The organism is Novosphingobium sp. NFX11, from assembly GCF_057376415.1.
Window position 1 is genome coordinate 739,704 of the sequence record NZ_CP080386.1, and the last position, 56,844, is coordinate 796,547.

The following is a 56,844-nucleotide window of genomic DNA, read 5'->3' on the forward strand; positions in this document are numbered from 1 at the left end:
ATCGCCCGGCTCCAGCACGTTGTCGCGATCCGGTGTGTCGCCTGGCAAACGATGGAATTCGCGCACCGGTATGGTTCGCACGGATCCGTCCGGCCCGGTCACCTCGACATCGGCATCGAGCGCGGCGAGGGCGACGGCCATGTCGCCGGGATAGGTCGCGATACAGTCCTCGCTCGCGCCGAGAATCGCGTGGATGCGATTTGCGCCCTCCAGCGCACTGCAACCGCTGCCGGGATCGCGCTTGTTGCAGGCCTGATCGCGATTGTAGAAGTAGTAGCACCGTGTTCTCTGGCACAGATTGCCGCCGGTGGTGGCCTTGTTGCGCAGCTGATAAGTCGCGCCGGCAAGGATCGCGCGGGAAAGCACCGGATAATGGCCACGAACTCTTGGATGGGCGGCGCAGGCGCTGTTGGTGACCAGCGAACCGATGCGCAGGCCGGCACCCGATTGCGCGATATTTGCGAGGTCGAGCCGATTGATGTCGATGACTACCTCGGGAACCTCGATCTCCAGCTTCATCAAGTCGAGCAGATTGGTCCCGCCGGCGATGAGGCGGGCACCATCACGCGTCTGCTGGCAGGCATGAGCTACCGCTGCGGCGCGGCTATAGGTAAAAGCCCTCATCGCGTTGTCTCCAGGATTTCAGTGATGGCGTCGATGATGTTCGAATAGGCCCCGCAGCGACACAGGTTGCCGCTCATGCGCTCGCGTATCTCGTTTGCCGTGAGCTTCATGGGCTCGCAAAGATCGACGGTCACGAAGCTCGGCCAGCCGTTTGCGGCTTCATCGATCATCGCCTTGGCAGAGCAGATTTGGCCCGGCGTGCAATAACCGCACTGATAGCCGTCGTGCCGCACGAACGCCGCTTGCAGCGGGTGAAGGTTTGGCGCGGTACCCAGGCCTTCGATCGTCGTTACCTGATCATCTTCGTGCATCACCGCGAGGGTCAGGCAGCTGTTGATGCGCTGGCCATTGATCAGAACAGTGCAGGCGCCGCACTGGCCGTGATCGCAGCCCTTCTTGGTGCCGGTCAGGCCGCACTCGTCCCGCAGGTAGTCGAGCAGCGTGGTCCGAGGATCGCCGATGAAGTCGTGATCGGTTCCGTTGATCGTCAGTGGCATCGTTCCCTCGCGCAGGCACCGGCCTCTCCACCGACGGCAGGCCGGACGGCATGGCAGTCAGTTAGACCAATCTGACCAACTATAGCGCTGCGGGTTTGTTGCATCCGACTAACCCGGATCAATCCTCCGGGCCCATCGACCGGGAGGGGCGATCCAGGGCTGGGTAACGCTGATCGCGGAGCCCTTCATTGATGCCGCGAAGGCACCGCATTGTGACCTCGTAATCATCTCACCTTGAAGCCGTGACGATGCGCCATCCACCCTGATCGTCTTCAGTCAAACCCGCCCCGCGCGCATCTAAGCGAAGGGGTGCGGAACGCCTGATCTCGATCAACATTTGAAACTCCAGGCGCGGTATTTCGCTTTCAACAGGCATCGCGCGCTTCGAAGTGCACCACCTGCTTCGGGCCACGTCGACCGCAGCGAACGAACTTGGAGATCCGGATGTCTTTTCTCGACAGGATAGCAGCAACGCTTGCGCCCGCCGCGTCGGATGAAGCGAGGGGAAATGCCCGACGCAACGTGCAGGCGCTTGCCTCATCGGAGCGCTGGCTCGCGCCCATCGTCGATCAGCACAAGCAGATCGAAAGCCTCGTTATGGAAGCGATCAATGCGAACACGCCTGAGGCGCGGATCACCGGCATGCGGGAACTGGCGGCGGTTCTCACCGCCCATTCGATGGCGGAAGAGGCGGTGATTTACCCGGACATCTCCGAGTACGACAGCAAGACCCACGCCGTCATGGCCTATGAAGAACACGCCATGACGAAGGTTCAACTTGCCAAGCTCGAGAAGATCGAGCCGATGAGCGAGGAATGGCAGGAAAAACTGCATCATATCGAAAGCGCGCTCCAGCAGCATATGTACCAGGAAGAAAAAACTGGCTTCCTGCCCTGGCAGCGCAACTCCCCGCTTCTGAGAAGGATCGTCTCGGCGAGCGTTATGCCCAGGAGTACGGCCGGTACCGCAGCGGCGCGGGACGAGCGGCGCCGCCCGCTCAAACTTCACCTGAGGGCAGCGTACGCAGCGCGGGATCGTCTGAACTACCCGAAAAATCCCATCTCACCCAGGCAATGCCTCACGACGGCAAACCTGGCGCCCCAGACGGCGTCAACACGCAAGGCGCATTCAACGCGACCGACGGCAGCGATGCAGGAGCGCCTTATCCCAATCCGCATACCGGAAAATCGGACGCAGAGCGCGAGGACATGGGTAATACGGTCCTGGGTCACGGTGGCCAGTCGACCATCGGCTACCATGGCAGTGGACGCCTGGGCGATCGCAAGTTGAAACCAGAGGGCAATTCCAACTCGGGATCCAGTGGCGACTGATCGACCGTTTCCCGCACATGCGGTGGCCATTAATGGCCATCAGGCGGCGAACACACTTTGTCTGGCGGTCCGATCGCGAGATTGACCCTTCCCGCTCGGCCGTGCTGAGCGAACGTGTACGCTCTCACGTGTCGGGCCGATTGCCGGAGGTCGTTTCGGTGGTCTTGACCGCCGATTTCATATGTCCTGCGCCCACGTCAGTAGGAGGGCAGCATTTGCCGGAACCCACGCTTCGTGGCGGCCTTCAACCCACTTCATGTCCAAGACTTCCTGGTCTGCTGTCCATAGCCGGGGCGTGATCGCCTTGCCCCTTTCAATCGTCGGGAGGAGCGCGAGCCGCGCTTCGGTCGTCTCCGGTCCATCAATCCGCAAATTGAGCGTCAGGCCGTCAAGGCGATGATTGGCCCGTACAAAACTGTCGCAGAACAACAGGAACGGCGCACCTTCGATGCGGTGAAGGCTTCGCGTGGCATAGATCAGCGCAGCCCCGCTTCCATAGATTTCCTGGCCCACCTGGCCAGCCTTCTGTCCGTCCGAATAGAGGTCTTCGAGAGGAAAGTTCAGTTCGGGATCGATGTGGCCGTTGCGGATCTCGCTCGCCAGCGCTTCGGGCGGAATGGCATCCGGGTAGTAGTACCACCCCCGGTCGAGGGCGTGCCGACAGAATTCGTTGACCAGCAGCTTCACGCTCGGAATGAGGTGCGGTCCGCCATAATCCAGATAGCGCTCGAATGCGGCATAGCTATCGAAACACTCGTAAGCGGCCATATAGGGCGCATCCTGGAGGCAAGTGACGCCCAGGAAATTCGTCCAGTGACGCGCGAGGCCGATGTCGCTCTTCCAGATCTGGCTGTTGTGGAAGAAGCTGGCGAGATAGACGTAGCTTTGATCCAGGTGTTCCTTGCGGTTGGTGATGCGCCAGAGGCGAATGCAGGCCGCCGCGCCCCAGGCGGTCAGGTTGGCCTGGTAGTTGAGGTCGAAACGCATGCCCTCGGCTGCCGCGATTGCCTTTTCGGCTTCGGCCAGGAAGCGGTCGTCATGCGTCAGCTCGAAGGCCTGAAGCATGACCCAGGCATAAATCCCGCCGACGTCGGTTTGCCCCCGTTCGTCGGCTTCGGCGACGTCGGTGATGACGCTGAAGTCGTCGATCTTGTACATGATCGGCCACCTGTACTTGAAGTGCCGGGCCGCCCGTATGCCGTAGTCGATCGAAGCCAGAAAAAGCTCGCGGGCCTTCTTGTCGCCGGCAAGCGCGAGGTTCGAGAGGTTCAGGAGAGGGTGATAGAGATACCAGCTATCAACCGCATCGGCATCCTTGTCGCTGCCAACGTTGGGAAGGTAGCGGCGCAGGGTCTTCAGCTTGTCGTCGTAGAACCGGCCGATCCCGGACATGATTTCGCGCAAAAGCGGATGCGGCTCTCCGGTCCAGCGGCTCCAGTCCTGAAGCGCAGAGGCGATCGACAGCTGGACCATGGCGTCCGGGTACTCGCTCGCCGTATAGGGGTGAAAATAGGTATGGCCGTAATGCCGAACTCTGGCTTCCGTTGCGTTCTCGAGATCCCGCAAGGTCGCTTCAGCCCGCGCATTCCAATCGTGCAGAGCCGGCGTCGCCGGTGACAGCCAGTCGTACACGGCCCCCAGCATGTCCAGGAACTGCCAGGCGGAATCGGTTTCCGCCTGCTGGGGATAGGCGCGGATCGACAGGATGGTGTCGTAGAGCGTGACCTTCTGCCCTGCCTTCAAGATCGCCTTGCCCGTCTCGGGATCGACCGGAGGGCGGTAGCCCAGATCCGGCCAGTCGCCGCCGACCACTTCCGTTGGCTTGCTGCCGGTCATGTTGAAGTAGTCGTTCAGGGCCGTCAGGTTCTGGAGGTAGAGCACTTTGCCGAAGGCCGGGCGTTCCAGCGTGAAATAGAGCAATGCGGTGTTCGTCTTGCGCTGGCGCGCCTCGACGTGCCCGAGCGTCTGCGCGGCATCGCCCTTGGCGTCGAACGGCACCAGATCGCGCGGCACCCACTCGATGACAAGGTCGCGCGTCGGCTTGAACGACAGCGTGGCGCGCAGCTGCTCCAGGCCGAAGGGATCGGCCATGAGCACGAGACGGCTGGTGCCGAGCGAACCTTCGCATTCGACGGCGGCTATCGCCCCGGGGATATTCAGCTTGCGGCAGCGCGCATCGGGGCTGAACACGGGCATGCGCAGGGCAAGTCCGCCGGCATCGCCCCGGCGCATCACCACCCAGAGCGTGTCGTCCACGAGCCGTACCTCGATATCGAGACCGCCCTGGCGCAACGCGGCCGCGGGCGTCCCTGACGTCTCCTGCAGTACCGCACGCGCGCGGACAGTGAGCGGATCGATAGCGTGTACCGTATTGGCGTGCGGCATCCCGGCTTTCCTTCAACTGGTCCTGTCGTCTTCTCGTCATTGTCGTCTCACAATGCCGTTCGGCCCCGCCGGTTTCCCAAAGCCCGGCCGGGCCTTTCAGTACTGCGCCGCGAAGCGCTATCGACCAGGCGACGACCGCGCCCCTGTTGCATCGAGGAACAGAAAGCGGGCAGACGCCACGCGCGTTGATGCCCTCTGGATAGCGGCGAATTCGGTCGTTTAGGCGAAGGAGTGCAGCCCATGGCGAGATTCCCGCACGAGCCCGCGCGCGTATCCCTATTTTGACGAAACCAGACCCGTGGTCGCCCGTTCCTTGACGATCAGAATAACAAGCCTGGCAGATCACATGAGATGGATGATGGCCTTCGCCTTACCGCTTCTTCTTTCGGCATGCGAAGGTCTGCCACGGGACCCGGACGGGACCCTGGCCAGGGTCGAGAAAAACCATATCTTCACGGTTGGAGTGGTGGCGGGTTCATACGACAGTCCTGCGGCGCGAAGACTGCTGGCGGAGATCGCGAAGCGAACACCAGCGCGTCCACAAGTCATTCATGGCCCCCAGGAGATGCTTCTTGAGCATCTTTCGCAGGGACAAGCCGATCTCGTGATCGGCTCCTTCAGCAAGGCCAGCCCGTGGGAGACCGAGGTGGCTTTCGGTCCTGCGCTCGTCTCGCAAGGGTCCGACAAGCACGCGATTGAGTTGAAGGCCGCCATGCGTAACGGAGAGAACCGGTGGATCATGCTGGTCGAGCGGGCCTCGCGGGCCGTGTCTCGTGAAGCGAGCGGCCAATGACGAATAGTCTTCCGAACGAATTGCGCGACACTATGCGCGGCGCCATCAGGCTGGAGTACTGGAACCTCTTCTGGACGGCGACGATTGTTGTCGTGATGGGGCTGGTAATGGGCCAGAGCGAAACCATGAAGACGGCCTGGGTGGAGGATACGCTGGGCGTGGTCCCCCCGATCATGTTCCTTATCGCCGCAAGGATGGAACTGAAGGGCAAGCGATCGAAACGGTTTCCCTTCGGCTTTGAGCGGGTGAACGGTCTTGGCTTCTTCGTCGCCGCCGTCGCCCTTACCGCGGTCGGCCTGCTACTGCTCTTTAACGCCGCCACCGCGCTGGTCGCAGCCGATCACGCAACCGTCGGCTCGATCGTTCTTTTCGGCCATGACCTCTGGCTGGGATGGCTGATGATTGCGGCCCAGCTCTATTCCCTCGTTCCTCCGATGCTGATCGGGCGCAAAGAACTTCCGCTTGCCGAAAAGCTGAACGACAAGCTGCTGCACACCGATGCATTGATGAACAAGGCGAACTGGCTGACCGGAGCCGCCGGGCTCGCTGGCATCGTCGGGCTGGGCCTTGGCTGGTGGTGGGCGGATGCGGTTGCCGCCGCCATCATCTCGATCGATGTCATCAGCGATGGGGTTAAGGCGCTGCGGTCCTCGACGGCCGAGCTTGTGGACGGTTCGCCTCGTGCGCTTTCGGGCCCGGACCTGTCGGGCGATGCGCTGGCGCTGGAAGAGCGGCTTCGTAGCGAGTTCCCTTCTGCGACCATTCGTCTGCGCGAAACCGGGCGGCTTATCCGTGCCGAAGTGCATGGCGTGCACCCTCCGCGCGAGCCCAGGCATCCCCGCCACTATTGGCCGAGGGGGAAAGAGCGGGCCTGGAGGCTGGCCCAGGTGAGCTTCGTTCCGCCCGATCAGGCGTGACAAGCGCGCCTGCGGCACGCTTGCTTCTCTTCGCTCATTCTTATGCAGGCACTGGTCAGGCGATGGGGGGTGCCTTCGGGAAGCAAAGTTTCGCGACCATGCAACGCGTTGTTCCGCAAGCTGTTTGCTATCGCAAGAGGAGAAACAGCGTGCCCGAAATCGATGGTGATGCCGCCGCAGGTCTGAAGGCGACTACGCCGCTCGCCATCCCGTCTTCCGGATGGAAGCAGATCATCACGCGAGCCTCGCGCGAGGCAAGTAGCGACAATCTAGTTTGATAGCCTCAGGCGTTGCGTTTTGCGCCGTCCTCGCGATGGTGCCGACGCTCGGCGCCATTGTCCTCACTTACGGGCTGGTCGCGACACCGGAGACAGTGGCGTCCAACATCGCGTCGCTTACGGCGATGATGCCGCAGGAGGCGGCACGGCTTATCGGCGAGCAACTCGGCAATGTCGTGCAGACCTCAGACGGAAAGAAAGGAATAGGACTGCTGATCGCCATGGCCATTGCCTTATACGGCGTGATGAAGGGCGCCTCGGCGCTCATTGTCGCGCTCAATATCGCCTATGATGAAGAGGAAAGCCGCAGCTTCATGCGTCTCAACCTCGTAGCTTTTGCGATCGCATCCGGAAGTGTGCTCGTCGCAATCCTCGCGATGACGGCGATCGCCGGCCTCTCGGCGTTGTCCGCGCTTTCTTCATGGGCTCCCGGTTTCGTTGCCGTCCTTTTGACGATCCTTTCCTACTTGCTGGTCGGCGCTGTCGGCACGGCGCTTGCTGCGACGGTCTATCGGTACGGCCCTGACCGGGCGCAGGCCAAATGGCGATGGTTGACGCCGGGGTCGGTTTTCGCTGCGTTATCATGGATGATCATGACGTTCGGGTTCGGCCTCTACGTTGCCAACTTCGGCAACTACGAAGCAACCTATGGCTCGCTGGGTGCGGCGATGGTCTTGCTGACATGGCTGTATCTCTCGGCTTACGTCCTGCTCCTTGGCGCGGAACTGAATTGCGAGCTTGAGCGACAGACAGCGCGCGACACGACGACAGGCCTGGAGCAACCTTTGGGCGAGCGCGGGGCCTATGCCGCCGATACCGTCGCGCATGTCGGCTAAAACCAGCGGGGGCCGCTCCGCCTGCCTTTCGCGGCTGTACGCGAGAAACAAGGCGGCAGCTAGGACGAGCGGAAGCGTGACTTGGGGACGTGCGTGATGCGGCAGGCGAGATCTGCCTCCCCGGAAGCCACGACGTAGTGTTCGCCGCGATCGACGATGCCGGTCGTGAAGACGACATCACGCACGTACATCAGGTCTTCCAGGGGGCGGGTCAGCTCCGCGTTCGCTTCCAGCAGCGGCTCATGCTGTGTCCGGATTACCCGGCTGGGATCGTCCCGGTCCAGCAGCGACCAGTACGTGCGGTAGATGCCGACGATCTCGTGCGGCTCAACGCCGTGCCATAAGGTCAGCCAGCCGTCGTCGGTCAGGATTGGCGGGGCGCCGCCGCCCATGCGGGAAGTGGCGATAGTCGCGGCGTGCGGGCGGATCCCCGGCCTGTGCCACGGTTTCCAGAACAGCGCGTCCGGAGAATGGGCAAGGTTTATCGACGGACCGGCGCGCCACTCGCTGCCCGGCCGATACGCGAAGTACAGATCGCCAAGCGGACGGGTCTGCGCCCAGTACTGACCGTCGATCAAACCCTCGAAAATCAGCATGTCCTTGTTCTGGTGATCGAGCACGATTGCCTCGAAACGCCAGTCAATCCCGTTGCGAGAACTGTACAGCGTCGTGGAATGCCGCTCCGGACTGACGGAACATGTGGTCATGAGATAGCGATCGCCCACACGGCTGATCCGCGCATCCTCCACACCATAGCATTGGAAGTCGTGCGCAGGGGCAATCGCTCGATCATAATGAAAGGCTACGATCTGCAGCCCATCCGGGGACAGTTCGACCGGCAACAGCCAAGAGAGAGAGGTCAGCGCCATCACCCGCCAGCCACCGCCCCGCAGCATGAACTTGCGCGGATCGGCAACGTCGGCATGCTCCAGCGGCCATGCGTCCAGCACATAGCGGCCACCATCGCCGCTGCCCGGCTCCCAGCGGATGGAGTGTATATGCCCCTTGCCGATGGGATGACGCAGTGCTTCCGCAACCCGAACCATGGCCATGAGATTGCCGTTGGGGAGGGAGGTCAGCCCCGGGTTGAAAGCGCCCAGCACGTAAGTCTCGGCGTCGAGATGTCCTGCGAGAGGCGAGCGCGACAGGTCAATGTCGTGCGGGGTGATGACCAGGCGATCGATCGCGTACCTCATTCGCCTTCCTGCGCACGGGGCACGATCGTCAGCTGCTGCACGACCGTTCGGCGCGGCTGGGTCAGCAGATAGTGGACACCGACCGCGATGTCTTCGGCGCGCAGCATGGTCTCGGCTTCGATCATCTCGCGCTGCTTTTCGTCCGGAATGTCCGGATACTGCATGTCCGCCCCTGTCTTGCCGGGTTCGACCAGCGAAACCTTGATACCCTTCTGTCCAAGCTCGCGGCGCAGCGCCTCGGAAAATCCGGCAATGCCGGCCTTCATCCCCGCGTATACGGTCGATCCTGGCCCCAGCACATGGGCGCTCATCGACCCGATGAGCACGATGTCCCCCTCGCCGCGCAAGGCCTGCGCGGCGGCGTGGGCGGTCATCAGATAGGCGGTGAAGTCGCTCGCGATGGCATAGCGGACCTGCTCCGCGCTCATCTCGGACAGGCTGCCGGCAGCCACTGCGGCGTTGACCACCACGATGTCGGGCGACGACACGTATCCGGCAGCGGCATCGAAGAAGCGCTGCACACCGTCAGGCTCGGCAAGATCGAGGGCAATGCCGTCACCTTCGCCCACTTCCCCGATACGCTGCAGCGCGTCTTCCAGATGCTCGGGCGTCCGGCCGCAAATGAACACCTTCACCCCTTCGCTTGCGAGCAATACCGCGATCGCCCGACCTATCCCGGTGGTTCCGCCTGAAATTATCGCCTGTCGCCCGTGGAGCGAGGGCATACGGGTATGGGCATCGGCAAGGTCGGTCATAATGGCTCCTGCGTGGTGCTGACCATCCTCAACGGCATGCACGGCGCCGCCGTTCCCGAGAGTATTCGCGACAGCCCCCTGGCGCGGTATTTTCAGATCGGGGTCAATGACGCGCGTTCTTCGACATCGCTGCGCCCGTTTGGCCGGAAATGGCGATCGGGGTCGTATTCGCGGAGACATGACCTGATTGTGCGCCTCGTCGCTTCCAGGGGAACCTCTAGTCGCGGCCCGGGCTTTGTAACTCCATGGACAAACCCCTAGACTGCCTGATCATCGGTGCAGGGCCGGCCGGATTGACCGCAGCCATTTACCTCGCCCGGTTTCACCTCTCACTAGCGATCGTGGACGCCGGACAAAGCCGGGCTGCCCTGATCGCGCGCAGCCATAACCATGCAGGCTACCCGGGCGGGGTGTCGGGCAAGGAACTGCTCGGCTTGATGCGTGAGCAGGCCGCCGGGTTCGGCGCACATGTCCATGAGGGCAAAATCGATAAGCTGGAGCACGCGCCGGGCGGGCTCGTTGCTTCCGGCAAAGGACGTAAGTGGTCGGCGCGCACCGTCCTTCTCGCCACGGGGGTGGTGAACAATCGCCCCGCGATGGGGCCTGGTACTCACGCGATCGCGCTGGAGCAGGGTCTGCTGCGCTACTGCCCCATCTGCGACGGCTTCGAAGCTACCGACATGCGTGTGGGAGTGCTTGGCACACGGCGTCACGGCCTCAGAGAAGCAGTCTTCCTGCGAATGTACACGCGGGATGTGACCCTGATTGCGACAGAACGCGAACATGACCTGTCCTGCGAGGAAAGACGGCAACTTTCCGCCGCTGGGGTAAAACTCGCTGAAGGTGGCCTCTCCCCGCTGCGCATCGATGATCGCCAGATCGTGGCACCGACTGCGCATGGAGATCTCGCCTTCGATACGATCTATCCGGCACTGGGTTCAATCATCCGTTCCGAACTGGCGATAGCCCTGGGCGCGAAGGGAACGACGGACGGTTGCCTCGTCGTGGACACCCATCAGCGCACGTCAATTCCCGGTCTGTATGCCGCCGGCGATGTGACAAAGGGGCTCGACCAGATCAGCCACGCCATGGGCGAGGCGGGCGTAGCGGCGACAACGATCCGCAACGACCTGGCCGAGCGTGGCATGCTTCTGCGCTAGAAAGCAAAGTGTGGGTTGTCAGTTCTGTACCTTGAGCCCTTCAGCCTGCTTTTCTAGGGCGCTGGCCTCACTTTTTGCCTGGTCGCGCAAGGCCTTCGCCTGCTGTTCCAGTTTGTCGGCTTCGGCATCCGCTTGCGCACGTATGGCCTTGCGCCGGTCCTTCAGCGCATCCGCCTCGGAATCCTTCGCCTTGTCGACAGCCCGATCAATCCGGTCAGCTGCGGCACCCGCCCGCTCGGCAGGGCCTTCTCCGTCATAGGCAACTCCTGAAGCGCTAGCCGCGGCCCGATCTTTGGCCGCGCCGGCCTTTTCCTTTGGTCCGTCACACGCGGCTGTCGCCAATGCAAACGCTGCCGTAGTGAAAATGGTGATCGCTCTCATAAGGTACAGAACTGCCCATGGAGCGTTTGCGTTCCTGGCGGCGCACCAGTGATGGTGTCACTCTTTTGGGCTTTAAGCCGGGCCCGACCGATACCCGGTGGGCAGAAGAGGAGGCCAGCGTGTCTTGTAAGGAAACGCAGTAAGACATCATTTCAGGACAAGTCCTGATAGGGTCGGTTGACAGCGAGCCTCGATAAAGGGCGGCAATTTCTTCGCCGGGACCGGACTCTACTCGCAGGAGAATGCGCGGCGGACCACTTTTTTCGGAGTGTGGCGGACGATGCGGTGAAATCGCCGGGCATCGTCCAGCCTGCCCGAGAGCGAGGCTCCCCTGCAAAGATGCCTCAAGACTGGCGCGGTCTTCGCGCGCCAGAAGGCGCGCGTTCGGTGCCGTCAAAACCTTGCGTCCTCAACCGGATTCTGACGAAGGAGGCAGGGAAGCAACTTTTACCGATGCCTTCATCGCCGCGCTGCCATTGTTTCTGGGGACCGGATTTAACGATTACCCTGACGGCGTGGGTCACTGCACTTAAGGTGAATGGAGCGGTGCCAGGACGTATGATCGTCGCGGAAAGGGCGTGCTGCCCGATCAGGAAAGCCATGAGGGCAAAAGAAGCGAGGGATCGAACGACAACGCCGGACAAGGTGAGGGATGCGGGGCATCCTCGCGGGCAAAGCGCACGTCCTGCCTGGCGTCGTAGGAAAGTGAACAGGCATCGGCAGGGGCCTGAGGTTGGATTGAAAGGGCGTTTGGATCGACCGCGCCTGCTCGCGGGAATCGAGCGACGGCACTCGCGAAGCCGCAGATGGCCGGGACCGACCAGTCGGGGCTCGTGCTCCTCGTGTGTGTGTCGATCCTAGAGGCACCGGGCCGGGTGAACCGGCGACGCCTGGAGGGCCCGAGACGAAGTCGCGCATCGAGATCGATTGGGTTACTGGAAAGCGCATCGCTTTTTTGGTGAGCGCACGATGCTCCGGCTTCGGACTGCCGCGGTGCGCCGGGCATGGCGTACCGTGATCGTGCGCGATTGCTGCGAACCTCGACCACGCTCGGCTGTTCAAGAGCATGGGTTCGAAAAAGGAAATGCGATAGTGTGTGATCCACGCAGCGGCCTGGCAGGCCAGCTCCACGTTTACAACGACGGCGACGTCACTCTTCATGGCGAGATTTTTCCCCCGTCGGTGCAGCCAATGGCCGCGCGGCCCTGATTGTCCATGAAGCCGATGGCATCGGTGGGAATGTTCGGCGCCATGCCCGCATGCTTGCAGAGCTGGGCTACTTCGCCTTTGCGGCAGACATGCACGGCGGGGGGCGGTCCTGGAAGGTGAAGCGATCCAGGAAGCGCTCAAGCGCTTCCGCGCCGAGCCTGATAGGTTGCGCAGTCGAGTCCAGGCCGCGCTCGCCGCGCTCAACGATATCTCGGGACTGGAGCCTGAAGACATCGTCGGGCTTGGGTATTGCTTCGGCGGGTTCTGTGTCCTTGAGCTCGCTCGTAGCGGCGTGCCGGTTCGCGCGGTTGCAAGCTTTCACGGCCTGTTGAATACGTCTCGCCCTGCGTCGCGCGACACGCTAAAAGCGCGGATCGCGGTGTTCACGGGAGGACTCGATCCGCTCGTGCCGCCTGACCATATCGCGGCATTTCAGGCTGAAATGGCCCTGGCAGCAGCGGACTGGCAGCTGGGTATCTATGGCCGCGCCCTCCATAGCTTCACTAACAGCACCGTTGATGCACTTGGCGATCCGACAATGGGATACCACGCCGAAGCGGATGAAGGCTCATGGGCCGCGATGCTCCGGTTCTTCGACACTTCGTTCGAACGATCCAATAGCGGCTGAGGTCGAGAAGGTTTGTTTGCCGGGCTGTCAGGATTGCCCCGCTGAATGCATCAGACCGGGAATGACCGGAAGCAGGTCACTGGCGAGGAAGCCGAGGGGCGCTATTGTTTCGGCACACCGGCGTCCGGCCTCGCCATGGAGCCAAACCGCCCACAGCGCTGCGTCTAATGGCTCGCAACCGCGGGCAAGCAACCCTCCTGCTATACCGGCGAGAACATCGCCCGATCCGCTGGTCGCAAGCCCGGTCGTGCCTCCATTGAAGCCGTAGATCGCCCCTGAGGGATCGGCGATGGTCGTGCAGGAACCTTTGAGTACGACAACGGCATTGAACCGCTGGGCAGCGAGCCTGGTGATCGAAACTGCCTCAGATGCAAGATCTGCCCCGTCAATGTCGAGCATTGCGGCGATCTCGCCGGGATGAGGGGTCAAGAGGGCAGGGCGCGTGCGTTTTTTCAGCCGGTCCGCGTGCTGTGAAAGCGACATGAGCGCGGCGGCGTCGATCACAACGCTATGATCGAGCATGATGCTGTCGAGGAGCGTATCGACAAGGAGCGATGCGTGATTACGGCACGACATGGCTGGACCGACCACGATTGCGTCGCACTTGCCCACGAGCGGTGAGATTTCGGACGCGGAAGCGGCGATTTCCCCCGACGCGCTGGCGGGAAGGGCTGCAATGGCCGCTTCCGGAAAGAGCGTGCCGATCATATAAGCAATCGGCGCGACAGTCGCGATCCTGACCTTGCCGGCGCCCGCACGCAAGGCAGCCTCCGCGGTGAGACGCACGCCGCCGGGCACCTCGAGACATCCACCAATGACCGTTACCCTGCCTCGGGAATTCTTGTCGACTTCGCCCGAAGGCATCGGCAACGGGTGATCGCGCAGAGTGGCACGATCCAGCGGCGCTACGACCGGCGGGGAAACGGACGTCCCCCGGTCAGCCACGCGCAGCAACTATGGAGTCAGGCGCCCGCGTTGTTGCCGTACCTTCGCGCTTGAGAGGCGCTGTGACATTGTATCGCTGCAGGGCGAGGCGGTCATCCGCCGGCTCCAGGTTGTACCGGGTGATGCTGCAATTGGCGACATCGCCAAGCGCGTCGATCTCCAGTATTTCCGCTTCGGACAAATTCTCCAGGACATAGCGCATGCATAACACCACGACCTGGTGCGCTACGATCATCACGCGCTTGCCTGCGTAGTGCAAGGATACGGTATCCATTAGCGCGCGCAGGCGGAAAACGACATCCACCCAGCTTTCTCCGCCCGGCGGGCGATGATAGAATTTTCCAAGAACTTGCCGAAAATGAGCCTGCTCGGGCTGGAGCTCGCGAATTCCCGCGCTCGTCAATCCGTCAAGGATACCGAACTCCTTCTCGCGAAGTCGCTCGTCCAGGCAAATGCGCAGGTCTGCCGAACATCCGCCCGCCTCGCGGAAAAGTTCAGCCGACTGGACCGCGCGCAGATAGGGACTGGACAGTATCACTTCCGGCCGCTGACCTTCACGTCCGTCCGCAAACCAGTGGCCTAGCGCGCGGGCCTGCTCTTCGCCCAATCTGGACAGAGGCATATCGACGTCGCGATGCTCGAGCGCGATACGGGAATGCCCTTGGGCATGAGCCTCATCGCGCGCCACGTTACCGGCGCTCTGGCCATGACGTACCAGCCATAGCGTGCTCGGCCACCGGTGTGATGCTGGCATAGGTGCCATCTGGTCGGGCCCTCTCAGGCCGCCAGGCTGCGATCAGCTCCGTCTGCCCAAAGTTTGGCGCGGTAGCGCTCGAAGCACATCTTGCCACACAGAAGCCGGATCAGCGCGCCTTCCGCAATCGCAGCTGCGCGGTTGCCATCTTCGGATATGAGTGGTCGCAGCGCTTCCTGGTTCCAGGTCTGGCTATGCTTCACATCAAGAACTGCATGGAGATCGAAGTATCGCCGCTCCCGATTTGACAGACCAATTCGCCGCAGGCCCTTTGCCACTAGCGCGGAACGGCCCGGAGCAGTCAGTTCGATCACCCCCAACGCACCCACGGAATGCCATGCATAGCGTCGTGAGGTGGCCATAGCTGTCATCGCGTTCGCAAGCGCGAGACTTTCCGGCACCGTCGATTGTATCGAGGGTGCGACATCCAGCGCTTCAGCCACAACGTGCAGCATGGGGCCGTGCATTCCCTTGGGATTGCCACAGCCCATCTCGTCCCAGTAATTGCGGGCCAGTTCCATCTTCGCCTGATCGGGGAGCTTGATCTGCGTCATCGCCACCAGGTCGTCGAAACCAGCTTCGCCCGCAGCCTCCTGCTCGAAGAACCACCTCAAATCGTCACGGGAAGCCGCCTCGGCGAGCCACGGGAACAAGGGGTCGTTCTGCCCCGGTCCGGTTTCGGCGAGATTTTCGAACCATTCGACGAACCCGGTCGGATCACTGGGCGCTTCCATTGCCTGCTCTTGAACAAGCCCACGCATGTGCTCGATGAACTCCCCTTCGAGGATGTGCATCCGCGCGTCGTTTTGCAGTTCTTCGCGCCAGTTCTGGCCAGGGAACTGCGGTGCAAGTCTCTTTCGGTTCCAGACCGCCAGCGATTGCTGAAAATCGTCGGAGAAGTAAAAATCGATCAACCGATCGGATTGGGCGGCAAGGGCCAGCATCAGGGCATTCCTCAATTTTATTGTGGTTCGTGACTTTCTGAAGTCATGACGAGCGAGTGTGATTATGTTCGGGCCCAGGGCGGATTCAGGCCGTGGCGCGCCGATGAAGGGGGCGGATGTGGCGTGGATGCCTGCCTCGATTTCCCAGATGGCCGTGCGTTGACGTACGAAATCGGGATGCCGTACCGCTTCAAATCCTCGATCAGGAGATCGCAGCAAGGGGTGCGGGGTATGGTTCCGATGAACGCCTTTTCCGGGAACACGGCACCGAACATGGCCAGGGCGTCCCAGGCCGTTCTGAAGTGCTTGACGGTATGGCCTTCCCGTTCAAGCCGCGCTCTTGCGGCATTCGTTTCTTCAGGCAGCGCGGCCAGGAGAAGGACAGGAGATGACACGATTGGATCCGGCATATGCCGATAATTCCGCTGCGCCCATCCCGGCTCCCGCGTCTATCTCAAAAACTGTCGCAATACGACGATCAGACGCGGAAGAACGACGAGATGCTGGAGGCAGGCGATTGCGTGGTTCGGGTGACTTTGCAAAGCGGAGCGGATCCGCTCTGAAGTGGTAAGGCGGCCTTCGGCTTGAGTTTCGCTTGAAAAGCACTTGAAGGTATCGGGCGGGTAGGCGGCTTCGTACAAACGATAGCCCACCTTGATCTTGCTACCTGCAGGCAGGAGCATGCCCCGGTGCCGGCGTGCATCATGCTAAGTCGCAGGCCGTCCCGTGGCTTCTGCGGTGGAACGTCCAGCCGCTGTTTCTCCTATACAGGCAGGTAGGCAGTGCGACCGGCGCACCGCGGCGCCCATATACAAAGAAAAACCGGAAACGTCCCGTCGCAGAAAAAATTGGGGCAGTCCTACTGGCATGTCTCGCCACGGCTTATGAGAAGCGCCTTGGCTTGATACATCACAGCCTTCTCGCGGTGGGCGTATACGGCAGCGAGGCACCTCCCGCGCCTCAGCGCGTCCTCGGCCTTGTGGGCTTCTTGCTTTGCTCTGCGCCGCAGTCGTTCAGCCGTAAGCTTCACCGGCGTCTCCTGGCGAATCGATGTTGTGATGTTAGCACCCGATGTGACACAGACATTGCGATAGTGCCGAATTGAGAGGACAATGCGCTAGGCTGTGGCGTTGAATAATACCAGCCCCCCACCCCCGAGCAGCAGCAGATGATCGAAAGAAATCCGAGCTACCCCTGGATGCGCCGCGCGTCTCATACTTAGAAAATCTCGATGTCCAGCGGCCTACGATTGCGAAGCTCATCCTGACCTTGGCGATAGAGCCGGCGGACGAACACGCGTGGTTGAAGATCGGTGCCGAATGGATCTTTGGATGGCGACGTTCTACGCTGGTTTTGCGCTGCCGAGCGCGGATGGGCGCCTCATCGAACCGGTGATCCCCGCTTCGGCGTTCGTGCTGAGCCGCTCTGGTATCAGCGCGGTCGCGCAAAAACGTCAACTCGTCGCGGGTGCAGGAATCAACCCAACATGGATCAATGGTTTTTTGTTCCATCGGTTCCCAGATGAGACCTGATCTCAGATTCGGCGGGGAGTGACCGCACTACGGAGTACGTAAGGTGTCCCTGTACCCACCAAAAACGCTGCGTGAAGCAGCCCGAAGTGCAGCTTCATTCCAGCGCTCCGCCCTTGGTTATCTGCAGCACCCGGAATGGGAAGCGCGTATCCGGAAGGATGCGGATCGCCTTGTTTGCGTCCTACAGGAAATGGGCTTCGAGCCGTCAAGCGGGTCCAATGATTGATCCGCGACAAAGGGGACTTGGCAGAGACCACATTAGTGGCTCTGGTGACGGCGGGCGGTGATATCCGGAGCCAGCTCCGCCGGCCCGGCGCTGAATGGTGGAAGCCCGGCCGGGCCAAGCGGCCGCATGCTATGGTATCTGCCCGGGAATCCACCAAAATCGACTGGGTCCCGGGAACGTTGGTAAGGTTATAAAGCCGCAACTTTGTCGCGGCTGCGGATCGACTGGGTAGGGAGGCATTCAGTCTCCCGGTCCAACATCCGAAATCCACCATCGAACTGGCGCTGCTTATGGTTGCCTTCGTTCCAGCTGTCCGAGATATTGTAGCGCCTCGCGTATCGCCTGCGGCTTGGCGCCATCATTTCACGGTCACCAGGACCGATATCTCTCTGGTAAGCGCGGCGTCGGGGAGCGACAAGCGGTGCACGAAAGTTGCGCGGCACTTCGAAGCGCAGGCGGGCGGCGACACCTCAAGCGAGCGCGGCCCACTCACGATCCGGGCTATCCGTTCGATCAGGGGATGCAGTAACTCGCCGGCTCATCGGCCTCAAGCACTCAGCTCGACTTTGTACGTTTTTGATCAGGTCCAAGTCCAGAAGATGCTGTTTTCAGCGACGTGGTCGAGTGCTTGATCGAGGGGCAAGACGCATCCGCCCATATCATCGATATCTTCCCATTTTCGCTGGTGTGACCAGTAGCCGAGCCTGACTTCGTCACGCGTGCCGACAGGCTTGAGGTGGGCGATGGGTGCCTCGGTTGCCAGCAGATAGAGATGGTAAGCGCCTTTGTTCTCATACCATCCGACGCCGCCGCCGTTGGCCGCGTCGAACGTTTCGATGCGCAGAATGATTTCCTCGTCTTTCATGGTGCATCCATTGTCGCCGTCAGGTCACAGCATATTCGAGTCACCTCACCGCATGGCAACAGCCTAAGCGTTGCAACGTGCTTCAGTCAGGATTCGAAGCATGGGATGTTGGACCAGAACAAGGCCGTGATCGGCGATCCCGTCCCCCAGATCCTGCGCCAATGGCTGCAGGCATGGCGTCCCTGCTTTACGGCTCCCAGTTGGGAGCATGTACTTGTTCTTGTGATGGGGGGCTGCTGGCCACGGGCAAACGGACCGTCACGTCTTGCCTGCGTGTGACCGGCCGGGCCGATGCTGCCAACTTTGCAACCTATCACCAGATCCTCAACCGCGCCCGCTGGAGCTCCCGCGCCGTTGCCAGGCGTTTACTGGGCATTGTGGTCGAGCGGATCGTCCCCGATGGTCCTGTGGTCATCGGTATGGACGACACCATTGAGCGGCGATGGGGGCGCCGGATCACCGCACGGGGTATCTACCGCGACCCGGTCCGCTCCAGTCACGGCCATTTCGTCAAAGCTAGCGGACTGCGCTGGCTCAGCTTTATGGTGCTCACCCCGGTGTCATGGACCCGCCTGATCAAGGCGCTGCCAGTCTTGACGTTGCTCGCTCCTTCGGAACGATCGAACCGTCAACGCGGCTGTCGTCATAAATTGCTGACGGACTGGGCCCGGCAGGGCGCGTTGCAGCTGTCTCGCTGGCTGCCGGGTCGGCGGATCATCTTCATTGGCGACAGCAGCTTTGCTGTCCACGAACTGGCACATGCAATTGTTCGCCGGGCCACACTCATCAGCCGCCTGCGGCTCGATGCCAACTTGTTTGCACAGCCTGCGAGGCGAACGGCACGCACGATGGGGCGCCCCGCACAGAAAGGGCGAGCACTACCAAAACTCAAGACGCTCCTCGCCAACCCGGCGACACGCTGGACCAGCATTCTCGTCTCTGCCTGGTATGGCCATGCGGGCGGCAAGACGCTCGAGATCACATCTGACATCGCCCTATGGTACAGGCCCGGCACCCCGGTCTTGCCGGTTCGCTGGGTCCTGGTTCGCGATCCTGACGCAAAGCGCGACCCGCAGGCCTTCTTCAGTACCGACATCACCCTCGAGCCCGCCGAGATAATCGCCCTCTACGTCCGCCGATGGCAGATCGAGGTCACCTTTGCAGAAACCCGCGCTCACCTTGGTGTCGAAACACAGCGCCAGTGGACCGACAAAGCCATAACGCGAACCACGCCGGCGCTGCTGGGTCTCTACAGCCTAATATCGCTATGGGCCTGCGATCTGTTGACCATTAAAAGCACCCCTTATTCCGCCGCCTGGTATCGAAAAACCAACCTGACATTCAGTGATGCCATCGGAGCTGTCCGTCTCCAACTCTGGGTCGGCGACATTAATCAACACTCCCCGCCGCACCCAGAACCGCACTATATTCCCACAACCCGCCTAAAACGCATGGCTCAGGCACTATGCTTCGCTACCTGATCGTACAAAGTCGAGCTCAGACCCCGTAATTACAGACACCTCGTGCCCATTAAGCGGCATCCTTTACGGGCAAGCGCGTTTTTGAACGACCCGCATGACGCTACCCTCAGTTGCGCAGCCGTGAGGAACGGGGGCCACCCTGCGAGTTAATATGCCGATCCAAACAGCAATCAGAAGAGATGATCGTGCTTCGCAAAACCGTTCTGCTCAACGGGGGCCCTGCCACGGTATGACCGTAGGATGGGATGGCGGAAATGAGCTACGAATGATCAAGTGTCTGAAGGGTTTCGCACTCTGGCCGCGCAGCGCTGCCCGACCATTGATCGAAAGCGAGGCCTATCGAACGTCCATCGATCTGCCCTCGATCTTCGTTTGGGCCGCGGGGCGTGCTTCGAACTGATGGATCACGGTGCGATCGACAGTCGGGTTAAACGGAACAGGAAGCAGCCTGACGCAGCCGGCCCCATGGACGTTGCCTTCATCCTTCTTTGCGGCTTGTCGCAACGCAGGCGACGGCGCCTTTTTGCGCTTCCGGAACTAGCGAGTAACAATTCTGGTTCGGGAAACCTCTGCCTGTACTCGCGTTTCACGGAGTAATGCGCCTTGAGCGCTTTTTGATACGCTGGAGCCGCTGATGCGAAATACCAGGAGAGACTCTTCGACACCTCCGGGTGGCCACGAAGGTGGCAAACCGTCAAAGTTCAGATTCCTCATCGTCGGGATAATCCTCATGGTCATCGCGGCGGGAGGTATCACTGCGATGAGCGTGGGGATTTTCGACCGGCCTGGCCCCGATCAAGGCGCGGCTGAAAAGGCACCCGCCGACTGACGCTGCAAGTGTTCTTCCGACACCGCTCTGCGGACCATGCCGGGCTGGGATTTGCCGGGCAGGTTTACGTGCGGGGCCGGTTGCGTCACCAGGATTTACTAATGATCGTGCCTGTAGCCGATGCCACCCGGCGCTCTATCCTTCTTGTAGTATACGCCACCTTCCAACTTTTCGCGAGTTTTCCGGAAGCGTCAGGAACCACTGGTGTTCAGGCGCTCGGCCGGGAAGGGTCCGTCGAACGCTTCGATGTCGGGGCGGGTTCAGCAATCAGCATGTCTGGCTGACGCTCCCGGGCGACCACTCGCCTTCCACCTGACGGTGAGGGAAGCGGTGGATTGCAACACCCTCGTCGTGTTGCCGGAGCAGGCGCCGCAGGCGCATCTCGCGCACCAGCGCTGGCCCTCCAGGCCCGCTCGTGTATGCCACCGCAGTGCCAGGTCCGGTACCGGACCGCGGTGGATGAGATGTTGGCGCCGGAGGCAAACCTCTTGCCGTCGGTCAGCCAGCAATTTTCACGCGCCGGTCAAGGAACCGCAGTTTCTCCATTGGGGATGGCTTGGACTGGTCGAGCCTGCCCGGGTATGGCTGACTACACTCGAGATCATCGCTGCGTTCGCCTCTGCCACCGAGCGATAAGGGTTCGGACACGAAATAGGCGCCCTGGGCCGAAGCCCAGGGCGCCTTGCTCTCATCGCCGCCTGGCGATTTAGAAGCGGTACCCCAGCATTGCAGCAACCTGATGACGATCGGGCTGGAGACCGGTGCCTTCGTAGTGACCGTAGTCGGAATAGCGGTACTCGACGCGCGCAAGGAAGCCCGACACGTTGGTTTCTACGCCGGCGCCCAGACGGTACCCTTCGAGCTTGTCGCTTCCGCTCAGCAAGGCTTCGCCATCGTCGTAGCTCGCCTTGACCTTGGCGTTCGTGTAGCCGCCCTTGGCATACACAAGGAAGCCGGGGACCAGCTCTCCGCCGAGGCGGACGCCGGCGTAGAGGTCGCGACCGGTCTTGAGGCTCGCGCGATCACCCGGCGTGAAGATATTGTCAGCGCTCTCCTTGACGTTGGAGTCGGCGTATTCGCCCTCGACGCCCAGGACTACCCCTTGATGTTCTTGTCGAAGCCGACCACGCCGCCGAAGAGCACTCCGTCATCGCTGCCGCCGCCAATCGGCGTATCGATGCGAATCTTGTCCCAACCGGCCATCGCTGCAACGTATGGACCATCGAATGGCACGTTTGCATCCTGTGCCACGGCGGGAGCGGCGAACGATGCTGCCAGCGCGAAAGCGGAGACAGCGATAATCTTCTTCATGATAGTTTTCCTGCATTTTCAAAGGTCGGTACACCGACGCCTGCTGAAACAGAAAAACGCCCCGACGGTTTCAAACGATGTTTCGCTTGTGCCAAAAGTTAGCTTTAGTTGCATAAATGTCACAAGTGGGTGGGCCTGACAGATCCCTCCGCGCCCACTGCTCCTGCTCGTTGCAGCTGCCTCTGCATCGCATTCATCCATGGCGGCGATAAAGTTCGCCAGCGAAGTGCGCGGGTCAGGCTTCCCTATATGCCCGAGGGTAACCGTCCTTAATCGAGGAACGCTCGCATGATGCGTGACCGGCTCGGATGCTTGAGCTTGCGCAGGGCCTTCGCTTCGATCTGGCGGATACGTTCGCGGGTCACCGAGAACTGCTGCCCGACTTCCTCAAGGGTGTGATCGGTGGGCATGCCGATGCCGAAGCGCATGCGCAGCACCCGCTCTTCACGCGGGGTCAGCGATGCCAGCGTGCGAGTGATCATTTCCTTCAGGTTGTTCTGGATGGCCGCGTCCACCGGGATGACGGCGTTCTCGTCCTGAATGAAGTTGCCGAGGCTGCTATCTTCCTCATCACCCACGGGCGTTTCAAGCGAGACCGGTTCCTTGGCGATCTTCAGAACCCGCTTCACCTTTTCGAGCGGCATCGAGAGTTTCTCGGCCATTTCCTCGGGGGTGGGTTCGCGACCCTGGTCATGGAGGAACTGACGGCTGGTGCGAACCAGCTTGTTGATCGTCTCGATCATGTGAACCGGGATGCGGATTGTGCGGGCCTGATCCGCGATCGAGCGGGTGATCGCCTGCCTGATCCACCAGGTCGCATACGTCGAGAACTTGTAGCCGCGACGGTACTGGAACTTGTCGACCGCCTTCATCAGGCCGATGTTGCCTTCCTGGACGAGGTCCAGAAACTGCAGGCCGCGGTTCGTATACTTCTTGGCGATCGAGATCACCAAGCGCAGGTTCGCCTCGACCATTTCCTTCTTGGCGATGCGCGCCTCGCGCTCCGCCTTCTGGACCATGTTGACGATGCGGCGGAACTCGGGAAGTGCCATCCCGGTGGCAGTAGCGATGTCCGAGACCTCAAGGCGGATGCGCTCGGCAGGTTCAGCCTCGCTTGCTGCAAAGGCAGCCCAATTCTTGTCCGTCGCGGCCGCTTCGGCGACCCAGGTTTCGTCCAGTTCGCGGCCGGTGTAGGCTTCGAGGAAGTCGGCGCGCTTGACCTTGTGACGCTCGGCAAGGCGCAGCATCTGACCGCCCAGCGTCGTGAGCCGACGGTTGAAGGAGTAAAGATTGTCGACCAGATGTTCGATCTTGGTCGCATGGAAATGCACCGATTCCACCTGCGCGGTCAGATCCTCGCGCAGTTGCAAATACTGGTCTTCCTTGGCGGCCGGGAAATCGATGCCCAGCGCCAGCGCTTCGAGACGATCGCTCTGCAGACGCTCGAAGGTGCGGAACAGTTCGGTGATAAGCGCGAACTTCTCCAGCGCTTCCGGGGTAAGCGCGGCTTCCATCTGGCTGAGGGAGAGGGTGTTGTCCTCTTCATCGTCCTCGACCCTGCGCTTGGGGATCGGGTTGCCGTCCTCGTCGACTTCCTCCGAGTTGTCCTCGGCGGAATCGTCATCGTCCTTGAAGGTAGGACCGGCGGTGGCGGCGGAAATCTCGCCGTCGGCTTCACCGTCCTCGCCCAGATTTTCGGGCTGCGGCTCCTTGGAGAGCATCGCGTCGAGATCGAGGATCTCGCGAAGCTGCATCTCGCCATTGTTGAGCGCTTCGGACCAACCGATGATCGCGTGGAAGGTCATGGGGCTTTCGCACAGCCCCATGATCATCATGTCGCGGCCGGCTTCGATGCGCTTGGCGATGGCGGCCTCGCCTTCGCGGCTGAGCATCTCGGCTGCGCCCATTTCCTGGAGGTACATGCGTACCGGATCGTCGGATCGCCCGGCGGTGTCAGCCTTGCGGCTTTCATTGTGGCTTTCACCGGCGCGGAGCAGGGAACTGCCCTCTTCGGCATCCGAATCCGGATCGGTGTCATCGTCGCGGCCATCGACGGCGTCTATGCCATCATTCTCGCTCTCATCCTCGTCGTCATCGTCGTTCTCGATGATCTTGACGCCCATTTCCGAGATCGCGGCCATGATGTCCTCGATCTGATCGGTGGTCATCTGGTCCTGCGGCAGAGCGGCGTTCAGTTCCTTGACCGAAATGACGCCCTTGCTTTTGGCGCGGGCGATGAACCGCTGGACAGAGCCTTTGTCCAGATCGAGAAAAGGAGAATCGTTGGCGCCGCTGCGATCGTCGTTGGTCATGCAATCCGTTGTCGTCTTATCGGCCCCTTCACGACGACAATTTCGGCGTGAAACGGCTGGGTTTTTAGATCATCAGGCTAACGGGGTACCGGGGAGCAGCCTTTCAGGCAGGAATGAACCACCGCTGGTCTGGGGATCAGGTAATGTGGCCCGGCGTAAATTCCAGAAGCAATCTGGTTCGCCAAGAGCAGGGTATGCTGCGCGTTCGAATGAGGACTGCACGTCCTTGCTCCAGCAGACAGCCTGTCGAAGGCGGCTTTGGCCTGGCCTTCGACATAAGGCCACCTCGATCGCGATACGATCGAGGCAAGCCGGAGATGAGGCCATGGCCGCCGGCGGCAGCCATGGCCGGATCCGTCAGCGCTGGACCAGATTCACGGCCGACGCCTTGCCGCGGCGATCGATCTCGATCTCGAATTCGAGCTGATCGCCTTCCGAAAGGCCGTGCAGACCGGAGCGCTCGACGGCGCTGATGTGCACGAACGCATCAGGCTGGCCATCATCGCGCACGATGAAGCCGAAGCCCTTGCTACCGTCGAAGAACTTGACGGTGCCGGTGGCCTTTTCACCAGTCGACTGGCGCGGAGCAGGAGCGGCAGCCCGCTCACGGCGTTCGGCCACGATAACCTCGCCGAAGATGGTCAGCTCGGACGCGGAAACCTTGCCGCCTCGCTCGACCAGCTAAAATTCCAGCTGCTGGCCTTCAGCCAGCGTTTCGAGGCCGGCGGACTGCACGGCGCTGATGTGCACGAATGCATCGTCGCCGCCACCTTCAAGCTGGATGAAGCCGAAACCCTTGTCCGGGTTGAAGAACTTGACCGTGCCACGGCCCTGACCGACAACCTGACCCGGGCCGCCGCGCGAACCGCCGCCGCCGCCAAAACCACCGCCGCGCGATCCACCGAAGCCGCCACGCTGGCCGCCACCCCAGCGATCATCACCGCCGCCGAACCGATCACGACCGTAACCGCGATTTCCCCTGTCGAATGTCATTTTCCTCGTACCTTACGCTACGCTCGAAGAAACCTGTCCTCGCGAGTGAACGTAGCACGCAAGGCCGCCAGCCCTTTTCAGGATGCAGGATAAATGGCGATAGCAGTGTAGCGGTCCCTTGGCGACCAGAGTTCTGCGAGCCGCCTGAAGGGACCAGGAGATCATCGGATCTTTCGGTGTCAATGGTGCGACATTGCAGAGGTAGCCTGGCGCGCCACGATGGAACCCGACAACAGATTTGCACGTGGCGATATAATTTAAAGAAGCGCGGGCTCTTGCTGGCCGCACCGGAGCCATTCTTTCTCCCTCTGGAGATCCTGCCGTTCAGAGCCCTGACGTTGCGTGCAGCACTGGCGGAGGCGGGACATGCATGGTCGAGCCGCGCATGACGCAAGGCCGACCTCTGCGATTTGGAAGCGATATGCCATTGGTGCCTGCAAGCCGGTCGCTCGCTTGAGCTATGAGCGCCTGACGCCAGGAGATATGTATTGCCATGCTTCTGAGACTGATCCGCAACAGGAGCGAAAGTGTCTATTGCCGGTTATCGCAGAAGGCAGGCCACCTGCCGAAAGATAACAGTGAAGGAAAGACCATGACCAAGAAAGCGCAGGATGCGATCGCCTTGCTCAAGGCGGATCACCGTACTGTTGAGGAGCTGTTCGAGAAATTCGAGAGCGCCAAGGCTCCGGCCAAGCAGGCTACGCTTGCGAAGCAGATTTGCACCGAGTTGATCGTTCACACAATCATCGAGGAAGAAATCTTCTACCCCGCCCTCAAGGGTAAGATCGAGGACGACATGTATGACGAGGCGCATGTCGAGCACGATGGTGCCAAGTTGCTGATTAGCCAGATACTGGCCGGAGAGCCTGGCCAGGATTTCTGGGAAGCCAAGGTGACCGTCCTGTCCGAGGAAATCAAACATCACGTCCATGAGGAAGAGATGCCCAAGGAGGGCATGTTCGCGCAGGCGCGCGCGGCTGACGTGGATCTGGATGCACTCGGCGCTCAGATGGCCGAGCGAAAGGCGGAACTACAAGCCCAGTTCGAAGCCGAAGGTCTGCCCACTCCGACCACGCGGACACTCGGTCCTGTCGAGATCGAGCTCGGGGCTCCCGTTGCCTGATACCTGACGATCAACGTCGCGCCCTTGAACGGAGACAATCATGTCCATCATCGACAAGGCCATAGCGGCCATCACACCACCCGAGAGCGCTGAAGCACGTGCTAAAGCCCGTGAGAAAGCCGAGGCAGCGGCCTTGCCAGGCGACTGGCTCTCGCAGATTCTTGCACACCATCGGGAGATCGAGTCACGGTTTGCCGCGGTCAAAGCGGCAAATGACCCGGCGTCCCGACGGGCCGAGCAGAAGAAACTCGGGCTTTTGCTGATCGCGCATTCGCTTGCCGAAGAGGCGGCCGTCTACCCGGCTCTCGCAGCCGACCATCAGGTTGGCCATGCTGAACTCGCGTATCAGGAACAGTCGGCCGCTAAAATGGAAATGGGCCTGCTGGAGCGTGTCGATCCCATGAGCCAGGATTATATCGACAAACTTGAGCACATTGAAGGCGCAATAGCCCACCATGTCTATTCGGAAGAGGGCACGTGGTTCACGAAACTGGCAAAATCCGCCTCACCAGAAGAGCTAGCGCTGGTCACGGCCCGCTACAGTGAGGAATTTGCACGATACATGGGCAACCACCCCTAAGAACATCGTGCTGAGCCAGGGCTATCTACAAGGGTGCGTTGCATTGCGACGCACCCTTTTCATAGCAGACAGGCCAAGGTCGAGAAAACCCGAGCGGGACGCATAAGCCTTCGGCACGAAAATCGAACTCCGCACCGCATCCCTTACCACGAAGGGCGCGTAAGCGCATCCGCGAGCCGAAACCACCGTCGGTCGCAGGAGGTTACCCCAGGCCGGCCAGTTTTAGGCCATCGGATCTTCAGGGACTCGATATTCCCCTCAACATGGAGCCCAGGCAATCGTCACCCTTCCGATCAGATTGGCAAGAGCCCATATTTCGCTGCGTTCGTCGCCAGTTCATGGAGAACCATTGGCAAGCTGAAGCGCGCGTTCAGCTGAGATTTCCGCCCCTGACCCGCTGTTTTCGAACCACTTAGCGACCTCAGCTGCGAAAGGCGATACCGCCCGCTGAACGATATGGGTGACGTCGAGCGCCTCGCAAGCGCGCCGGGTGAGTAGATCATGGCCATCAGACAGGGCGAAAAGGCCCGCGTTGAAAGCCTCCTTTTCTGCGCCGGGGCTTCGCGAAATGTATCAGTATCGAGCGAGCAGCCGTTCCACGCTAGGCGCTGCGGTCTTCTGCTTGTTGTCTTCGTCCTTGATGTCGGCTTCGAGCGCTTCGCGGATGCGAGCGATCTGCGCATCCGTCAGATGCTCGATGCCGACGAATTCCACCCGTGCCTTGTCCAGCGCCCTGATAATTTCGTCCAGCTTCGCCTGCATGGCCGCGCCGTCACGATTCTGGCTGTTTTGTATGAGGAAGACCGCAAGGAATGTCAGGACCGTGGTCGCGGTGTTGACGATCAGCTGCCAGGTATCGGAGTAGTGCATGAACGGGCCGCTCACCGCCCACACGACAATGAACAGGGCGGAGATGATAAAGGCCAGCGGCTGACCCATCAACCGGGCGCTCTTGGTGGCAATGCCGGTGAAGATTCTATCCATCGCGGGGCTCCGTTGTTCGTAATTGTTGTCGCCCCCTCCATCGTTCAGGCTGTTTATTCTCCTGTCTGCGCGTGCGGCGCTCCCACCGGCTTTGATTCCGGAGATTCTCGCTGGCGCAGGAATATGGAAAGGACCACCAGCACAGCAGTCGAGAGAAATTCGCTCTGCCAGTTCTGAAACGATTCAAACCACAGCTGCGCATCGCCAAGGTAGGCAAGGACGGTCGCAGGTGTTTCCCCATGTTCCAGGGCCTCTTGCGCTGAAGCATTCGCGCTGTTGATCCAGTGCATCGTGAACGACGCGACAAACAGCAGGATCAATGCCAGGCCAAGGGAGCGAGCGTATATCGCGCGCCAGAGCGGACCTGTGCGCAAGATTGACGGTGCACCGTGCTGTCGGGCTTTCTGGTCCAGATCGTTGTCGCGCGGGGAGCATCCGGGTCCTTCGATTCCGCCGATCCACGCTGGATCAGAAAGGCCGTAAGCACGACGTAGGCTGCCATTTGCAGGAACTCGCTTTCCCAATTCTCAAAAACAGAGGAGAGGAATTGGGGGCTAACGGCATAGGCAAAGAGTGTTAGGTCGGGTTGGCCATGGCGCCGGGCATCTTCCAGCTCTACATACCATCCTGAGATCCACTGTCCGAAAATGCAAAACGCGAAAAGCGTCAGGAGGGCGATCGTCAGCCCGTTGTCTCTCAGCAGTCGCATCCCAAAGCTCCTGGCCGAATTTTGCTTTAAATAGAAACGCGCGAGAAACAATTAGGTTCGAAGACCACAGGCTAGTCCGTCAGCCCGGCAAGCCACTCATCCAGGGATTTCTCCGATGAGGCGGTCGTATCAGCCCCCATACTCCGGGCCATGATCTCCAAAGCCCATCGTCCCCTTTCATCATTCTCGGCGGCCACGGCATCTTCAGGCACCCACAGGTCATATTCGCGCATATGGGCATCAGCCGCAGTGAACAGCACGCAGATGTCGGTAGCGATTCCGCTCAGCACCAGTTTGCTGACGCCGAGCTGCGGCAGCAGCACTGGCAGGTTCGTGGCGTAGAAACCGGAGAATTGCGGCTTGATGATGAAGAAGTCGCCGCACTCCGGCTTCACCATTTCTGTGACCGGATTATCTTTTTCGAGCGCCTTGGCGACGAGCTTGGAAGCCTCTGAATGCCATTCGCCAAAATTATCGTTGACGTATACGACTGGCCATCTCCGCGCGCGAAATCCTCGCCGTAGCTGATCTACACGGCGTGCCGCTTCGAGCGCTCGGGGCTCCAAGGCCTCGGCCCCTTCAAAATCGAAGCAGTTGACCATATCCAGGATCAACAGGGCCGGTCTATCACCAGAGTTTGGCGAAAACTCTGCGGCGGGCTTGTCCTCGCAATCCATAGAAACCTGCCATGAAATCGGGGTCGGGCCTGGTCGACGCCATTCCGCTCATTTCCTGGTTATCTTTTTCGCCTCAGCGTCCAGCGTCTCGCGATCATTGCCAAATCGGTCGATGAGATCCTGCCCCTGCTCGACAGTCAGACCGTGCTTTCGAGCAAAATAGTCGACCTCGTAGACCTCGCCGCCAGCGACCGTGCGGCGATCGGCGCCGCCGCGCAGTGATTTATCATCTGCCATGATGCAATTTCCTGTTTTGCCGCTGTCTGAATTTGCAACCCGTGCCAAAGCCGGGAGTTCCGGGGAGGTTGTCTTGGTGCCGTGTTATCGCGTGCTCCCACGCCGCCAGCCGACTCAGCTGCGTGCCGGAACGAGTTCCTCCGCTGCGTATTTCCTCAGTATGGCTCTGGATCGATCAGCATGACGCGGGTGAGAGCAGGGCGGAAGCCCCGCGCTGCGGCGCGATCGCGTGCCGGTGGCCCGCCGCCATTCCAGCCAGTCCAGCTCGCGACGCTCGTCGACAGCGTGCCGACCGGCAACCGCTGGCTCCATGAGATGAAATATGACGGCTATCGCGTACTGCTCGCCGTCGGCGGCGGCGACGCGGTTGCCTATACGCGCTCGGGGCTCGACTGGTCCCAAAAGTTTGCCGGGCTCGTCGCCGATGCCGCGAAGCTCAAGGTGCGCTCGGCGCTGATCGACGGTGAGGCCGTGGTGCTCGATGGCGAGGGCCGGTCAAGCTTTCAGGCGCTGCAGAACGCGCTCAAGGGCGCACCGGCGTCGATCGACTATTTCGCGTTCGACCTGCTCGAACTCGATGGTGAGGACCTGACCCGGCTGCCGCTCACCGAGCGCAAGGCGCGGCTCGCCAAAATCCTGCCACAAAGTGCCAAGGCGCGGCTGCGCTACTCCGACCATATCGTCGGCAACGGCGAGAAACTCCTCAGCCAGTTCTGCGCTGCGGGGCTGGAAGGCGTCATCTCGAAAAAGGCCAATGGCCGCTATATCGGCTCGAGGTCGGGCGGTTGGCTCAAGACCAAATGCATCAAACGCCAGGAATTTGTCGTGATAGGCTGGACGCCATCGGACAAGTCACGCCTGTTCCGCTCGCTGATCCTCGGCGTCCACGAGGATGGCGTACTGCGCTACGCCGGCAAGGTCGGTACCGGCTTCGGCACCCAGGAGATCAACGACCTGATGGCCGTCATGGCGCCGCTTGAACAGAAAGAGCCCACCGTCGAGGCACCACGCGCCGAGGTTCGCGGTGCGCACTGGCTGCGCCCCAGGCTCGTCGCCGAGATCGCCTACACCGAGATGACAAACGAGGGGACGCTGCGACATCCTTCCTTTCTTGGCATGCGCGAAGACAAGAAGCCCGAGGCGGTAGTGGTGGAAAGTGAGGCGCCGGTGGAACAGATGACCGCGCAAACATCTTCGGTAGCAATTTCCAACCGCGACCGCGTGATCTTCCCCGAGGGCAACCTCACCAAGGGACAGCTCGCGGACTATTATGCGCACGTTGCGCCCGTGATGCTGCCCTGGGTCGGATCGCGGCCGATCAGCCTGGTGCGTTGCCCGCAAGGCAGGGCCAGGAAATGCTTCTTCCAGAAGCATGACGCCGGGAGTTTTGGCGATGCTGTCCGCCATGTCGCCATCCGCGAAAAGGACGGTCATGACGAGCCCTATCTCTACATCGACACGGCCCAAGGCCTGCTGACCTGCGTGCAGATGGGCACGATCGAGTTCCATGGTTGGGGATCCCGGATCGAGGATGTCGAAAGGGCCGATCGGCTCGTGTTCGATCTCGATCCCGATGTCGGGCTCGATTTCGAGAATGTGCGCACCGCCGCCTTCCAGTTCCGCGATATACTGAAATCGATCGGGCTTGATACCTCTCCGATGCTGACCGGCGGGAAGGGCGTGCATGTCATCGCGCCCTTGGTGCCCGATGCGGAATGGCCCGAGGTCAAGGATTTCGCGCACAGGCTCGCAAAAGCGGTGGCGCAGAGCGATCCCGAACATTTCACGGCTGCTCTACCCAAGGCGCAGCGTAAGGGCCGCATCTTCGTCGATTACCTGCGCAACCAGCGTGGCGCGACGGCCGTCATGCCCTTCAGCGTCCGCGCGCGAGAAGGCGCCCCGGTCGCGGTGCCGATCACCTGGAAAGAGATGGAGACCATCGACAAGCCATCGCACTGGTCGATCCGCGACGCAGCCGAACTGGCGAAGCGTGCCGGCTCGAAGGCGCTCTCGGGCTGGGGGCGCGCCGATCAGGTGTTGCCTGACCTGTGAGTGCGGCACAGTGAAGATCGCCACCTACAACGTGAACGGCGTCAACGGGCGGCTCCCCGTACTGCTGCGCTGGCTCGAGGAAGCCGAGCCCGATGTGGTCGTGCTGCAGGAGCTGAAAGCGCCGCAGGAGCGCTTTCCCGAAAGCGCGATCCGTGACCTTGGCTATGACGCCATATGGCATGGCCAGAAATCCTGGAATGGTGTGGCGCTGCTGAGCCGGGTCGGAGAGATCCATGAGACACGGCGAGGGCTGCCCGACGACCCCGACCCTGGCCAGCGCCGCTATATCGAGGCGGCCGTCAATGGCATCCTGATCGGCGGGCTGTATCTACCGAATGGTAATCCGCGTCCCGGCCCCAAATTCGACTACAAGCTGCGCTGGTTCGACAGGTTGATCGACCATGCCGCGGCGCTGCTCGAAAGCGGGCTGCCGGTGATGCTCGCCGGCGACTTCAACGTCATGCCGACCGATCTCGACGTCTACAAGCCCGAGCGCTGGCTCGATGACGCGCTGTTCGCACCGGAAGTGAGGGCAGCCTATTTCCGGCTGCTGGACCAGGGATGGACCGATGCGCTCCGCACGCTCCATCCGGACGAGGTCATCTATACGTTCTGGGATTACTTCCGGAACGCCTATGGCCGAAACGCGGGCCTGAGGATCGACCATCTGTTGCTGAGCCCGGCGCTCGCCGACCGGTTGGCTGATGCGAGGGTCGATGCGCATGTCCGTGGGTGGGAGAAGACCAGCGACCACGCACCGGTGTGGATTGAACTTGCCGACAAGCCGAAGCGGAAACGCGCGAGGAAGGACGACCCCGATGAAGGTTGAGAGCATTCTGCTGACGCAGAACGGCTGGGTCCCCAACAATGACCGGTTGCCTGTTGTCGTTTATCACGGTGCGCTGGAAGGAGAGGGCAAGGATCTGGCCGAGACGTTCGGGGCTCTGTTTGCCGATCATGGCTGGCTGCATGACTGGCGCGACGGCGTCTTTAATTACCACCACTATCACTCGACAGCCCATGAGGCGCTTGGAGTGTTTTCGGGAAAGGCGACGCTGGAACTGGGCGGCCCTGACGGGCGACACGTCGAGGTGACGGCAGGCGATGCCCTCTGCTACCGGTTGGTACCGGACATCGCCGCATCTCGGCGAGCGAGGACTTTCAGGTGGTCGGCGCCTATCCGCAAGGGCAAAACTGGGACATCTGTCGCGAGGCGCCGGGCCAGGCAGTGCGAGCGCGCATGGCGGCCCTGCCCGATCCGGCGCACGATCCGGTGACAGGCGAAAGGGGATCCGGACGGGTGCGTGAGGATGCCCGCTCGCGTCGGTAGGTATTACGCTCCACTACCGTCCCGGCTACCCGGGCTGATCAGTCGGCCAGCTGATCGCGGTGGTGGACCCTGGATCAACGAGCCGAGGTGCGCCTTTAAGCAAGCGCGGCGAACCAGTGCCAATAAGGAGTGGTGGGCGCCATGTGCCGGTTGAAGTCCGGCGAACCATCGTTCCACCACACGGGTCCGCGTCCGCCGAGCGCCCGTTTGGCCCTATCGACAGCCTGATGCGCCTCATCCTCTGCAATTTTGTCGTCGGCGCGTCTGGCAATCCCGACCGCACGTCGCGCAGCCATAAGCTGCGAAACCAACTCCGCCTGCTTCTCCACGGACAGCGAGGGATCAGACATACGACGGGCGCCCACGCACGACGAAATAGCGCCCATCCGGTGTCACGGGATGGCCGCCGGCCGTGGGCGCGCTATCGGACATCACCGGGAAGCCACGCGACCCTAGCGAGCGCGGCGTCTCGCACAGCACACCAGCGGTCGCGCTCGGCCCGGGCGTCTGCGAGCGCGCGATGCGCGGGCGGGCCATCCGGGGCCTGGAGCTCGACAAGGGCAAGGACATTGGCGACCTCGTTATCAAGCAATTCGGGCGGCGCCCTCGGGGCGAGGATGCTTTCGGCCACCTCCCGCAGCGCGTCGTCGCTGTCGCGCAGCCGAAGCGTGTGTCGCGAATAGCCGGCGGCGCGCAACAGCGCGCTCAGCCATTTGCCGTCCCAGCTTGGAGCACTGGCAAGGAGATCGCGGCCGGCAAGCTGCTCGACCATAACGCGGGCGACTTCTTGGTGCGGTGTCGCCACTGCAAGGTCACTGCGGCTGATCCCGTGGATCGCGGCGGCCCTGTCGTCCCAGTCGGTCCAGTCGGAAGCGGGCCGGATCAGATACTCGGCGCTCGTGCCGTCCTCGAACACCCACCCGACCTCGATCGGAAAGCTCCGTTTGGAGAGTGATGAGGCTTCGAAGTCGAGAAATACGAGCATGTCAGCTTAATCGGTGAAAAGGGCCGTGGTTTCATTCGAGCGGGCCGGCGCTTCGCAATGTTATGGCCATGAGATTGACGTGATCGCTCTTGTCGATCCCACGCGGCACGCTCTTGGTAAGAAACGTTACTCTTCTCGGGTTGCCGATGCTCTTCTCGATTGTGGTGGAAACTTCATTTTGCCGGGGCCCTTGGTGGTCGCCGCTTTCAAAGAGAACCTCTTCGACCACGCGACTATCAGGCAGCAGCCCGATCAAACCGACCCCCTACAAGATGCGCTCGCGCCGGTCTGGCGTTTGCCATGCAGATCTATTCCGGGTTTCCGGGTTGGGGCAGGCAGGCAGCTGTGGGGCGTTGATGAACACGTCGATGTCGTGACTCTACGCCGAGTGTCGCTCCAATAAGAGCGCGCCGGGTGTGGATGGACAGGACTTTGACAGGACTTTGCTGATATCGAGGACTATGGCGTCGAGCGGTGGGTACATGGCAGGATACCACATACCTTGTGGCCAGGGCGAGGATGGGCAACCACTTCTCGGTTGGAACCACGAGCAAGGCATACCGAGCCATCGACAGCTACACAGCGGCGCGGTTGCGCCGGTGGCTACGGGCCAAGCCCAAGACCAGACGCAGGATATGAAAGCTCGCCGGCCAGGTCCAATCGGTCACGGTCGCCAAATATCATCATGGCGGCGATCCGTTTCGCGCGATCTGCGAAAATCCAGCCTTTGCCTTGCCGACGTTAGCTGCTTGCCTTTTCTCTCGCTTGCCGCAATTGTCGGTGCCCCGCCTGCGAAAAAGCGCCCGCAGAAAGGCAGTTAGTTCCGTACCCGTGTATCTGCGGACAGGGCATAGTGACCGATGAGGAAAATTTGACAAAGCATACCCATGCCGAACAGGACCTTGTCCAGTCCATCCGGTTTTCGCCTATCCCCGCCATCATCACGGACCCCAAAGCCAAGGATAATCCCATAGTAGCTGCGAACCAGGCGTTCGAGCGACTGACAGGATATGCCGAGCAAGAGCTCCTTGGCCGCAATTGCCGTATTCTTGCAGGTCCAGAGACCTCGAAACTCAAGTCAGCGGCGCTGGGCAGAGCGGTTGCAACATCAACCTCGGTGATGGTCGAACTGATCAACTATCGCAAAGATGGCACCAAGTTCCTTAATGCTGTCATGGTGGCTCCGCTTTTTGACGACGATGGACGTCTAGCCTATTTTGTTGGAAGCCAGATGGAGGTCGAGACGCAGGGCGGCGGCGACATGAAAGTCGAAGCCGCGGATAGGGTCGCTCTGCTTACTCCACGCCAGCAAGACGTGCTGCGGCTGATGGCGCAAGGAAAACGCAATCGTCTCATAGGGGAAGAGCTAGGAATGAAGGAGAAGACGGTCAAAATGCACCGGGTTGCCTTGGTAAAGCGCCTCGGGGTTAGCACATCTGCTGAAGCCATGCGCTTGGCCATCGAGGCGGCCCTCTAGCCTCTAAAGCCGGTACGCGGGAGGACACTGCCGAGAAATTCTGTTGCATCTTCGGGATAACCGGCTATGGACTTTGGTCTGTGGTGGGGCCATGAACTTGCACAGGATCACTCCTTTGACGACCTCGGCATCCCACGATCAACTCCCGGCCGACACGTTCGAACGGCTTGTTCAGGCAGTCACTGATTACGCTCTCTATATGCTCGATCCTTACGGGCGAGTGCTCACCTGGAACGCTGGCGCCCAGCGGATCAAGGGCTACTCGTGCACCGAGATCATCGGCGAGCATTTTTCCCGGTTTTTCACACCCGAGGACCAGGAGACCGGGCTGCCGGCGCAGGCCTTGGCAACTGCAGCGCGAGAGGGCCGCTTCGAAAGCGAGGGATGGCGGGTCCGCAAGGATGGCAGCCGCTTTTGGGCCAATGCTGTCCTCGACGCCATCCGTGACGACGCGGGGGAATTGGTCGGGTTTGCCAAGATCACCCGTGACATCACTGAGCGCAGGCAGACCGAGGGGAGCTTCGGCAGGCGCAGGAAGCACTCGCTCAGTCCCAAAAGCTTCAGGCGCTTGGCCAGATGGCGGGCGGGATTGCGCACGACTTCAACAACCTTATGACAGTCATGCGCGGATCCACCGACTTTATGCTGCGCAACCCGGAGCTTCCGGCGAAGAAGCGTCAGAAGTACCTCAACATCATGCTCGAAACAGTGGAGCGGGCTACCAGTCTGACGTCGCAGCTGCTTGCCTTTGCCCGCCGTCAGCCCCTTGAGCCTGAAGTCCTTGATCTGACTGTTCGCATGGATGCACTTGGAGAGATGATCCAGCGGACGCTTGGTACTCGATATGATTTAAAGCTGGATCTCGCTTCCGGCCTGTGGCTCGTTGAGATCGATCCTGCCGGTCTTGAAGCCGCAGTTCTGAATGCTGTCCTGAATGCGCGCGACGCCATGCCGGACGGGGGACAAATTACCATCGCGACCAGGAACGTTGCGCGAGCTGAGGGTGAAGGAGTGACGCTATCCGTCAGCGACAAGGGTCCCGGCATCCCTCCCGAAACGCTAAAGAGGGTTTTCGAACCCTTCTTCACGACCAAACCGATCGGCAGTGGCACTGGCCTTGGTCTTCCCCAAATCCATGGATACGCCCTGCAGTCGGGCGGGTCGGCCAAGATTATATCGGAGGTAGGGCTTGGCACGACGGTCGAGATGTGGCTCCCGCGGACCGATAAGCCCAGACGGATAGAAAGCGCCCGCATGGCAGACGTCATGGTGCCGCCCAGCCTAAGGGTGCTCGTCGTCGAGGACAGTGACCATGTTCGTTATTTTGCCAGACAGTTGTTTCAGGACCTGGGTTGCGATGTCTTCGAGGCCCCCACTGGAGACGCTGCCCTCGCGATGATGCGAGAGCACAAGGCGGACCTGATGTTCTCGGACATCGTCATGCCGGGTATGAATGGTCTGGAATTGGCGCAGGAGATAACGAACGCCTACGGCGTGCCCGTGCTGCTCGCGAGCGGCTACAGTACCGCCCAGTTCAGTCCAGAAAGACGTGCGCGAATTTCCGATCCTTCGCAAGCCGTACAATATTGAGACACTTGCTGTCAGGATTGGAGAGCTGGTGAATAACGCACAAGATTGCGCTCCCTGATCTGGATTAAATTTCAAGACACATTTTAATTAGGCTTAGCGTTGTTTGTAAAATGCTTATCCGGTCAAAAAGAGCGCTTGTAAGGACCGCGCCGCCGCTCGCGCGCTGCGGTTATACTGCATTCGCTTTGATCGGCATTGTTTTCTCGATCGTCAGTGCGAGCCGCTTTATCATGAGGAGAGGTGCTCGTGTGTCGCCCTTCACAGGAACCGACATACCGCAACACAAAGCCTTGGAACACGCGGCTGGCGGTGGTTGCGCAGTCGATCTGTCCTTGTCCACCGTTATTGATCAAGTCAGCAAAGAATGCCCATATGCAATAGTGATTGATGTGAGAATATTGGCTCCTGGGGAGGTGCTATCGGTAAAGACGCTAAGCGAACTGCGAGATTGCCTGGCGCTACGGTATGCAATCGCCCTCAAGCAGTGGTCGGGGACAATCGGTGCTCGCATGAGCCCTGACAGGTTCGTTTTTTCGCACCTGCCTCGTTTCCCCGCGAGACATCGGACGTCATACCTGGTGTGCTCCGACAAGCAATTTGTGCACCGATCGCAGGATGGTCCGCATTATCTATTCGCGCCTTCACGGAGGTCTTCATGCCCCGAAGCAATGAAACCGGAAAAAATTTCGTTGAACGGATTGTGGGATGTACATGACTTCCCCTGTTCCGGGAGCCCACGGACAACGGCTACATCGACGCGTTCTTGGAGGGTTAGCGCAGGTACTACAAACGCGATCGGCGGGAAGTTGGACACCTCGAAGAACCGTTTGATTTCGGCATGATGGAGGCGTGAAGGCTCACCAGCGGCGTATGAGCCTTGGTTTCGGCGGGTGATCTGCGGATTTTTGCTGGAGAGGCGGCTGCGCAGGCCCTTTTGGCGTCACGCGGGTGCAATTCGACGCTCGAGCCAGCCCAGGCGCTGGCCGATCGATGCCGATATGGTTCTTGTAGCCGAACATCGGGATGGCGAGGTCGACCGGCTTGAAGGCATTGGCGTCCCCTGCCTTCCTTGACCTTCGCCTTTATGTATTTGCCGCCCCAGCCGGCATCGCGATCCTTTTGCCGGATCTTCGCAGCGTTATCCTTCCAACGCTCGGGTGTACGGCCTTCTTTGATGGCCGCCTTCTCCTCCTCGGTGTTCCGCTGCTTCGTATCCATCCGGTGAGGATCGCGACTACATCAGGTGTCTTTGACGTGACCCCCGGGTTTCCTCCAGTCGGGATTAGAGCCGGGCAGCTTTGTTGCGCATGAGCGCGGGTTGAGCAATGGCCTGCGCAGCGGAGCCCGTAGGGCGTAGCGAAGCAGGCCATTGCTTATTCAATTCAGCGGCGAAGGCCGCTGGGGTCTCGTATCCAAGGGATGAGTGCGGCCTCTCCTGGTTGTAATCCTCTGCCCAAGCGGCGATCACCACCCGGGCATGGTCGAGGCTCAGGAACAGGGTCTCGTTGAGCAGCTCGTCGCGCATCCGACCGTTGAAGCTCTCGACGTAACCATTCTGCATCGGCTTGCCCGGGGCGATATAGTGCCACTCCACTCCGACCTCTCCGCACCAGGCGAGGACAGCGTTCGAGGTCAGCTCGGTGCCGTTGTCGCTGACAATCATCCCAGGCTTACCGCGCTCGGCGATCAGCTCGGTGAGCTCACGCACCACCCGACGCCCTGAGATCGACGTGTCCGGCACCGCGCGCAGGCACTCGCGGGTTACATCGTCGACGATGTTGAGCACTCGGAACCGCCGTCCTGTAGCCAGCTGATCATGGACGAAGTCCAGGCTCCATCGCTGGTTTGGTAGCGCCAGCACCGGAGCTGGTGCTCGTGCGCCGATGGCACGGCGCCGGTTGCGCCTGCGTCGGACCGCCAGCTTCTCCTCGCTATAGAGCCGCTGTGTCTTCTTCCGGTTGATCACCACGCCCTCACGCCGCAGCAGAATGTGCAGCCGACGATAGCCAAACCGACGGCGCTGCTGCGCAAGCTCACGCAGCTTCAACCGAAGGTCAGCGTCATCTTCTCGCTGTGACCGGTAGCGCATGCTCTTCCGATCAGCGCCGATAACACGGCACGCCCGCCGCTCGCTCATCCCCAGAACCGCCTGGAGACGAGCGACCGCCTCTCGCTTGGCAGCGGGCGTTACCAATTTTTTGCGAGAAGATCCTTCAGCCCGGCGTTATCCAGCATCGCCTCGGCCAGCAGTCGCTTCAGCTTGGCGTTCTCGTCCTCGAGCGACCGTAATCGCTTGGCCTCCGAAACCTCCAGACCGCCATACTTGGCTTTCCAGTTGTAGATCGTCGCTTCCGATACCCCGTGGCGACGAGCCAGGTCGGCAGTCTTCGTGAACTGATGCGGTGGATGCCTCCCTTCACCGGGCATTGTATGATGCTCAATGGCGCCATGGCGGCGCCCGAAGGAGGAGCATATGGCGAATGCACACATGCTGTCGATCGACCTGGCGAAGCGCAGCTTCCAAGTCTGCGCGACTGATCGAGCAGGGTCGGTTCTATATAACCGGACGATCTCCCGATCTAAGCTGGAGGCACTGCTCAAGGAGCATCCCTGCTGTATCGTTGCTATGGAAGCGTGCGCGACGAGCCATTTCTGGGGTAGATTTGCCGGCGCAGAAGGTCATGAGGTTCGGTTGATCCCGCCAATCTACGTGAAGCCTTTCGTGAAGCGGCAGAAGAACGACGCCGCAGACGCGGCGGCCATTGCTGAAGCTGCTGTACGCCCGAACCTGCATTTCGTTGCGGTCAAAAGCGCAGAGCATCAAGCGAGAGCTGTGGCCTATCGCACCCATCAATGTTTTGTGAGCCAGCGAACGCAGACTATCAACGCGCTACGAGGACACTTGGCCGAGTTCGGCCTGGTATTCCCCCAAGGGGTTCCTCATCTGAAGGAAATCCGCGCAGCCATGGACGACGAGGATGTCGACGTGCCTTCCAGTATCCGGGAGATCGCAGACCTCTACCTCGAGCATATCGACACCCTGTCCGCGAAGATTGACGAGCTTTCACTCAGACTACGGGAAGCCATGGCGGTCAGCGTTGAGCTTCGCCGCCTTTGCACGGTGCCGGGCGTCGGCCCGGTGACCGCCGGTGCGATTATGGCATTTGCACCAGATCTACGGACGTTCGCCAGTGGCAGGAACTTTGCGGCATGGCTCGGCCTGGTGCCGAAGCAGCGATCAACGGGCGGAAAATCCCGCCTCGGGTCCATGAGCAAAATGGGTCAAAGCGACATTCGCAAACTTCTCGTCGTCGGTGCGATGAGCAGGATACGATGGATCGTGCGCAAAGGCGTTCTCCCCGACAACTGGCTGGGCCGCATGATGGCTCGCCGGCCCAGGATGGTGGTCGCGGTCGCACTGGCGAACAAAATGGCGCGGACAATCTGGGCGATGATGACCCGCGAGGAAGACTACCGTTTGGCGTGATGGCGTAACTGCCATAGCGCTCGGGGCCTCGGTCCCGACAAGGAGATCGACTGATACTATGCGGCAAGGACTTCAATGTTCACGATACGGCTAACCAGTCTCGGGGCGAGAGCAAACCAAGCTCGCTGAACCGATGTGGCCCGGATCGTTCGAACTGCATAACGGCCCGTGGCGTCAGCAAGCCACATCAGAGGCCTGACACACGACCGATGAAGCGCTCTGCCGAGCAAAGTCAGAAAATCACCTTGCAATCTGGGAGGCATCCACACACGACCCTGCTCGATCAGTCGCGCAGACTTGGAAGCTGCGCTTCGCCAGGTCGATCGACAGCATGTGTGCATTCGCCATATGCTCCTCCTTCGGGCGCCGCCATGGCGCCATTGAGCATCATACAATGCCCGGTGAAGGGAGGCATCCACCGCATCAGTTCAACTCTGTGAAACGAAGAGACGAGACAAGACCGGATTTGGTTGTGCGTGCACCTGCACATCAAGGTGCTGCTGGATTGTCAACGGCGGCGCAAAAGTCGGCCACGGGGCGGAGTAAAAGTAGGCCAGTGTGGCGCACGCCCGGGGAGTGGCCCTCGGGGTCGAGTAGCCGCGGCGGATTACTCCACCGCGGCTCTCTCAGAACCGGACATGCGGACCACGCATCCGGCTCCTTGGGTCGATATCAGAGTGCCAGTACGAACTGGTCATTGACCCGTGGGGGGTTTAGCTCGTGCCATCGAGCTTTGAGCGAGATCAGTCGTCCATGGAACCATGAAGGAGGGTAAGCCCTCACGATCCCGGGTCGATTGGATTTCGCCCAGTTCCCTTTTCCGCAATACGCGGTGCCACCAGCGGCTTTGCGACTGACCCCGCGCGACAAAAGGTACCGGAATAAGAAGCGCGGACGCTTCTTTTGACGCACGATGATCGCCCTGAGCCGACGGCGAACGTGGGCGTCAATGACCCCCAGTTCAGACGCCACCTCTGCGGTACAGAGGCGGTAATATGCCGACCATCCGTTCAGGTATCGACCAAGGTCGGCCATACAGGTCATGATCGATCTCCCCAGTTGGGCGGAGTCATGTCCCGAATAGTCGTCAGCAGTCGACGCTTCGTTTTGCGGGACAGCGCGACCTCGATTGAGGACACACCATCTGTGCAGCGGAAGCAAAAGCCGAGGAAGTGGACCTGCTCCGGTTTCCGGATGTCGCTTTTCTCCTCATTGACCTGAAGGCGCAATCGCTTCTCCAGAAAACGCCGAAGAGATGCCATGACACGGATCCCGGCTCGCTCACTGCGCACAAAGACGTTGGCGTCATCGGCGTAGCGGACGAAACGTAGCCCGCGCCGCGCCATCTCCTGATCGAACTCGTCGAGAACGATGTTTGATAGAAATGGCGAAAGCGGGCCGCCTTGCGGAGTTCCTTCAACGACTTCGATACGTGTGCCATCCGGCATCACCACGGCCGACTTCAGCATTCGTCGTATCAGGTTGAGAATCCGCCGGTCGGCCACCCGCTGACTCATTCGATCCAGCAGGCGTTGGTGATGAACCCGGTCAAAAAATTGCGCCAGATCCAGATCAACCACCGTCCGAAAGCCCTCTTCCAGATATTCAGTCGCTTCAGCAATTGCCGTATGAGCACCACGATTACGACGGAACCCATGACTGCTGGGATGGAAGGTTGGTTCAAATATCGGCTCCAGAATCTGGAGAACCGCCTGTTGAACCACCCTCGTTCTCACATTGGGAATGCCCAGACCGCGCTGACCTCCACCGGGTTTGGGAATCCAGACCCGACGAATATCCCCTGGGTAAAAGCGTTCCGCCAACAGTACACTGCGCAGTTCAGTCAACAGACGCGGAGCTTGCGCTTCGGCCTCCTCAACCGTCTGGCCGTCGATCCCCGGTGCCCCCTTATTGCGTACAACGGACAGTAGCGCCCGCGCGAGATTTGCCTCGGACGCTACCGCCTCCAGCAGCCGATTTGAATCGGCTGCCCGGGTGGAAGAACTTGTCATGGTTTTGTGCTTCGCTGTGTGCAGTAGCCATGACCGACGCTCGGGTTCGCCCGAACCTCCGACATCGCCACCCCCTCGCGGGCTGTCGGCGAACACGAAGCTCAATTGATGATGTCCTTTCCTTCTCAACCCATCTCTCCCTTTGCTCAGCCGACTTTCACCGGCTTCATCGCTCCTACGGAGAGATCCGACTTCTGCAGGGGCATCGGCGGTCGTCGTTTCCTCCTACCCGCCTACCGCTCACGCGGACCCCAACAGATCTCCCGGGGTAAGAACACTGGATATGCCGCCGCCGCCGCCCTCACTACCGCCCCGGTCTCGGTTGGATTTTGGGCGTCGCGTTTGTAGGCACGCTCACCCGACCGGATCGGCCTGTCCAAGGGTTCACTCGCGTTCGGTGCTGCGGTTCGTCTAAGACTTCCTCCCCACACGGCCTCGCGGCATCAGCGCCTTGCGCATCTCACGATGGGCACGCTGCGTGCAGTTGTCTTCGACTTACGGTTGCTACCAACTCGCCCCGTAAAGGACTTTCACCTCCTATCCAGTGCCCATGCCCGGCACACCTACGCCCTCACGCCACTCCGCCGGCGTTGGCTCGATTTTCAGGGGTTGGTTTTGGACTTGCGGGCGCGGCTATGGGCGAGGCGGTAGCTTTCGCCATTCATCTCCAGGATGCTGACGTGATGGGTCAGCCGGTCGAGGAGCGCGCCGGTGAGACGTTCGGATCCGAAGGTCTCGGTCCATTCGTCAAAGGGCAGGTTGCTGGTGATGAAAGTCGAGCCGCGTTCGTAGCGCTGTGAGATCAGCTCGAACAGCAATTCGGCCCCGGTCTTGGAGAGCGGCACGAAGCCCAGTTCGTCGATGATGAGCAGCTTGTATCCAGCCATCTGTTTCTGGAAGCGCAGGAGGCGTCGCTCGTCCCGGGCCTTCATCATCTCGCTGACCAACGCGGCGGCGGTGGTAAAGCCGACTGACAGCCCTTTCTGGCATGCCGCCAGCCCCAGTCCGAGAGCCACATGCGTTTTGCCCGTGCCCGATGGCCCCAGAGCGATGGCGTTCTCGCGGCGCTCGATCCATTCGCAGCGCGCCATCTCGAGCACCTGCATCTTGTTGAGTCGGGGGATGGCGGTGAAGTCGAAGCTGTCGAGGCTTTTGACCGCGGGGAAGCGTGCCGTCTTGATGCGCCGCTCCACCATGCGACGCTCCCTGTCGATCATCTCCATCTCGATGAGCCGGGCGAGGAAGCGGATATGGTCGAGGCCTTCGGCGGCGCATTGCCGGGCCAGTTTCTGATGCTCACGAAGGCAGGTGGGCAGCTTGAGCGCCTTAAGATGGTGGGCGAGCAGGATCTCGGGGGCCTGACCGCTCATGCGGCTTTCTGCCCATCGGAGAGCAAGCTCATGTAGGCTCTGGCAAAGGTCTTCTCGACTTTGGTGCGTGGGAGGAAGGGATAGACGTCCAGGTCCAGCCTGGGCGGCACGCGTTCGACCCGGCACAGGATCAGGTGCTTGACGGCATCGAAGCCGACGGCGCCCAGGTCGATAGCCTGCTCCACCGCCGCCTGGAGATCGGCGATATCGAAGCTCTCCAGCAGGCGCAGCACCTGCACATACTCGCGCTTGCCATGCTTGTGCATGCGCGCTTCCATCAGGCGTTGCAGTGTCGCGAACGCCTCGGGCAGTTCCCATCCCTGCAGCGGCGCCGCCTGGTCCAGCGCATTTGATCTTCTGTTCGATCAGCGGGAGATAATGAAGCGGATCGAAGATGACCTCGTCCCGCCGCCAGCAACGGGGATGCCGGGCGATGAACTCGCTGCGGCAGCCGATCACCCCCTCATCGACATAACCCCGGACCCAGACTTCCTGATGACCCCAGGCTACCGGCACCGAATAGTCGTTGGTCTTGTAACGCACCAGGGACTGTGACGAGACACGTCCGCTGGTCTGGTCGCAAGCCTCGAAGGGCGAGGCTGGCAGCGGCTGCATCGCGGCAAGATCGCGCTGAAGTCGCTCGCCGATCGTCTCGCTCTCCCCCGCAGCTTGTCGTCCTGACGTTTGCGGCACTGCTCCTCGAGCCACAGGTTGAACGCCTCCCAGGTCGGGAACTGCGGGATCGGCACCATGAAGTTGCGCCGGCAATAGCCCACCAGTCCTTCCACATTGCCTTTCTCGTTCCCCTTGCCCGGGCGCGCGTAGCGATCACGGATCAGGTAATGGGACAGGAACCCACTGAACAGCGATGCGCGTTTGCGCGTGCCGTCGGGCAGGATCTTCGCCACCAGGCAGCGATCGTTGTCATAGACGATCGAGCGGGGCGCCGCGCCGAAAAAGACGAAGGCATGGATGTGACCATCGACCCAGGCTTCGGCCACTGCCGCTGGATAAGCACGCACATAGCACCCGTCACTGTGCGGCAGATCGAGCACGAAGAAGTGCGCCTTCTGCGTGACCCCGCCGATCTCCACCAGCGCTTCCCCAAAATCGGCCTGCGCATCACCCGCCGGGTGGGCCAGCGGCACGAACATCTCCCGGCTACGCTGCTCACGCTCCCGAATGTAATCCTTGATGATCGTATAGCCGCCGGTGAACCCATGCTCCTGGCGCAGGCGATCGAATACCCGCTTCGCCGTATGGCGCTGCTTGCGCGGAACCCCCGGTCCCCGTCGAGCCAGCCATCGATGATCGCTACAAACCCGTCCAGCTTCGGACGGCAAGGCGCTGCCTGGCGCCGGTAACCGGGCGGCGATGAAAACGACAGCATCTTGCGAACCGTGTCGCGCGACACATTGAAACGCTTCGCCGCGCTCCGCTGGCTCAGCCCTTCCGCGCAAGCCAGACGTACCTTCAGATAGAGTTCCACACTGAAAATCCTCAGTCCTCCCTGCTAAGCAGAAAGGCTTCAAGGTGGACGACTTTTACACCGCCCGCAGCGGACCTATCCCGCGGCTACCGTGGCCGAATATTCCACCGCCGTTCTCAAAGTCAGGTGGTTAGGGGCGGTCGGCCATCCGGCGCCTCAAAATCTTGTTGGCAACCGGAGGTCAAGGATATGATTCAACTCGGCGATGTCCTGAAGGCAGTGGGACCCAATGCGGCGATCGTGTTCGCGGCCTGGATATTCATGGGCTTTCTGCAGCAACGCTACGATAGCGCGCTCGATCGTTATCGGTCTGCCGTCGGCGACTACAGATCCAACGACCATGAAGGAGCGCGCGCCGGCAACCTCAAGGACCAGATCGTCACCTACCGTACCCGTTGCACGCTGATGGGCCGGGCAACGATGACGGGCCTGGTTGCCGCCGTCTCGCTGATTGCATCGCTTATCTTCGGCGCGGCGGACGTGCTCGTCCCGGCCAATCTTTTCATTACTTACGCTGGCACGGCGGCCACGTTCCTGGGCTTTGCGCTGGTGATCGTGGCCGCCATCGTGGTCATGGCCGAAGGGCGGATCGTGCGCAGGCAACTGGACGACGAACTGCGCGACGTGCCTGAACTTGCCGGCGAAGCCGGACATGTGGAAGGTAGGTCGAAACGTTAGGCCGCTATGGCGGCGCGGCTCGGCAATCCGCTACATTCCGTGCATGCCGCCCGCCAGCGGCATCGTGGAATGGTGGAGATGGTTCATGATCCAGATCGAACCGAAGATCACGAGCCCCACGATGAGCACGCCGTAGGCCAGGGCAAGCACGTTGTTGGTGTTGTCGGGGCCGGTTGTAACATGCAGGAAGAAGACGAGGTGGATGCCCATCTGCGCGACTGCCAGCACGATAAGCGCCATCGGCAGCGCGGGGCGCCATATCAGTTCGACGTTGACGAGCAGAAATGAAAGTCCGGTCAGCAGGCCCGCCAGGACGAGGCCTATGATATAGCCCTTTATCCCGCCCGACAACTCGCCGATGTCGGTTGCTTCGTCGCCAGGAGCGGCATCGTGAGGATCGCGTTCGTGGTCGGCGCGATTTTCCATGTCAGGTTATCCCGATCAGATAGACGATGGTGAACAGCCCTACCCAGATGATGTCGAGCGCGTGCCAGAACAGATTGAAGCACATCATCCGGCGCAGGACCGTGGGTTGAAACCCCTTCGCGCCGAGCTGCGCCATCATCGTGCCGAGCCAGAGCAGCCCCACGGCGATATGCAGGCCATGCAGACCGACGAGCGCGAAGAAGGCTGAAAGGAAGGCGCTGCGCTGTGGGTCGGCCCCTTCGGATGCCATGATCGCGAATTCCTGAACTTCGAGCGCAAGAAATGCGGCGCCCAGGATGCCGGTGGCCAGCTGCCATCCCTGCGTCCACATGATCGCCTTGCGATCGGCGGCGGCGCTGGCCATGCCACAGGTGAAGCTGGACAGCAGCAGCACCGCTGTTTCCAGCGCGACGCGGCCCTGGCCGAACAGCTCGCGCTGGCCGGGACCGCCGGCATGTTCATCCGCCAGCACGGCATAGGCCGCGAAAAAGGCGGAGAACATGACGATGTCGCTCAGCAGGTAGATCCAGAAGCCATAGCCAACGATCGTGCGGGGGATGACGGTCCGCCTTCGCCATGTCCGGTTACGGTCGGATTCGATTGGTGACGGCCCAGGGCATAGGCATCATGCGCGGGGGTGCCGGGTGCGTTGGGAGAACTCATGCGTTCTGCTCCTCCCGTCGGAGCCAGGCGTGCCTGGCCAAGCGGCGTGCCCCGTCGATCCGCGCCACTTCGTCGGGCGGAATTTCGTATTCGTGAACGGTGCGCCAAGCGAAGATCACGAAGGTGGCATAGGCTCCGACGAAGCCGATCGTCGCAAGCCACCAGATTTCCCAGACCAGTGCGAAGCCGATCGCGCTGGCGAAGAACGCGGTGACCACGCCGGTCGGGCTATTTTTCGGCATGTGGATGGGATCGTATCGCGGTTCGGGTCCAAGCCGCTGGGTTTCGATCGCAGCCTGCTTGATGGTCCAGTAGGGCTCCTCGCCGTGCACCTGCGGCAGGACCGCGAAGTTGAAGGGTGGTGCCGGCGAGGGGGTCGACCATTCGAGCGAGCGACCATCCCATGGATCGCCCGTCACGTCGCGCAGTGCTTCGCGGCGGCGGATCGAGACGACCAGCTGGATGATCTGCGCCAGCACGCCCAGGATCATCACGCCGGCCCCGGCCAACGCGATGTGCATCCAGATGCCCCATTCCTCGACCGGAACGCGCTGAAGCCTGCGGGTCATGCCATCAAGCCCTGCGACGTAAAGCGCGCCGAAGACGATCACGAACCCGGCGATCGTGAGCCAAAACGCGATGTGGCCCCAAAACTCGTCGAGAAGGAAGCCGAAGGCCTTGGGGAACCAGTAGGTATATCCGGCGAAGGCCCCGAAAACGACGCCGGAGATGATGACATTGTGGAAGTGCGCGACAAGGAACATCGAGTTGTGCAGGACAAAATCCGCAGGCGGAATGGCCAGGAGCACCCCGGTCATTCCACCGACCACGAATGTCAGCAGAAAGCCCATGCCCCACATCATCGGGGTGGCGAACCGCAGGCGTCCTCCGTACATGGTGAAGATCCAGTTATAGACCTTCACGCCCGTACCCACCGCGATCACACTCGTGGCGATGCCGAAGGCGGCATTGACGTCCGCTCCTGCGCCCATCGTGAAGAAGTGGTGCAGCCATACAAGGAACGACACGACGACGATGAACAGCGTCGCCGCCACCATCGAACGATAGCCGAATAGTGGCTTGGACGAGAAGGTCGAGAAGACCTCGGAGAAAATGCCGAATGCCGGCAGGATCAGGATGTAGACCTCGGGATGGCCCCATGCCCAGATGAGGTTGACGAACATCATCTGGTTGCCGCCCGCCTCGTTGGTGAAGAAGTGGAAGCCGAAGTAGCGGTCCAGGGTCAGCATCGACAGCGTCGCCGTCAGGATCGGGAAAGCGGCGATGATCAGCATATTGGCGCCTAGCGATGTCCAGCAGAACATCGGCATGCGCAGGTAACTCATGCCCGGCGCCCGCATCTTGAGGATGGTGGCCACCAGGTTGATGCCGCTCATCAGCGTGCCGACGCCCGAGATCTGCACCGCCCATAGATAATAGTCGACGCCGACGCCGGGCGAATAGGTCTTTTCGCTGAGCGGCGCATAAGGCAGCCACCCCGCGCGGGAGAATTCACCGATCACCAGGCTGACGTTGACCAGCAGCGCGCCTGCGGCCGTCAGCCAGAAGCTGGTGGAATTGAGCGTCGGGAACGCCACGTTGCGCACGCCAAGCTGCAGCGGCACCGCGAAGTTCATCAACCCGATCACGAAGGGCATGGCCCCGAAGAAGATCATGATCGTGCCATGCGCGGAAAAGATCTGGTCGTAGTGCTCGGGCGGAAGATAGCCCTGTCCGCCGCCCACGGTCATCGCCTGCTGGCTGCGCATCATGATCGCGTCGATGAACCCGCGCAGCAGCATCGCTATGCCGAGCATCACGTACATGACGCCGATACGCTTGTGGTCGACCGAGGTAATCCATTCCGACCATAGATAGTGCCAGTGCCCTTTCACGGTGACCCATGCGACAAGGGCGAGGATGGCGAATATGACGATGCCCGCCGCGATCAGCGGGATGGGTTGGTCGAACGGCACGGCGGACCAGTCGAGCTTCCCAAGGATAGTCATGACAGTGGCTCCGGCGACACGCCCGGGCCACCGCGTCCTTCACCGGGCCCGGCGGCGGGGGCAATTCGGTGGGAGACGATACCGTCGAACAGGCCCGGGACGACCGAACTGTAGTCGAATGCCGGAACGTCGCTGCTTTGTCGCGCCAGGCGCGCATAGGCGGCGGCATCCAGGCGGTTGCCGCGAACCCTTTTCGACCACTGCGCGAAACGATCGGGAGGCAGTGCATGGACGGTGAACTTCATGCCGGGAAATCCGTCGCCACTGAAATGCGCGGACTGGCCGTAGAACTGCTCCGGCTTGTCGGCCATGAGATGCAGCTTTGTCTCCATGCCGTTCATGGCATAGATCATGGTGCCCAGCCGCGGCACGAAAAAGACGTTCATGACGCTCGCCGACGTCAGACGGAACCGCACCGGAACCCCGGCGGGAACAACCAGCCGGTTGACGCTCGCCACCCCCTCGCGGGGATATATGAACAGCCATTTCCAGTCGAGCGAGACCACTTGAACTTCGACTGTTTCGTGGGTCGACGCGATCGGGCGGGCCGGGTCGAGATCATGGCTCCCGATGTAGATCACCCCGCCAAGAAACAGGATGACCAGGATGGGGATCGACCAGACGATCATCTCGATACGTCCCGAATAGACGAAGCTCGGCTTGTAGCGCGCGCGGGGATTGCCGGCGCGGAACCACCATGCGAACCTGACAGACGCGATCATCGTGGGCACGACGATGGCCAACATGATTCCGAGCGCGTCCAGCATGATCTGCCGGTTGCCGGCGGCGATTGGACCGCCGGGAGAAAGTACCGAATGTGAGCCGCAGCCGGCAAGCAGCGCCGATGCGAGGTGCAGGAACCGGCCGGGCAGGGCGCGGTTCACATCATGGGCTTGCCGCCGGTGACGGCGATCGTGGCGCCCGAGACGTAGCTGGCTTCGTCACTGGCGAGCACGACATAGGCGGGGGCAAGTTCCCGGGGCTGGGCGGGGCGGCCGATGGGGTAGCTGGCTCCGAATGTCTTCACCTGATCGGGCGGCATGGTGGCCGGGATCAAGGGCGTCCAGACCGGGCCCGGCGCAACGCAGTTCACGCGGATGCCCTTGGGCATGAGCATCTGTGCCAGGCCGCCGGTGAAATTCTGGATGGCGCCCTTCGTCGTCGCATAAGGGAGCAGTGTCTGTTTGGGCATATCGGCGTTGACCGACGTCGTGTTGATGATCGAGGCGCCCGGCTTCATGTGACCGACCACCGCTTTCGCCAGGTAGAACATTGCATGGATGTTCGTGCGGAAGGTTCTGTCCCATTCCTCGTCGGGAATGTCGGCAATGTCTTCGAATGTCATTTGATGGGCCGCATTGTTGACGAGCACATCGACACCGCCCAGTTCCTCTACCGCCCGTTCAACGATGGCCCGGCAATGTGCGGAATCGCCGATATCGCCCGCGATCAGCACCGCCTTGCGGCCCGCTGCCTCAATCAGGCTGGCGGTCGTCGCCGCGTCCTCATCCTCGTTGAGGTAGGCGATGAGGATGTCCGCGCCCTCACGGGCAAAGGCGATGGCAACGGCGCGCCCTATGCCGCTGTCGCCGCCGGTGATGATCACCTTCTTGTCCTGCAGGCGGCCGTGCCCCTCGTAGCTGTCTTCGCCGTGGTCGGGCACCGGATCCATCTCGCCCGTCAGTCCAGGCGGCTGCTGCTGCTGTTCGGAAAGGGGCGGCTGCATGTCGTTCGTGGTGTCCATGAAGGAAAGCTCCGTTCTGATGTCAGGTGATCGCAGCGTGCAGGAAGGGCCTCAACCGGCTGCAGCTTGAACGAAGCTGGCTTGTCTGGGGTCCGGGCGACTAACATAGCTTTATATATTGCCGGGGCGACCAGCCGCCCTCGGCCGAACGACAGCTGCGCAGCGGTTTTGCGGCGGCAGGTGGCACGCAAGGCGCTGCACCGTCGGGCCGTGCCGGATCCATCGGTTCAGGCCGTCTTCTGCAGGCGCGGTTCGATGCGCAGGTTGACGACGTCGCATGCCGCCGAGCGGGTGAGGACAAATGCGATGGCTTCAGCAATCTCGGCCGCCTGGAGCATCTGGTGGCGAGAGACGGCCTGGCGCTTTTCCTCGTCACTCGCCTCCTGCATGTCGGTATCGACCGAACCGGGCTGAATGATGCTGACGCGGATGTTGTCCTCCTCCACTTCCTTGCGCAGCGTCTCGGCGAATGCCTGGATGCCGGCCTTGGTTGCGGAGTAGACGCTTTCGCCGACTGCCTTGATCTCGGTGCTGATCGAACCGATGAACAGCAGGTGGCCTGATCCTTGCGCCTGCCTCCGCATAACGGCTTCGCGGGCACAGGCGATATAGCCGATCAGGTTGGTTTCGACGACGTAGCGCCAGTCCGCATCCGTCATCTGGTGTACCGGTTTTGCGCCCAGCGCGGCAGAGGCGATCAGGATGTCGATCCCTCCAAGTTCTTCGTCCACCGCCGCGAACACGCGATCGATGTCCTCCTTCGAGGACGCGTCCGCCGTGAGCCCGATCACTTCGCCGCTCTGCTCGCGAGCGATGGCCAAGGCATCCCCAAGGTCCGGTTCATGTCGCCCGAACGTCACCACCCGGGCGCCTTCGCGAGCGAGAAGCTGGAGCGCCGCGCGCCCTATGCCGGTAGTGCCGCCCGTCAGCAGTATCCGCTTTCCGGCAAGCTCGGTGTGTTCGACAGTCATGGTTCATCCCGATGATCAGGCTGCGGCGCGGATAAGAATTGCGCTGTCACAGCGGGTTTCCAGTCGCCGCGTGTTCGAATTCCACGACGTCGTGTGCGCATAGTATCCTCAGGTCCTTGCGCCGTGCGACGGACAGGGCTCGCAGGCGTTCCTGGTTCGTCAGGCGCAGTTCCCGGCTGACTTCCATCATCGTCTGATAGCCGCGCAGCCCCGGCGTACAGCGACGCTTCGCGCTGCGCATTTCACCGTGATAGAAATAGGCGTCGCCGGCATGAAGCAGCCAGCCTTCGGGTCGCTGGATCGCCACGCCGGCATGGCCCCAGGTATGGCCGGGCAGCGGCACCATCAGGATTTCCGGCGGTAGGCCATCGAGATCCCTCACCGCATCGAAGCCGAACCATGCCTCGCCCGTCGCCCCATAGCGGCACCACGCGCGGACCTCGTCGAATTGCGATGGCCGGTAGCGGTTACGACTGACGAAGCCGGTTTTCGGAGCGGTGGCGCTTGTCCATTCCTTGTCCATCACGTGGACACGCGCCTGCGGGAAATCCTCGAGACCCCCGGCGTGATCGAAGTCGAGGTGCGTCAAGACGATGTGGCGCACGTCCTGCGAGCGGAAACCGAGCGCTTCTATCTGGCGAAGGGCGGTGTCCTCTTGCCGAAGCCGGATGTTCAGCAGCGCGCGCATTGTACTTGTGATGCGGGGATGAGGTGGGCGGTGCGGATCAGCGACATCACGCAAGCCGTACCCGGTATCCACGAGCACCAGTCCATGCCCATCCGTTACAATGAGCAGGCAATGACAGACGAGCTTTCCCGTCAGGCCCCGGCTGCGGCCATCGATGAGGGAGCCGCCCAACGGGCAGTCCGTTCCGCAGTTGAGGTGGTGAATGTGCATGGAAACTAAGGGCGGCAAGGCACAATCGGGTTGCCCCGAATAGATGCATGATAGGACTTTGATCGGTCACTTGCCCCGCGCGACCCCGACGCCGGCATAGCCTGCGGGAGACGATCTTTGCCCCTGGATGGCCGCGGAACGGCAGCCGGGACACTCATCGCATCACGGCCGGTTCGACATTGCCAAGACGAACGCAGCGCCGGGCACTTCGATCCGTTCCATCGCGCCGCCCGGCTCTGAAAGTGCCACCCGCGTTACCATGCCGCCCTGCTCGTGCGCGACAAGAGCGGCGTCGCCATTGGCAACATAGTGACGCGGTGACGAACTGCCCGTGAGCCACCAGCCGGACATTGCCAGCCGGCCTTCCTCCACCCGAAATCGGACGATGCTGTCGTGCCCCCTGTTGCTGACGAGGACAGCGCCATCGTCAGCAATGGCGATGTGCCCGCCCAGATTGCCGTCCGCGCAAGGCTCGGGCGACGTCGATACGCAGTCGAGAAACGTCAGTACACCCCCTCGCGACGGAGAAGGAACAGTGCCGCAGCCAGTTCGCACAGCAGCACAGCATGCACGTTGTCTGGATGAAACAGGAGATGCCGGGGACCAAATCCCCGGGGTGTTTCGAACGCTATGTCGGAAAAGGTGATCCGGCCGCCCTCCAGGCGATGGCGAAACACGCGGTCGAGGCCCAGGTCTACGTGATAGATGGTTTGTCCATCATCTGCGAAAATCGCGCAGTGCGCGTGCGGACCGTCCTGCCGTTCGAGATCGGCGTCCGCGTCCTTGAGGCGCGCCTCGGGCCGATAGCGATCCGACAATTCGCAGAGGGCGCCGGTATGCGAGTCGATCGGCACGATACTCAACGCACCATCGACATAGTTGGCGGCCGCGAGGCGGCGGCCATCGGGCGACAGTGACAGGTAGCAAGGGCTGGCGCCGCCGCTCGAAACCTCTCCCATCAGAGCCCAGGATTCATGGGTGCGCTTCCAGGCGGCAATGCGGCCCTGATCGGTTTCGTGGACTACGTAGGCGATCCGGTGCCCAGGCGACCACACCGCGAACGAGGCATTCGCGATCGCCGGTTCGGGCTCGCCCAAGTGCAGCGTTCGATCCCGCGCTATGATCGGGCAAAATCCGCTTCCGCGTGCGCTGTATGTGCCTATCCAGTACATGGGGCGGTCACGCCGGATCGCGTGGCAGGAAAGTGTTCGTTGCCGTTCGACGCGCGTGGCGGTCTGACATCGTTCGGGTTCCTTGGAACGTGGTGGTGGTGGGGCGCCAGCCTTCTGATGACGAAATGAAAAAGGGGGCGTGGGCAGGGCAAACTGAACCCGCGCCCCAACCAGTGATGCGGCTATCACCGGCAAGTCTGCCTGTCATGAGTGATGATGATCTATAATCGCTGATCGAGCGCGGCAATATCAACAGGATCAATATCGAGATCGATCGATCGTATGCAAAAGGCGCACTGGCTTACTGAAAGCATCTGATTTCATACGATCAACGGTCGCATTCACCGAAGACTATGTCCATCGCGCCGAGGATTGCCGTGGCGTCCGGCAGCATGTGTCCTCTCGACATGAAATCCATCGCCTGGAGATGGGAGAACGCGGTAGGACGGATCTTGCAGCGGTACGGCTTGTTCGAGCCATCGGAAATCAGATACACCCCAAACTCGCCCTTGGGGCTCTCGGTGGCGACATAGACCGCCCCGGCAGGGACATGAAAGCCTTCGGTGTACAGCTTGAAGTGATGGATCAGCGCTTCCATGGATGTCTTCATCTCAGCGCGCTTGGGTGGGAATATCTTTCGATCATCCGACGAAATCGGCCCGGCCGGCATCTCGTCCAGGCATTGCTTCATGATCCTGGCAGACTGACGCACTTCTTCGACGCGAACCATGAAGCGGTCGTAACAATCGCCGTTGGTCCCTATGGGGATGTCGAATTCCATGCGTTCGTAGACATCGTAAGGCTGCGACTTGCGCAAGTCCCAGGGGAGGCCGGCCGCGCGGATCATCGGACCCGAGAACGCCCAGGCCAGCGCATCCTCCTGGGAGACGATGGCGACATCGACATTGCGCTGCTTGAAGATGCGGTTATCCACCACGAGGCTCATCGCATCCTCGAACAGGCGGGGCAGCCGCTTGTCCAGCCAGTCGCCGATGTCGGTCAGCAGCCTCAGCGGCACGTCTTCATGGACACCGCCGGGGCGGAACCACGCCGCATGCATGCGCGCTCCAGAGGAGCGCTCGTAGAAGTTCATGCAGTCTTCGCGCAGCTCGAAGAGCCACAGGTTCGGGGTCATGGCGCCCACATCCATGATGTGCGATCCGAGGTTGAGCATGTGGTTTTTGATGCGGGTCAGCTCCGCAAAGAACACGCGCAGGTACTGCGCGCGGATCGGCACTTCAATGTTTACGAGCTTTTCGATGGCAAGAACATAGGAATGCTCCATCGCCATCGGCGAACAATAGTCGAGGCGATCGAAATAGGGCAGGGCCTGCAGATAGGTCTTGTGCTCGATCAGCTTTTCGGTGCCGCGATGGAGCAGGCCGATATGGGGATCGATGCGCTGGATGATCTCTCCATCCAGTTCCATGACCAGCCGCAGCACGCCATGCGCGGCCGGGTGCTGTGGCCCGAAATTGATCGTGTAGTTGGTGATGACGTCGTCGCCGGTGGTCGGCGAATGTTCGAATTGCATGCTCATTGTCAGCTTCCCTCCGGAGCCGGGCCGGAGCCTTCCCGGGCGTTGGCGCCGCCGGTAGGACCTCGGTCAGGCCGTGCGCCGGTCGGGTCGGGCGCTCCCGGCGCGTCTTTGTCCAGTTCTTCCTGAACCGGGTCGCCCAGGCCCTGGCCCGCGATCGTGCCTGTCCTTGCTGCCGATGCCACTTTATGAGCCGCTTGCCGGTCGGTGGCCTCGCCAGCGCCGGTGTCCTTCGGAGCGTCGGTCGTCTTGGGCGTCATGGCGGGGGAAGGCGCTGCCTTCTCGTCGCCAGGCAGCACGTAGTCCGCGCCCTCCCAGGGGCTCATGAAGTCGAAGGTGCGCAAGTCCTGCTGCAGATCGACAGGCTCATAGACCACCCGCTGGTCTTCTTTCGAATAGCGCAGTTCGACATAGCCGGTGAGCGGAAAATCCTTTCGAAACGGGTGGCCCTCGAAACCGTAGTCCGTGAGGATGCGCCGCAGATCGGGGTTGCCGGCGAAGATTACGCCGTACATGTCGAATACCTCGCGCTCCAGCCAGCCTGCGTTTGGCCACAGTGTCGTGACGGTCGGCACCGCAGTCGTTTCCGACGCGGCGACCTTGACGATCAGGCGATGGTTCCGGGTGACCGAGAGCAGCATGTAGACAACTTCGAAACGCTCTGCGCGCGCGGGATAATCGACGCCGGCGATGTCCATCAGTTGCTGGTAGGCGTGTTCGTCACGGATGATGCGCAAGGCGGTGGCAATCTGCGCGCGCGCAACGGTCAGCACGATTTCGCCGTTTTCCTCCTGGGCGTGCGTGACCATCGCGCCAAGCGCTGCTACCAGTTTATCGCGCACCCCTTCGTTCGAACTGAACCTGGGTGCTGAATGAAGAACGATCATGAGGTAACTTCCTTTCGCGCACGACCTTGAAGCGCGCCTTGATCCACTTCGGCGCCGCTCGCCCGATAACGGCAATGCCAGGCCGAAGTTGCGCCACGGCAATCTGGATCAAAGGTTGCGCTGACCGCACGGGTCCAGCCGCGAGGTAAGCCGATCCGCCGCGCGATGGCGGCCCGACGCTCGCCTGAGGCGAGCAGCCGGGCCGGTTCGCCGTTCAGCCATCTCGGGGTTTGCGACAGCGGCGGCGATCCCCGGGGATCACGGTGTGGAACCGCCAGTATCGGACGAACCTATATCGCCTCCGGCATTCGCTGAAGTGCCAGAGGTTCCGGCGCCGCCTGGCGTGCCGGTAACGGTGCCCACGCCGGCGGGGTTCCCAGGCGTGCTGGATGTTCCGGACGTTCCAGGGGTTCCAGGGGTTCCGGTATTCCCGGTTGTGCCGCTATTGCCGGACGGCGGCGTACCTTTCCGCCGGTCGCCGCGTTTGCCGGCCTTCTTGCGCTGGGTGCTTTCGGGAGCGCCGGTGTTGGTGCCATTGGGGCCGTTGGGCGACCGGCCCATGTCCTGTGGATCGT

53 protein-coding genes and 5 pseudogenes (1 of these 58 cut by a window edge) are annotated in these 56,844 nt (G+C 61.3%); 19 read left to right on the forward strand and 39 right to left on the reverse strand.

Going from position 1 to position 56,844, the window contains the following annotated elements:
* Both KZO24_RS30260 and KZO24_RS30265 read right to left on the reverse strand, forming a co-directional pair.
* Positions 1–624: the 5' portion of an FAD binding domain-containing protein gene (locus KZO24_RS30260; RefSeq protein WP_486488026.1), read on the reverse strand. The gene continues 357 nt to the left of window position 1, outside the view; the window shows 624 of its 981 coding nt (coding positions 1–624); its start codon is at positions 622–624; its stop codon lies off the left edge, out of view.
* Positions 621–1,121, reverse strand: a complete 501-nt coding sequence (locus tag KZO24_RS30265) for a 2Fe-2S iron-sulfur cluster-binding protein (protein WP_486488027.1) — start codon at positions 1,119–1,121, stop codon at positions 621–623. Before KZO24_RS30265 ends, KZO24_RS30260 begins: the two co-directional genes overlap by 4 nt.
* Positions 1,122–1,565: 444 nt before the next feature.
* Between KZO24_RS30265 and KZO24_RS30270 the strand changes: the two genes are divergently transcribed.
* Positions 1,566–2,411 carry a hemerythrin domain-containing protein gene (locus KZO24_RS30270; RefSeq protein ID WP_486488028.1) on the forward strand — a complete coding sequence of 282 codons (846 nt, stop codon included), beginning with the start codon at positions 1,566–1,568 and terminating at the stop codon, positions 2,409–2,411.
* A 218-nt stretch (positions 2,412–2,629) separates the two neighbouring features.
* On the opposite strand, the gene KZO24_RS30275 is transcribed toward KZO24_RS30270, so the two are convergent.
* Entirely contained in the window at positions 2,630–4,837 is a 2,208-nt protein-coding gene (locus KZO24_RS30275; protein WP_486488029.1) for a hypothetical protein, read from the reverse strand.
* A 355-nt stretch (positions 4,838–5,192) separates the two neighbouring features.
* Here KZO24_RS30275 and KZO24_RS30280 point away from each other — a divergent pair, with 355 nt between their 5' ends.
* The 4 genes from KZO24_RS30280 to KZO24_RS30295 all read left to right on the forward strand — a co-directional run bounded on the left by KZO24_RS30280 (position 5,193) and on the right by KZO24_RS30295 (position 7,661).
* Positions 5,193–5,630, forward strand: a complete 438-nt coding sequence (locus KZO24_RS30280; protein WP_486488030.1) for a hypothetical protein — start codon at positions 5,193–5,195, stop codon at positions 5,628–5,630.
* A gap of 32 nt (positions 5,631–5,662) precedes the next feature.
* On the forward strand, positions 5,663–6,547 hold the full coding sequence (locus KZO24_RS30285; protein WP_486488031.1) for a cation efflux transmembrane domain-containing protein: 885 nt from the start codon (positions 5,663–5,665) through the stop codon (positions 6,545–6,547).
* Between the two features lie 149 nt (positions 6,548–6,696).
* A complete protein-coding gene (locus KZO24_RS30290) occupies positions 6,697–6,825 on the forward strand; it encodes a hypothetical protein (RefSeq protein ID WP_486488032.1) in 129 nt (42 codons plus the stop codon).
* A gap of 35 nt (positions 6,826–6,860) precedes the next feature.
* The gene (locus KZO24_RS30295; RefSeq protein WP_486488033.1) at positions 6,861–7,661 is read left to right on the forward strand and encodes a YihY/virulence factor BrkB family protein; all 801 of its coding nucleotides are present in this window, start codon (positions 6,861–6,863) and stop codon (positions 7,659–7,661) included.
* Positions 7,662–7,720: 59 nt separating this feature from the next.
* Here KZO24_RS30295 and KZO24_RS30300 read toward each other — a convergent pair whose 3' ends face one another.
* Positions 7,721–8,857 carry a glycoside hydrolase family 130 protein gene (locus KZO24_RS30300; protein ID WP_486488034.1) on the reverse strand — a complete coding sequence of 379 codons (1,137 nt, stop codon included), beginning with the start codon at positions 8,855–8,857 and terminating at the stop codon, positions 7,721–7,723.
* The gene (locus KZO24_RS30305; protein ID WP_486488035.1) at positions 8,854–9,612 is read right to left on the reverse strand and encodes an SDR family oxidoreductase; all 759 of its coding nucleotides are present in this window, start codon (positions 9,610–9,612) and stop codon (positions 8,854–8,856) included. The genes KZO24_RS30300 and KZO24_RS30305 overlap by 4 nt, the downstream gene beginning before the upstream one ends.
* 245 nt (positions 9,613–9,857) lie before the next feature.
* Here KZO24_RS30305 and KZO24_RS30310 point away from each other — a divergent pair, with 245 nt between their 5' ends.
* On the forward strand, positions 9,858–10,772 hold the full coding sequence (locus KZO24_RS30310; RefSeq protein WP_486488036.1) for an NAD(P)/FAD-dependent oxidoreductase: 915 nt from the start codon (positions 9,858–9,860) through the stop codon (positions 10,770–10,772).
* An 18-nt stretch (positions 10,773–10,790) separates the two neighbouring features.
* Here KZO24_RS30310 and KZO24_RS30315 read toward each other — a convergent pair whose 3' ends face one another.
* A complete protein-coding gene (locus KZO24_RS30315) occupies positions 10,791–11,153 on the reverse strand; it encodes a hypothetical protein (RefSeq protein WP_486488037.1) in 363 nt (120 codons plus the stop codon).
* Between the two features lie 1,229 nt (positions 11,154–12,382).
* Here KZO24_RS30315 and KZO24_RS30320 point away from each other — a divergent pair.
* A pseudogene (locus KZO24_RS30320) lies at positions 12,383–12,990 on the forward strand (dienelactone hydrolase family protein).
* Between the two features lie 27 nt (positions 12,991–13,017).
* On the opposite strand, the gene KZO24_RS30325 reads toward KZO24_RS30320, so the two are convergent.
* The 3 genes from KZO24_RS30325 to KZO24_RS30335 all read right to left on the reverse strand — a co-directional run bounded on the left by KZO24_RS30325 (position 13,018) and on the right by KZO24_RS30335 (position 15,633).
* Entirely contained in the window at positions 13,018–13,854 is an 837-nt protein-coding gene (locus tag KZO24_RS30325) for an NAD(P)H-hydrate dehydratase (protein ID WP_486488038.1), read from the reverse strand.
* 73 nt (positions 13,855–13,927) lie between these two features.
* Positions 13,928–14,698 carry a histidine phosphatase family protein gene (locus tag KZO24_RS30330; protein WP_486488039.1) on the reverse strand — a complete coding sequence of 257 codons (771 nt, stop codon included), beginning with the start codon at positions 14,696–14,698 and terminating at the stop codon, positions 13,928–13,930.
* 14 nt (positions 14,699–14,712) lie between these two features.
* On the reverse strand, positions 14,713–15,633 hold the full coding sequence (locus KZO24_RS30335; protein ID WP_486488040.1) for an iron-containing redox enzyme family protein: 921 nt from the start codon (positions 15,631–15,633) through the stop codon (positions 14,713–14,715).
* Between the two features lie 1,331 nt (positions 15,634–16,964).
* Here KZO24_RS30335 and KZO24_RS30340 point away from each other — a divergent pair.
* Positions 16,965–17,165, forward strand: a complete 201-nt coding sequence (locus tag KZO24_RS30340; protein ID WP_486488041.1) for a hypothetical protein — start codon at positions 16,965–16,967, stop codon at positions 17,163–17,165.
* Between the two features lie 806 nt (positions 17,166–17,971).
* On the opposite strand, the gene KZO24_RS30345 is transcribed toward KZO24_RS30340, so the two are convergent.
* Entirely contained in the window at positions 17,972–18,256 is a 285-nt protein-coding gene (locus KZO24_RS30345) for a hypothetical protein (RefSeq protein WP_486487322.1), read from the reverse strand.
* 173 nt (positions 18,257–18,429) lie between these two features.
* On the opposite strand from KZO24_RS30345, the gene KZO24_RS30350 reads away from it, so the two are divergent.
* Positions 18,430–19,737, forward strand: a complete 1,308-nt coding sequence (locus KZO24_RS30350; RefSeq protein ID WP_486487321.1) for an IS701 family transposase — start codon at positions 18,430–18,432, stop codon at positions 19,735–19,737.
* 1,535 nt (positions 19,738–21,272) lie between these two features.
* Here the strand turns inward: KZO24_RS30350 and KZO24_RS30355 are convergent.
* From KZO24_RS30355 to KZO24_RS30370, 4 genes and pseudogenes are all read right to left on the reverse strand, one after another.
* A complete protein-coding gene (locus KZO24_RS30355) occupies positions 21,273–21,659 on the reverse strand; it encodes an outer membrane protein (protein ID WP_486488452.1) in 387 nt (128 codons plus the stop codon).
* Positions 21,660–21,661: 2 nt separating this feature from the next.
* Positions 21,662–21,877: a hypothetical protein gene (locus KZO24_RS30360; protein WP_486488042.1), complete on the reverse strand. Its 216-nt coding sequence runs from the start codon at positions 21,875–21,877 to the stop codon at positions 21,662–21,664.
* Between the two features lie 269 nt (positions 21,878–22,146).
* On the reverse strand, positions 22,147–24,189 hold the full coding sequence (gene rpoD, locus KZO24_RS30365) for an RNA polymerase sigma factor RpoD (RefSeq protein ID WP_486488043.1): 2,043 nt from the start codon (positions 24,187–24,189) through the stop codon (positions 22,147–22,149).
* Between the two features lie 357 nt (positions 24,190–24,546).
* Positions 24,547–25,182, reverse strand: a pseudogene (locus KZO24_RS30370) (cold-shock protein).
* 592 nt (positions 25,183–25,774) lie between these two features.
* Here KZO24_RS30370 and KZO24_RS30375 point away from each other — a divergent pair.
* Positions 25,775–26,305 (forward strand): hemerythrin domain-containing protein, encoded by a 531-nt coding sequence (locus KZO24_RS30375; protein WP_486488453.1) that lies wholly within the window; start codon positions 25,775–25,777, stop codon positions 26,303–26,305.
* Positions 26,306–26,345: 40 nt separating this feature from the next.
* The gene (locus KZO24_RS30380) at positions 26,346–26,885 is read left to right on the forward strand and encodes a hemerythrin domain-containing protein (RefSeq protein ID WP_486488044.1); all 540 of its coding nucleotides are present in this window, start codon (positions 26,346–26,348) and stop codon (positions 26,883–26,885) included.
* 336 nt (positions 26,886–27,221) lie between these two features.
* Here KZO24_RS30380 and KZO24_RS30385 read toward each other — a convergent pair whose 3' ends face one another.
* The 5 genes and pseudogenes from KZO24_RS30385 to KZO24_RS30405 form a co-directional block, all read right to left on the reverse strand.
* Complete coding sequence (locus KZO24_RS30385) at positions 27,222–27,455, reverse strand: HWE histidine kinase domain-containing protein (protein ID WP_486488454.1); 234 nt, start codon at positions 27,453–27,455, stop codon at positions 27,222–27,224.
* A 3-nt stretch (positions 27,456–27,458) separates the two neighbouring features.
* Positions 27,459–27,869, reverse strand: coding sequence for a low affinity iron permease family protein (locus tag KZO24_RS30390; RefSeq protein WP_486488045.1), 411 nt, complete (start codon positions 27,867–27,869; stop codon positions 27,459–27,461).
* 53 nt (positions 27,870–27,922) lie between these two features.
* Positions 27,923–28,578, reverse strand: a pseudogene (locus KZO24_RS30395) (DUF6766 family protein).
* 71 nt (positions 28,579–28,649) lie between these two features.
* Positions 28,650–29,255: a cysteine hydrolase family protein gene (locus tag KZO24_RS30400; RefSeq protein WP_486488046.1), complete on the reverse strand. Its 606-nt coding sequence runs from the start codon at positions 29,253–29,255 to the stop codon at positions 28,650–28,652.
* 48 nt (positions 29,256–29,303) lie between these two features.
* The gene (locus tag KZO24_RS30405) at positions 29,304–29,492 is read right to left on the reverse strand and encodes a DUF3606 domain-containing protein (protein WP_486488047.1); all 189 of its coding nucleotides are present in this window, start codon (positions 29,490–29,492) and stop codon (positions 29,304–29,306) included.
* A gap of 180 nt (positions 29,493–29,672) precedes the next feature.
* On the opposite strand from KZO24_RS30405, the gene ligD reads away from it, so the two are divergent.
* Genes ligD through KZO24_RS30420 form a run of 3 tightly spaced genes read left to right on the forward strand, consistent with a single transcriptional unit; the run spans position 29,673 to position 32,821 of the window.
* Complete coding sequence (gene ligD / locus KZO24_RS30410) at positions 29,673–31,544, forward strand: DNA ligase D (protein WP_486488048.1); 1,872 nt, start codon at positions 29,673–29,675, stop codon at positions 31,542–31,544.
* 10 nt (positions 31,545–31,554) lie between these two features.
* Positions 31,555–32,373, forward strand: a complete 819-nt coding sequence (gene xth / locus KZO24_RS30415) for an exodeoxyribonuclease III (RefSeq protein WP_486488049.1) — start codon at positions 31,555–31,557, stop codon at positions 32,371–32,373.
* A complete protein-coding gene (locus KZO24_RS30420; protein WP_486488050.1) occupies positions 32,363–32,821 on the forward strand; it encodes a cupin in 459 nt (152 codons plus the stop codon). The genes xth and KZO24_RS30420 overlap by 11 nt, the downstream gene beginning before the upstream one ends.
* Positions 32,822–32,969: 148 nt before the next feature.
* Here the strand turns inward: KZO24_RS30420 and KZO24_RS30425 are convergent, their stop codons facing one another.
* The 3 genes from KZO24_RS30425 to KZO24_RS30435 form a co-directional block, all read right to left on the reverse strand.
* A complete protein-coding gene (locus tag KZO24_RS30425; RefSeq protein WP_486488051.1) occupies positions 32,970–33,224 on the reverse strand; it encodes a hypothetical protein in 255 nt (84 codons plus the stop codon).
* A 71-nt stretch (positions 33,225–33,295) separates the two neighbouring features.
* Entirely contained in the window at positions 33,296–33,859 is a 564-nt protein-coding gene (locus tag KZO24_RS30430; protein ID WP_486488052.1) for a 3'-5' exonuclease, read from the reverse strand.
* 31 nt (positions 33,860–33,890) lie between these two features.
* Positions 33,891–34,115: an SRPBCC family protein gene (locus KZO24_RS30435; protein ID WP_486488053.1), complete on the reverse strand. Its 225-nt coding sequence runs from the start codon at positions 34,113–34,115 to the stop codon at positions 33,891–33,893.
* Between the two features lie 597 nt (positions 34,116–34,712).
* Between KZO24_RS30435 and KZO24_RS30440 the strand changes: the two genes are divergently transcribed.
* The 3 genes from KZO24_RS30440 to KZO24_RS30450 all read left to right on the forward strand — a co-directional run bounded on the left by KZO24_RS30440 (position 34,713) and on the right by KZO24_RS30450 (position 36,926).
* Entirely contained in the window at positions 34,713–35,336 is a 624-nt protein-coding gene (locus KZO24_RS30440) for a PAS domain-containing protein (RefSeq protein ID WP_486488054.1), read from the forward strand.
* Positions 35,337–35,451: 115 nt separating this feature from the next.
* On the forward strand, positions 35,452–35,952 hold the full coding sequence (locus KZO24_RS30445; protein ID WP_486488055.1) for a PAS domain-containing protein: 501 nt from the start codon (positions 35,452–35,454) through the stop codon (positions 35,950–35,952).
* Positions 35,913–36,926, forward strand: coding sequence for an ATP-binding protein (locus KZO24_RS30450; RefSeq protein ID WP_486488056.1), 1,014 nt, complete (start codon positions 35,913–35,915; stop codon positions 36,924–36,926). The genes KZO24_RS30445 and KZO24_RS30450 overlap by 40 nt, the downstream gene beginning before the upstream one ends.
* A 914-nt stretch (positions 36,927–37,840) precedes the next feature.
* Here the strand turns inward: KZO24_RS30450 and KZO24_RS30455 are convergent.
* Together KZO24_RS30455 and KZO24_RS30460 are read right to left on the reverse strand one after the other, a co-directional pair.
* Positions 37,841–38,135 (reverse strand): annotated as a pseudogene (locus tag KZO24_RS30455) (IS5/IS1182 family transposase); the annotation flags it as partial.
* Between the two features lie 73 nt (positions 38,136–38,208).
* Positions 38,209–39,353 (reverse strand): IS3 family transposase gene (locus KZO24_RS30460; protein WP_486488057.1). Its coding sequence is split into 2 segments (ribosomal slippage): positions 38,209–39,128 and positions 39,128–39,353, totalling 1,146 coding nucleotides; the frame shifts between segments, so codons are not numbered across the junction.
* Positions 39,354–39,399: 46 nt separating this feature from the next.
* Here KZO24_RS30460 and KZO24_RS30465 point away from each other — a divergent pair.
* Complete coding sequence (locus tag KZO24_RS30465; protein WP_486488058.1) at positions 39,400–40,413, forward strand: IS110 family RNA-guided transposase; 1,014 nt, start codon at positions 39,400–39,402, stop codon at positions 40,411–40,413.
* A 672-nt stretch (positions 40,414–41,085) separates the two neighbouring features.
* Here the strand turns inward: KZO24_RS30465 and KZO24_RS30470 are convergent.
* The 4 genes and pseudogenes from KZO24_RS30470 to istA all read right to left on the reverse strand — a co-directional run bounded on the left by KZO24_RS30470 (position 41,086) and on the right by istA (position 45,284).
* Entirely contained in the window at positions 41,086–41,457 is a 372-nt protein-coding gene (locus KZO24_RS30470) for a group II intron maturase-specific domain-containing protein (RefSeq protein WP_486488059.1), read from the reverse strand.
* On the reverse strand, positions 41,454–42,521 hold the full coding sequence (gene ltrA / locus KZO24_RS30475) for a group II intron reverse transcriptase/maturase (protein WP_486488455.1): 1,068 nt from the start codon (positions 42,519–42,521) through the stop codon (positions 41,454–41,456). Before ltrA ends, KZO24_RS30470 begins: the two co-directional genes overlap by 4 nt.
* A 506-nt stretch (positions 42,522–43,027) precedes the next feature.
* Entirely contained in the window at positions 43,028–43,795 is a 768-nt protein-coding gene (gene istB / locus KZO24_RS30480) for an IS21-like element ISSsp5 family helper ATPase IstB (protein WP_486488060.1), read from the reverse strand.
* Positions 43,792–45,284, reverse strand: a pseudogene (gene istA / locus KZO24_RS30485) (IS21 family transposase). The gene istB and the pseudogene istA overlap by 4 nt, the downstream one beginning before the upstream one ends.
* A 189-nt stretch (positions 45,285–45,473) precedes the next feature.
* Here istA and KZO24_RS30490 point away from each other — a divergent pair.
* Entirely contained in the window at positions 45,474–45,962 is a 489-nt protein-coding gene (locus tag KZO24_RS30490) for a DUF2721 domain-containing protein (RefSeq protein WP_486488061.1), read from the forward strand.
* A 30-nt stretch (positions 45,963–45,992) separates the two neighbouring features.
* Here the strand turns inward: KZO24_RS30490 and cyoD are convergent, their stop codons facing one another.
* From cyoD to KZO24_RS30545, 11 genes are all read right to left on the reverse strand, one after another.
* On the reverse strand, positions 45,993–46,388 hold the full coding sequence (gene cyoD, locus KZO24_RS30495; protein WP_211151185.1) for a cytochrome o ubiquinol oxidase subunit IV: 396 nt from the start codon (positions 46,386–46,388) through the stop codon (positions 45,993–45,995).
* Between the two features lies 1 nt (position 46,389).
* Positions 46,390–46,890: a cytochrome c oxidase subunit 3 gene (locus KZO24_RS30500; RefSeq protein ID WP_486488062.1), complete on the reverse strand. Its 501-nt coding sequence runs from the start codon at positions 46,888–46,890 to the stop codon at positions 46,390–46,392.
* 157 nt (positions 46,891–47,047) lie between these two features.
* Complete coding sequence (locus tag KZO24_RS30505) at positions 47,048–49,054, reverse strand: cbb3-type cytochrome c oxidase subunit I (RefSeq protein WP_486488456.1); 2,007 nt, start codon at positions 49,052–49,054, stop codon at positions 47,048–47,050.
* Positions 49,055–49,056: 2 nt separating this feature from the next.
* A complete protein-coding gene (gene cyoA, locus KZO24_RS30510; protein WP_486488063.1) occupies positions 49,057–49,944 on the reverse strand; it encodes a ubiquinol oxidase subunit II in 888 nt (295 codons plus the stop codon).
* On the reverse strand, positions 49,941–50,804 hold the full coding sequence (locus tag KZO24_RS30515; RefSeq protein ID WP_486488064.1) for a glucose 1-dehydrogenase: 864 nt from the start codon (positions 50,802–50,804) through the stop codon (positions 49,941–49,943). The genes cyoA and KZO24_RS30515 overlap by 4 nt, the downstream gene beginning before the upstream one ends.
* A gap of 227 nt (positions 50,805–51,031) precedes the next feature.
* A complete protein-coding gene (locus tag KZO24_RS30520; protein ID WP_486488065.1) occupies positions 51,032–51,775 on the reverse strand; it encodes an SDR family NAD(P)-dependent oxidoreductase in 744 nt (247 codons plus the stop codon).
* A 46-nt stretch (positions 51,776–51,821) separates the two neighbouring features.
* Positions 51,822–52,673, reverse strand: a complete 852-nt coding sequence (locus KZO24_RS30525; RefSeq protein ID WP_486488066.1) for an MBL fold metallo-hydrolase — start codon at positions 52,671–52,673, stop codon at positions 51,822–51,824.
* Between the two features lie 162 nt (positions 52,674–52,835).
* On the reverse strand, positions 52,836–53,228 hold the full coding sequence (locus KZO24_RS30530) for a beta-propeller fold lactonase family protein (RefSeq protein ID WP_486488067.1): 393 nt from the start codon (positions 53,226–53,228) through the stop codon (positions 52,836–52,838).
* A complete protein-coding gene (locus KZO24_RS30535) occupies positions 53,177–53,845 on the reverse strand; it encodes a lactonase family protein (RefSeq protein WP_486488068.1) in 669 nt (222 codons plus the stop codon). The genes KZO24_RS30530 and KZO24_RS30535 overlap by 52 nt, the downstream gene beginning before the upstream one ends.
* Before the next feature lie 328 nt (positions 53,846–54,173).
* Positions 54,174–55,385 (reverse strand): NADH-quinone oxidoreductase subunit D, encoded by a 1,212-nt coding sequence (locus KZO24_RS30540; RefSeq protein WP_486488069.1) that lies wholly within the window; start codon positions 55,383–55,385, stop codon positions 54,174–54,176.
* Between the two features lie 2 nt (positions 55,386–55,387).
* Positions 55,388–56,269 carry an NADH-quinone oxidoreductase subunit C gene (locus KZO24_RS30545; protein ID WP_486488070.1) on the reverse strand — a complete coding sequence of 294 codons (882 nt, stop codon included), beginning with the start codon at positions 56,267–56,269 and terminating at the stop codon, positions 55,388–55,390.
* Between the last annotated feature and the right edge of the window lie 575 nt (positions 56,270–56,844).

Coding starts and splice junctions, on each gene's coding strand:
- KZO24_RS30300 (WP_486488034.1), bottom strand. CDS start 8,857: ATGAGGTACGCGATCGATCGCCTGGTCATCACCCCGCACGACATTGAC.
- rpoD (WP_486488043.1), bottom strand. CDS start 24,189: ATGACCAACGACGATCGCAGCGGCGCCAACGATTCTCCTTTTCTCGAT.
- KZO24_RS30425 (WP_486488051.1), bottom strand. CDS start 33,224: ATGTCTGATCCCTCGCTGTCCGTGGAGAAGCAGGCGGAGTTGGTTTCG.
- KZO24_RS30340 (WP_486488041.1), top strand. CDS start 16,965: ATGGCGACGTTCTACGCTGGTTTTGCGCTGCCGAGCGCGGATGGGCGC.
- KZO24_RS30490 (WP_486488061.1), top strand. CDS start 45,474: ATGATTCAACTCGGCGATGTCCTGAAGGCAGTGGGACCCAATGCGGCG.
- KZO24_RS30275 (WP_486488029.1), bottom strand. CDS start 4,837: ATGCCGCACGCCAATACGGTACACGCTATCGATCCGCTCACTGTCCGC.
- KZO24_RS30330 (WP_486488039.1), bottom strand. CDS start 14,698: ATGGCACCTATGCCAGCATCACACCGGTGGCCGAGCACGCTATGGCTG.
- KZO24_RS30315 (WP_486488037.1), bottom strand. CDS start 11,153: ATGAGAGCGATCACCATTTTCACTACGGCAGCGTTTGCATTGGCGACA.
- KZO24_RS30360 (WP_486488042.1), bottom strand. CDS start 21,877: ATGAAGAAGATTATCGCTGTCTCCGCTTTCGCGCTGGCAGCATCGTTC.
- KZO24_RS30450 (WP_486488056.1), top strand. CDS start 35,913: ATGGCGGGCGGGATTGCGCACGACTTCAACAACCTTATGACAGTCATG.
- KZO24_RS30515 (WP_486488064.1), bottom strand. CDS start 50,804: ATGGACACCACGAACGACATGCAGCCGCCCCTTTCCGAACAGCAGCAG.
- KZO24_RS30500 (WP_486488062.1), bottom strand. CDS start 46,890: ATGTTCTCCGCCTTTTTCGCGGCCTATGCCGTGCTGGCGGATGAACAT.
- KZO24_RS30295 (WP_486488033.1), top strand. CDS start 6,861: ATGGTGCCGACGCTCGGCGCCATTGTCCTCACTTACGGGCTGGTCGCG.
- KZO24_RS30535 (WP_486488068.1), bottom strand. CDS start 53,845: ATGTACTGGATAGGCACATACAGCGCACGCGGAAGCGGATTTTGCCCG.
- KZO24_RS30430 (WP_486488052.1), bottom strand. CDS start 33,859: ATGCTCGTATTTCTCGACTTCGAAGCCTCATCACTCTCCAAACGGAGC.
- KZO24_RS30270 (WP_486488028.1), top strand. CDS start 1,566: ATGTCTTTTCTCGACAGGATAGCAGCAACGCTTGCGCCCGCCGCGTCG.
- KZO24_RS30470 (WP_486488059.1), bottom strand. CDS start 41,457: ATGACCTGTATGGCCGACCTTGGTCGATACCTGAACGGATGGTCGGCA.
- KZO24_RS30520 (WP_486488065.1), bottom strand. CDS start 51,775: ATGACTGTCGAACACACCGAGCTTGCCGGAAAGCGGATACTGCTGACG.
- KZO24_RS30350 (WP_486487321.1), top strand. CDS start 18,430: ATGGCGTCCCTGCTTTACGGCTCCCAGTTGGGAGCATGTACTTGTTCT.
- ligD (WP_486488048.1), top strand. CDS start 29,673: ATGACGCGGGTGAGAGCAGGGCGGAAGCCCCGCGCTGCGGCGCGATCG.
- KZO24_RS30335 (WP_486488040.1), bottom strand. CDS start 15,633: ATGCTGGCCCTTGCCGCCCAATCCGATCGGTTGATCGATTTTTACTTC.
- KZO24_RS30380 (WP_486488044.1), top strand. CDS start 26,346: ATGTCCATCATCGACAAGGCCATAGCGGCCATCACACCACCCGAGAGC.
- KZO24_RS30405 (WP_486488047.1), bottom strand. CDS start 29,492: ATGGCAGATGATAAATCACTGCGCGGCGGCGCCGATCGCCGCACGGTC.
- KZO24_RS30420 (WP_486488050.1), top strand. CDS start 32,363: ATGAAGGTTGAGAGCATTCTGCTGACGCAGAACGGCTGGGTCCCCAAC.
- KZO24_RS30265 (WP_486488027.1), bottom strand. CDS start 1,121: ATGCCACTGACGATCAACGGAACCGATCACGACTTCATCGGCGATCCT.
- KZO24_RS30305 (WP_486488035.1), bottom strand. CDS start 9,612: ATGACCGACCTTGCCGATGCCCATACCCGTATGCCCTCGCTCCACGGG.
- KZO24_RS30345 (WP_486487322.1), bottom strand. CDS start 18,256: ATGAAAGACGAGGAAATCATTCTGCGCATCGAAACGTTCGACGCGGCC.
- KZO24_RS30545 (WP_486488070.1), bottom strand. CDS start 56,269: ATGATCGTTCTTCATTCAGCACCCAGGTTCAGTTCGAACGAAGGGGTG.
- KZO24_RS30400 (WP_486488046.1), bottom strand. CDS start 29,255: ATGGATTGCGAGGACAAGCCCGCCGCAGAGTTTTCGCCAAACTCTGGT.
- KZO24_RS30465 (WP_486488058.1), top strand. CDS start 39,400: ATGGCGAATGCACACATGCTGTCGATCGACCTGGCGAAGCGCAGCTTC.
- KZO24_RS30325 (WP_486488038.1), bottom strand. CDS start 13,854: ATGCCTTCGGGCGAAGTCGACAAGAATTCCCGAGGCAGGGTAACGGTC.
- KZO24_RS30310 (WP_486488036.1), top strand. CDS start 9,858: ATGGACAAACCCCTAGACTGCCTGATCATCGGTGCAGGGCCGGCCGGA.
- KZO24_RS30280 (WP_486488030.1), top strand. CDS start 5,193: ATGATGGCCTTCGCCTTACCGCTTCTTCTTTCGGCATGCGAAGGTCTG.
- KZO24_RS30375 (WP_486488453.1), top strand. CDS start 25,775: ATGACCAAGAAAGCGCAGGATGCGATCGCCTTGCTCAAGGCGGATCAC.
- istB (WP_486488060.1), bottom strand. CDS start 43,795: ATGAGCGGTCAGGCCCCCGAGATCCTGCTCGCCCACCATCTTAAGGCG.
- KZO24_RS30540 (WP_486488069.1), bottom strand. CDS start 55,385: ATGAGCATGCAATTCGAACATTCGCCGACCACCGGCGACGACGTCATC.
- KZO24_RS30390 (WP_486488045.1), bottom strand. CDS start 27,869: ATGGATAGAATCTTCACCGGCATTGCCACCAAGAGCGCCCGGTTGATG.
- KZO24_RS30285 (WP_486488031.1), top strand. CDS start 5,663: ATGCGCGGCGCCATCAGGCTGGAGTACTGGAACCTCTTCTGGACGGCG.
- cyoD (WP_211151185.1), bottom strand. CDS start 46,388: ATGGAAAATCGCGCCGACCACGAACGCGATCCTCACGATGCCGCTCCT.
- KZO24_RS30525 (WP_486488066.1), bottom strand. CDS start 52,673: ATGCACATTCACCACCTCAACTGCGGAACGGACTGCCCGTTGGGCGGC.